51 protein-coding genes and 3 other annotated features (1 of these 54 running past the window's edge) are annotated in these 57,671 nt (G+C 37.7%); of the genes, 6 read left to right on the forward strand and 45 right to left on the reverse strand.

What is annotated here, in order from left to right; all coding sequences use genetic code 11:
- From BALCAV_RS07285 to BALCAV_RS07300, 4 genes are all read right to left on the reverse strand, one after another.
- The coding region (locus tag BALCAV_RS07285; protein ID WP_040323770.1) for an RNA-guided endonuclease TnpB family protein at positions 1-493 on the reverse strand (493 nt) is incomplete at its 3' end.
- A gap of 271 nt (positions 494-764) precedes the next feature.
- Complete coding sequence (pheT, locus tag BALCAV_RS07290) at positions 765-3,188, reverse strand: phenylalanine--tRNA ligase subunit beta (RefSeq protein WP_003324456.1); 2,424 nt, start codon at positions 3,186-3,188, stop codon at positions 765-767.
- 11 nt (positions 3,189-3,199) lie between these two features.
- Positions 3,200-4,234, reverse strand: coding sequence for a phenylalanine--tRNA ligase subunit alpha (gene pheS / locus BALCAV_RS07295; RefSeq protein ID WP_003324455.1), 1,035 nt, complete (start codon positions 4,232-4,234; stop codon positions 3,200-3,202).
- A gap of 616 nt (positions 4,235-4,850) precedes the next feature.
- Positions 4,851-5,089, reverse strand: a binding site (T-box leader).
- A 79-nt stretch (positions 5,090-5,168) separates the two neighbouring features.
- On the reverse strand, positions 5,169-5,933 hold the full coding sequence (locus BALCAV_RS07300; protein ID WP_004427319.1) for a TrmH family RNA methyltransferase: 765 nt from the start codon (positions 5,931-5,933) through the stop codon (positions 5,169-5,171).
- A 124-nt stretch (positions 5,934-6,057) separates the two neighbouring features.
- On the opposite strand from BALCAV_RS07300, the gene sspI reads away from it, so the two are divergent.
- The gene (gene sspI, locus BALCAV_RS07305; RefSeq protein ID WP_004427317.1) at positions 6,058-6,264 is read left to right on the forward strand and encodes a small acid-soluble spore protein SspI; all 207 of its coding nucleotides are present in this window, start codon (positions 6,058-6,060) and stop codon (positions 6,262-6,264) included.
- A 102-nt stretch (positions 6,265-6,366) separates the two neighbouring features.
- Here sspI and BALCAV_RS07310 read toward each other — a convergent pair whose 3' ends face one another.
- The gene (locus BALCAV_RS07310; protein WP_004427315.1) at positions 6,367-6,690 is read right to left on the reverse strand and encodes a hypothetical protein; all 324 of its coding nucleotides are present in this window, start codon (positions 6,688-6,690) and stop codon (positions 6,367-6,369) included.
- A 275-nt stretch (positions 6,691-6,965) separates the two neighbouring features.
- Positions 6,966-8,051 carry a M42 family metallopeptidase gene (locus tag BALCAV_RS07315; RefSeq protein ID WP_004427314.1) on the reverse strand — a complete coding sequence of 362 codons (1,086 nt, stop codon included), beginning with the start codon at positions 8,049-8,051 and terminating at the stop codon, positions 6,966-6,968.
- A gap of 273 nt (positions 8,052-8,324) precedes the next feature.
- Here BALCAV_RS07315 and BALCAV_RS07320 point away from each other — a divergent pair, with 273 nt between their 5' ends.
- Positions 8,325-8,735: a hypothetical protein gene (locus BALCAV_RS07320; protein WP_004427313.1), complete on the forward strand. Its 411-nt coding sequence runs from the start codon at positions 8,325-8,327 to the stop codon at positions 8,733-8,735.
- Between the two features lie 165 nt (positions 8,736-8,900).
- Here BALCAV_RS07320 and BALCAV_RS07325 read toward each other — a convergent pair whose 3' ends face one another.
- The 6 genes from BALCAV_RS07325 to BALCAV_RS07350 all read right to left on the reverse strand — a co-directional run bounded on the left by BALCAV_RS07325 (position 8,901) and on the right by BALCAV_RS07350 (position 17,430).
- Positions 8,901-10,808, reverse strand: coding sequence for a right-handed parallel beta-helix repeat-containing protein (locus BALCAV_RS07325; RefSeq protein WP_004427311.1), 1,908 nt, complete (start codon positions 10,806-10,808; stop codon positions 8,901-8,903).
- Positions 10,809-10,897: 89 nt separating this feature from the next.
- Positions 10,898-13,207, reverse strand: a complete 2,310-nt coding sequence (locus tag BALCAV_RS07330) for a DUF4962 domain-containing protein (protein ID WP_004427307.1) — start codon at positions 13,205-13,207, stop codon at positions 10,898-10,900.
- Positions 13,208-13,221: 14 nt separating this feature from the next.
- Positions 13,222-13,983 (reverse strand): SDR family NAD(P)-dependent oxidoreductase, encoded by a 762-nt coding sequence (locus BALCAV_RS07335; protein ID WP_004427306.1) that lies wholly within the window; start codon positions 13,981-13,983, stop codon positions 13,222-13,224.
- A 195-nt stretch (positions 13,984-14,178) separates the two neighbouring features.
- Positions 14,179-14,487 carry a cupin domain-containing protein gene (locus BALCAV_RS07340; protein WP_004427305.1) on the reverse strand — a complete coding sequence of 103 codons (309 nt, stop codon included), beginning with the start codon at positions 14,485-14,487 and terminating at the stop codon, positions 14,179-14,181.
- 97 nt (positions 14,488-14,584) lie between these two features.
- Entirely contained in the window at positions 14,585-16,390 is a 1,806-nt protein-coding gene (locus BALCAV_RS07345; protein ID WP_004427304.1) for a sensor histidine kinase, read from the reverse strand.
- Complete coding sequence (locus BALCAV_RS07350; RefSeq protein WP_004427303.1) at positions 16,390-17,430, reverse strand: response regulator transcription factor; 1,041 nt, start codon at positions 17,428-17,430, stop codon at positions 16,390-16,392. Before BALCAV_RS07350 ends, BALCAV_RS07345 begins: the two co-directional genes overlap by 1 nt.
- Positions 17,431-17,763: 333 nt before the next feature.
- Between BALCAV_RS07350 and BALCAV_RS07355 the strand changes: the two genes are divergently transcribed.
- From BALCAV_RS07355 to BALCAV_RS07365, 3 genes are all read left to right on the forward strand, one after another.
- Positions 17,764-18,732, forward strand: a complete 969-nt coding sequence (locus BALCAV_RS07355; RefSeq protein ID WP_004427302.1) for an ABC transporter permease — start codon at positions 17,764-17,766, stop codon at positions 18,730-18,732.
- Between the two features lie 15 nt (positions 18,733-18,747).
- A complete protein-coding gene (locus BALCAV_RS07360; RefSeq protein WP_004427301.1) occupies positions 18,748-19,629 on the forward strand; it encodes a carbohydrate ABC transporter permease in 882 nt (293 codons plus the stop codon).
- Positions 19,630-19,743: 114 nt separating this feature from the next.
- Positions 19,744-21,330: an extracellular solute-binding protein gene (locus BALCAV_RS07365; RefSeq protein ID WP_004427300.1), complete on the forward strand. Its 1,587-nt coding sequence runs from the start codon at positions 19,744-19,746 to the stop codon at positions 21,328-21,330.
- A 53-nt stretch (positions 21,331-21,383) separates the two neighbouring features.
- Here the strand turns inward: BALCAV_RS07365 and BALCAV_RS07370 are convergent, their stop codons facing one another.
- The 18 genes from BALCAV_RS07370 to polA all read right to left on the reverse strand — a co-directional run bounded on the left by BALCAV_RS07370 (position 21,384) and on the right by polA (position 40,290).
- Positions 21,384-21,950, reverse strand: coding sequence for a TVP38/TMEM64 family protein (locus BALCAV_RS07370; RefSeq protein ID WP_004427299.1), 567 nt, complete (start codon positions 21,948-21,950; stop codon positions 21,384-21,386).
- 25 nt (positions 21,951-21,975) lie between these two features.
- The gene (locus BALCAV_RS07375; protein ID WP_004427298.1) at positions 21,976-22,251 is read right to left on the reverse strand and encodes a DUF1294 domain-containing protein; all 276 of its coding nucleotides are present in this window, start codon (positions 22,249-22,251) and stop codon (positions 21,976-21,978) included.
- Positions 22,252-22,334: 83 nt separating this feature from the next.
- Entirely contained in the window at positions 22,335-22,694 is a 360-nt protein-coding gene (gene rplT / locus BALCAV_RS07380; RefSeq protein ID WP_004427296.1) for a 50S ribosomal protein L20, read from the reverse strand.
- 35 nt (positions 22,695-22,729) lie between these two features.
- Positions 22,730-22,930, reverse strand: a complete 201-nt coding sequence (gene rpmI, locus BALCAV_RS07385; RefSeq protein WP_004427294.1) for a 50S ribosomal protein L35 — start codon at positions 22,928-22,930, stop codon at positions 22,730-22,732.
- A gap of 34 nt (positions 22,931-22,964) precedes the next feature.
- A complete protein-coding gene (gene infC / locus BALCAV_RS07390) occupies positions 22,965-23,468 on the reverse strand; it encodes a translation initiation factor IF-3 (protein ID WP_004427292.1) in 504 nt (167 codons plus the stop codon).
- A 98-nt stretch (positions 23,469-23,566) separates the two neighbouring features.
- Positions 23,567-23,692, reverse strand: a sequence feature (ribosomal protein L20 leader region).
- Between the two features lie 321 nt (positions 23,693-24,013).
- Positions 24,014-25,936, reverse strand: coding sequence for a threonine--tRNA ligase (gene thrS, locus BALCAV_RS07395; RefSeq protein ID WP_004427290.1), 1,923 nt, complete (start codon positions 25,934-25,936; stop codon positions 24,014-24,016).
- A 61-nt stretch (positions 25,937-25,997) separates the two neighbouring features.
- Positions 25,998-26,223 (reverse strand) — a binding site (T-box leader).
- Positions 26,217-28,148 (reverse strand): threonine--tRNA ligase, encoded by a 1,932-nt coding sequence (thrS, locus tag BALCAV_RS07400; RefSeq protein WP_004427288.1) that lies wholly within the window; start codon positions 28,146-28,148, stop codon positions 26,217-26,219. (Overlaps the previous feature by 7 nt.)
- Positions 28,149-28,535: 387 nt before the next feature.
- Positions 28,536-29,402, reverse strand: a complete 867-nt coding sequence (ytxC, locus tag BALCAV_RS07405; RefSeq protein WP_004427286.1) for a putative sporulation protein YtxC — start codon at positions 29,400-29,402, stop codon at positions 28,536-28,538.
- Between the two features lie 334 nt (positions 29,403-29,736).
- On the reverse strand, positions 29,737-30,849 hold the full coding sequence (mqnC, locus tag BALCAV_RS07410) for a cyclic dehypoxanthinyl futalosine synthase (RefSeq protein ID WP_004427284.1): 1,113 nt from the start codon (positions 30,847-30,849) through the stop codon (positions 29,737-29,739).
- A gap of 121 nt (positions 30,850-30,970) precedes the next feature.
- Positions 30,971-31,903 (reverse strand): primosomal protein DnaI, encoded by a 933-nt coding sequence (gene dnaI / locus BALCAV_RS07415; protein ID WP_326938296.1) that lies wholly within the window; start codon positions 31,901-31,903, stop codon positions 30,971-30,973.
- A gap of 16 nt (positions 31,904-31,919) precedes the next feature.
- On the reverse strand, positions 31,920-33,368 hold the full coding sequence (locus BALCAV_RS07420; RefSeq protein ID WP_004427282.1) for a replication initiation and membrane attachment family protein: 1,449 nt from the start codon (positions 33,366-33,368) through the stop codon (positions 31,920-31,922).
- Positions 33,369-33,453: 85 nt separating this feature from the next.
- Positions 33,454-33,912 carry a transcriptional regulator NrdR gene (gene nrdR, locus BALCAV_RS07425; RefSeq protein WP_004427281.1) on the reverse strand — a complete coding sequence of 153 codons (459 nt, stop codon included), beginning with the start codon at positions 33,910-33,912 and terminating at the stop codon, positions 33,454-33,456.
- Between the two features lie 207 nt (positions 33,913-34,119).
- Positions 34,120-34,521, reverse strand: coding sequence for a hypothetical protein (locus BALCAV_RS07430; protein WP_004427280.1), 402 nt, complete (start codon positions 34,519-34,521; stop codon positions 34,120-34,122).
- A 198-nt stretch (positions 34,522-34,719) separates the two neighbouring features.
- Positions 34,720-35,103 carry an adenosylmethionine decarboxylase gene (gene speD / locus BALCAV_RS07435; RefSeq protein WP_004427279.1) on the reverse strand — a complete coding sequence of 128 codons (384 nt, stop codon included), beginning with the start codon at positions 35,101-35,103 and terminating at the stop codon, positions 34,720-34,722.
- Between the two features lie 382 nt (positions 35,104-35,485).
- Positions 35,486-36,097 (reverse strand): dephospho-CoA kinase, encoded by a 612-nt coding sequence (coaE, locus tag BALCAV_RS07440; RefSeq protein ID WP_004427277.1) that lies wholly within the window; start codon positions 36,095-36,097, stop codon positions 35,486-35,488.
- Positions 36,098-36,112: 15 nt separating this feature from the next.
- Positions 36,113-36,748, reverse strand: a complete 636-nt coding sequence (gene ytaF / locus BALCAV_RS07445) for a sporulation membrane protein YtaF (protein ID WP_004427275.1) — start codon at positions 36,746-36,748, stop codon at positions 36,113-36,115.
- 65 nt (positions 36,749-36,813) lie between these two features.
- Positions 36,814-37,638 (reverse strand): DNA-formamidopyrimidine glycosylase, encoded by an 825-nt coding sequence (mutM, locus tag BALCAV_RS07450; RefSeq protein ID WP_004427273.1) that lies wholly within the window; start codon positions 37,636-37,638, stop codon positions 36,814-36,816.
- 12 nt (positions 37,639-37,650) lie between these two features.
- The gene (polA, locus tag BALCAV_RS07455; RefSeq protein ID WP_040323772.1) at positions 37,651-40,290 is read right to left on the reverse strand and encodes a DNA polymerase I; all 2,640 of its coding nucleotides are present in this window, start codon (positions 40,288-40,290) and stop codon (positions 37,651-37,653) included.
- A gap of 114 nt (positions 40,291-40,404) precedes the next feature.
- On the opposite strand from polA, the gene BALCAV_RS22015 reads away from it, so the two are divergent.
- Positions 40,405-40,980, forward strand: coding sequence for a hypothetical protein (locus BALCAV_RS22015; RefSeq protein ID WP_152563037.1), 576 nt, complete (start codon positions 40,405-40,407; stop codon positions 40,978-40,980).
- Between the two features lie 5 nt (positions 40,981-40,985).
- Here the strand turns inward: BALCAV_RS22015 and hflC are convergent, their stop codons facing one another.
- The 15 genes from hflC to accD form a co-directional block, all read right to left on the reverse strand.
- The gene (hflC, locus tag BALCAV_RS07460; protein ID WP_003321690.1) at positions 40,986-41,927 is read right to left on the reverse strand and encodes a protease modulator HflC; all 942 of its coding nucleotides are present in this window, start codon (positions 41,925-41,927) and stop codon (positions 40,986-40,988) included.
- Positions 41,920-42,915: an FtsH protease activity modulator HflK gene (gene hflK / locus BALCAV_RS07465; RefSeq protein ID WP_003321691.1), complete on the reverse strand. Its 996-nt coding sequence runs from the start codon at positions 42,913-42,915 to the stop codon at positions 41,920-41,922. The genes hflC and hflK overlap by 8 nt, the downstream gene beginning before the upstream one ends.
- Before the next feature lie 416 nt (positions 42,916-43,331).
- A complete protein-coding gene (pnpS, locus tag BALCAV_RS07470; RefSeq protein WP_003321693.1) occupies positions 43,332-45,128 on the reverse strand; it encodes a two-component system histidine kinase PnpS in 1,797 nt (598 codons plus the stop codon).
- Entirely contained in the window at positions 45,121-45,843 is a 723-nt protein-coding gene (locus BALCAV_RS07475; protein ID WP_003321694.1) for a response regulator transcription factor, read from the reverse strand. The genes pnpS and BALCAV_RS07475 overlap by 8 nt, the downstream gene beginning before the upstream one ends.
- A 125-nt stretch (positions 45,844-45,968) precedes the next feature.
- A complete protein-coding gene (locus tag BALCAV_RS23060; RefSeq protein ID WP_268746797.1) occupies positions 45,969-46,097 on the reverse strand; it encodes a hypothetical protein in 129 nt (42 codons plus the stop codon).
- Between the two features lie 227 nt (positions 46,098-46,324).
- Positions 46,325-47,269, reverse strand: coding sequence for a malate dehydrogenase (gene mdh, locus BALCAV_RS07480; RefSeq protein WP_003323707.1), 945 nt, complete (start codon positions 47,267-47,269; stop codon positions 46,325-46,327).
- A gap of 116 nt (positions 47,270-47,385) precedes the next feature.
- Positions 47,386-48,654 carry an NADP-dependent isocitrate dehydrogenase gene (gene icd / locus BALCAV_RS07485; protein WP_003323705.1) on the reverse strand — a complete coding sequence of 423 codons (1,269 nt, stop codon included), beginning with the start codon at positions 48,652-48,654 and terminating at the stop codon, positions 47,386-47,388.
- Between the two features lie 214 nt (positions 48,655-48,868).
- Positions 48,869-49,984 (reverse strand): citrate synthase, encoded by a 1,116-nt coding sequence (gene citZ / locus BALCAV_RS07490; RefSeq protein ID WP_003323704.1) that lies wholly within the window; start codon positions 49,982-49,984, stop codon positions 48,869-48,871.
- 455 nt (positions 49,985-50,439) lie between these two features.
- Positions 50,440-50,910 carry a DUF441 domain-containing protein gene (locus BALCAV_RS07495; RefSeq protein ID WP_003323703.1) on the reverse strand — a complete coding sequence of 157 codons (471 nt, stop codon included), beginning with the start codon at positions 50,908-50,910 and terminating at the stop codon, positions 50,440-50,442.
- 73 nt (positions 50,911-50,983) lie between these two features.
- Positions 50,984-51,385, reverse strand: a complete 402-nt coding sequence (locus BALCAV_RS07500) for an FxsA family protein (protein ID WP_003323702.1) — start codon at positions 51,383-51,385, stop codon at positions 50,984-50,986.
- 212 nt (positions 51,386-51,597) lie between these two features.
- On the reverse strand, positions 51,598-52,731 hold the full coding sequence (gene tnpB, locus BALCAV_RS07505) for an IS200/IS605 family element RNA-guided endonuclease TnpB (RefSeq protein ID WP_040323773.1): 1,134 nt from the start codon (positions 52,729-52,731) through the stop codon (positions 51,598-51,600).
- 190 nt (positions 52,732-52,921) lie between these two features.
- Positions 52,922-54,679: a pyruvate kinase gene (pyk, locus tag BALCAV_RS07510; protein WP_003324702.1), complete on the reverse strand. Its 1,758-nt coding sequence runs from the start codon at positions 54,677-54,679 to the stop codon at positions 52,922-52,924.
- A 53-nt stretch (positions 54,680-54,732) separates the two neighbouring features.
- Positions 54,733-55,692: a 6-phosphofructokinase gene (gene pfkA / locus BALCAV_RS07515; RefSeq protein ID WP_003324703.1), complete on the reverse strand. Its 960-nt coding sequence runs from the start codon at positions 55,690-55,692 to the stop codon at positions 54,733-54,735.
- 316 nt (positions 55,693-56,008) lie between these two features.
- On the reverse strand, positions 56,009-56,986 hold the full coding sequence (gene accA / locus BALCAV_RS07520) for an acetyl-CoA carboxylase carboxyl transferase subunit alpha (RefSeq protein WP_003324704.1): 978 nt from the start codon (positions 56,984-56,986) through the stop codon (positions 56,009-56,011).
- A 16-nt stretch (positions 56,987-57,002) separates the two neighbouring features.
- Positions 57,003-57,671, reverse strand: partial view of an acetyl-CoA carboxylase, carboxyltransferase subunit beta gene (accD, locus tag BALCAV_RS07525; protein WP_003324705.1) — the 3' portion only. 183 nt of this gene lie beyond the right edge of the window; only the last 669 of its 852 coding nucleotides appear in the window; the start codon falls outside the window, past its right edge — the gene reads right to left on this strand; the stop codon is at positions 57,003-57,005.

A 57,671-nucleotide genomic window follows, 5' to 3' on the forward strand; every position in this document is an offset into this window, starting at 1 on the left:
TAATGGATACAAAGAACTTTCCGCTTGGATTTCGTCTGACTGTAGCGCTCAGAATACGCCCTTCAACCTCACGACTTTTGGCCAAGCGAACATACCCTAGTTTCGGCAATTTAATTTTGTTGTCTACTATGGCAATGTTGCTATTTGTTTCTTTCGTGGTGTAGGATTGTACCTGATTCTTTTTTGATTTGAAGCGTGGCGCTTTATTTTGTTTCTTGAAGAATCGAGTATAGGAATCGGCAAGATTTTTCAGGGAGGATTGAAGGGCAATGCTATCCACTTCTTTTAGCCATACGAATTCCTTTTTTAGTTGGGTTAATTGGGCCGAACAAGAAGAATACGTTAATCCTTTGCCTGTTTCTTGGTAGGTATCGTTCCATTGCCCTAAAAAGCGATTGAATACGAAACGAGAACAGCCGATGGTTTTGGCAATCAGGGTTTCTTGTTCTTTGGTTGGGTAGAGACGAAATTTGTACGCTTTGTTGATGAGCATTGTTTTCACCCCTCCAATAGGAATGTATGTTCTTATTATACTCTAACAAGAATCTCTTTGGCTACCGCCAACCGCCATTCATCTCCCCCTTATCGTTGGGCTTCTCCCTTCACACGATTGAAGAGGGAGTCTTCTGTCGGGAAATGATAAAAACCGTTTCGCTCGTTTGAACTTCAATCTCCTTTAACTTTTAGACAAAACAAACCATCCTATAAGGTATAATATTACCTCATAGGATGGCAGTTTGGAATGATTATCTAACTTACCTTATTTATGAACGCAATGTTGCCCCTGTTTCAGCTAGGGCATTTAATACTTCTTCATGCTTTTCTGTCACTTCTTCATCGGTTAATGTGCGTTCCGGATCTAAATAAGTTAACGAGAAAGCAAGTGATTTTTTTCCGTCCTCTAGGTGTTCACCTTGGTATAAGTCAAAAAGACGAAGGCCTTTCAACAACTCCCCACCAGCTGAAACGATAGTGTTTTCTAACTCGGATGCTAATACCTTTTCATCCACTACAAGGGCGATGTCACGGACAATCGCTGGGAATCTAGGTAGCGTTTGATAAGTAACCGTTTCTGGCTCAACATTTAGCAATGAGACTAAATCAAGTTGTCCAACATAAATCTCTTTTAAATATTGTTCTTTTGCTGTTTTTGGATGAACTTGTCCGATGTAGCCAATCTCTTTTCCTGCTAATTCAATAATAGCTGTTCGCCCTGGATGTAAGTCTGGTTTTTGACCTAACTTAAATTGAAGCTTTGAGCTTAGCCCTAACTCTGCAGCTAAACCTTCCACAATCCCTTTTAAAACATAAAAATCGACCGCTTTCTTTTCACCTTGCCAACTATGCTCATGCCATAAACCGTTAACGGAGAGTGCCAACATCTCATTTTCAACCGGTTGTTTTGTAATCGTTGCTTCATCTGTTTTAAAAATCGAGCCTATTTCAAAAATAGCAATGTCATGATTTTTACGATTTAAATTGTAACGAACGACATCAAATAAATGTGGAATTAAACTTGTTCTCATTGTACTCCGTTCATCACTCATCGGCATCGCTAAACGAACAAGGTGATCATTCTCTTCCTCAGCAAAACCTTTTGCTTTCGTAGGACTTGTTAATGAGTAAGTGATGACCTCATTTAAACCAGCCCCTTCTAAATAACGGCGAACACGACGGCGTTTTGATTGATATTCAGACAATTGCCCTTGAGTTGTCGTCGAATCAGGCAATGTTGTCGGGATATTGTCATATCCGTAAATACGGGCCACTTCCTCATATAAATCTTCCGCAATTTGAATGTCACTACGGCGTGTTGGTCCCGTTACGATGAACGTATCTCCATTCACTTCAAAATCAAAACGTAATTGCTTCAAAATATTGGCGACTTCGGCTTGGTTCACAGCTAAACCGAGTCGATTATTTAATTCAGTTAACTCAAGCTTAATTTTAGGTTCTTCAATCGATAAATGATCAACTTCAACGATTTCCTCAGAAATTTGACCACCAGCAAGCTCTTGAATTAAAGTCGCGGCTCTTTTCGCTGCTTCACGAACTCGTTTTTTATCTACGCCTTTTTCAAAACGTGCACTTGAATCACTACGTAAGCCTAAATCTTTTGATGTTTTTCGCACGCTAGTAGGGTTAAAATAAGCAGCCTCTAATAAGATTGTTGTCGTATCATCTTGTACTTCAGAGTTTTTGCCACCCATGACACCTGCAATCGCCATTGGTTCTATCCCATTTGTAATTACTAAATGGTCCTCTGATAAAGTACGCTCCACCCCGTCTAGAGAAAGCATTTTCTCTTCTTCTTTTGCTTTACGAACGACTACTTCTTTTGAGCCAAAACGGTCATAATCAAAAGCATGGAGTGGTTGACCATATTCAAGTAAAACATAGTTGGTTACGTCCACGACATTACTAATTGGACGAATACCCGCTGCCATTAAACGGTTTTGTAACCAAAGTGGTGATTTCCCAACTTTGACGTCTTTAATCACAATCGCCCCATAATATGGATTAGCGTCCGTATCCTCAATAGTCACTTCAACATCATTTGATTTTGAAGTAGTTGTATTAATGGATAAATCCACTTGTGGCAATTGAACAGGAAGATTGTATAAGGATGATACTTCATAAGCGACCCCAAGCATATTTAAACAATCAGAGCGATTTGGTGTTAAATCTAGCTCTAACACATGATCATCTAAATTCAAGTGAGAAATGGCATCCGTTCCAACTGGTACCTCATCTTGAAAAACATAAATACCTTCCTCAAATTCCTTTTGAACGAGTTTCCCATCAATACCTAACTCTTGCAGAGAACAAATCATCCCCATGGAAACTTCGCCACGAAGCTTTGCTTTTTTAATTTTGAAGTTCCCTGGCAAAACAGCTCCAACTTTTGCAACAATCACATATTGACCAGCTGCCACATTTCGGGCTCCACAGACGATTTGAACGATTTCATCCCCACCAATATCGACTTTACAAACATTTAATTTATCAGCGTTTGGATGCTGCTGACATTCTTTTACATAACCAACAACAATCCCACTTACTCCTTTATTCAATTCATGAATAAAGTCAATTTCGATTCCACCACGAGTCATTTTTTCGGCGATTTGGGCCGCTGTTACTTCCGATAGATCAACATATTCCTGTAACCATTTATATGAAACTAACATTGTTCTCCTCCTTATGCTCCGGTAAATTGGGCTAAAAATCTCATGTCATTTGTATAGAAGTGACGGATATCATCAATGTCATATTTCAACATCGCTAAACGCTCGACTCCCATTCCAAAGGCAAAGCCACTATATTTCTTCGGATCAAATCCACTCATTTCAAGTACCCGAGGATGAACCATACCGGCACCAAGTACTTCAATCCACCCTGTCTGTTTACAAACACGACAGCCTTTTCCATGACACATTCCACAAGAAACATCAACTTCAACCGAAGGCTCAGTAAAAGGGAAGTAACTTGGTCGTAAACGAATTTCGCGATCTGTTCCAAAGAATGATTTGACAAATGAGTCTAACACTCCTTTTAAATCACTCATTCGAACCTTTTCATCAACGAATAATCCTTCAATTTGCATAAATTGGTGCGAATGGGTCGCATCATCATCATCACGACGGAATACTTTTCCTGGACAAATGACTTTAACAGGTCCTTTTCCTTTATGTTTTTCCATCGTTCTTGCTTGAACAGGTGATGTATGAGTTCTTAAGAGGAGCTCTTCTGTAAAATAGAACGAATCCTGCATATCACGTGCTGGATGGTCTTTTGGTAAGTTTAAAGCTTCAAAGTTATAATAATCCACTTCGACTTCCGGTCCCTCTGCAACAGTGAAACCTAAGCCAATAAAGGCATCCTCAACCTCTTCAACAACAGCTGTTAATGGGTGTTTTGTTCCTCTTTGAACAGGGCGTCCTGGTAAAGTAACATCTATACTTTCTGCTGCAAGCTTTGCTTCTACTTCAGCGTCATCAAAAAGTTGCTCTTTTTTATCAATTTCCTGCTTAATCGCATCACGCACTTCGTTGGCTACTTGGCCAATAACTGGGCGTTCCTCAGCAGATAATTTTCCCATTCCTCTTAAAACTTCCGTAATCGGACCTTTTTTTCCTAAATAAGCAACTCTTACTTCTTGTAACGCTTTTTTGTCTGAAGCCGCTGCTACTTTAGCAAGAGCCTCAACACGTAATTCCTCTAAACGTTCACGCATTCCCAATTCCTCCTTTGATATAAAGCGAAGCCTGTTTGTTCAGAAGCGAGAAAAAATAAGAACAGCTGATGAAGACGCTTTTTGTCTTCATTCAGATGGGCGATTTTTCTCGAGCTTCTAACAGGCGTAGCTGGATTAATATAAAGCGAAGTCCGTTTGACCAGAAGCGAGAAAAAATTAGGGTCGGCTTCTGAAGTCGCTTTTTGACTTCATAAGACGAACCGATTTTTCTCGAGCTTCTAACGGACGTAGCTGGATTAATATAAAGCGAAGTCCGTTTGACCAGAAGCGAGAAAAAATTAGGGTCGTCTTATGAAGTCGCTTTTTGACTTCATAAGACGAACCGATTTTTCTCGAGCTTCTAACGGACGTAGCTGGATTAATATAAAGCGAAGCCTGTTCGGTCAGAAGCGAGAAAACTAAAGATCAACGCTAAGTTCGCGACGTCCTCTCGCAACGCCTTGTACCCACGTCCTGTGGGCAAGAACAGCTGATGAAGACGCTTTTTGTCTTCATTCAGATGGGCGATTTTTCTCGAGCTTCTAACAAACTCCGCTCATTTTGCTGAAACTTAGTAAGCCTTTTCTGCATAGAAAAGAGCCACCATCCCTCACTAGAAAGGGACGATGGCTCGCGGTACCACCCTTATTTATAAGCATCAAAAAGAAGCCTATACACTTCATTATCATAACGAATCTTCATCCGTAACACTTTAATAAGAAATTTACTTTCCTATGTTCCAGCGTCTGCTCCAGAGCGAATTCAAATACTCTCACCTAAGGAATGCTTTCAGTCTATGACATTCCCTCCCTATTAGGCAGTGGTTATCTTACTACTCTCTTTCTTTGCATTTAGCCATTTTCAGTTGTTTCTATTATATTGAAACTTCCACCTTGTTGCAACAAGGAAATATAAATATTGCCTCGCTTTAGCATTATGAACGGATCGCTTTTAAATAATACATTAGAATTCCTGAGGCAACCGCTACATTTAAAGATTCAGCTTGTCCAAAAATCGGGATATAAATATTTTGATCACACTCTGCTAATATACTCTTTTCGACCCCTTGCCCTTCATTGCCAACAATTAAGGCAAATTGAGCTTGAGATTCAACCGCCGTATAGGAGCTTGCTTTCTCTAATGCTGTTCCGAACACAGGAATACCTGCTGCTTTAAACTTTGGGATGAGCTCGAGAATATTCCCTTTAATAATTGGTATATGGAAAAGAGCACCTTGAGTTGCCCGAACAACTTTTCCATTATACAAATCAACACTACCTTCACCAAGTACAATACCTGTTAAACCAGCCGCTTCAGCTGTTCGGATCATTGTTCCAATATTTCCAGGGTCTTGAACCCGATCAATCAGTAACCATTGACCTGTTGTCGCAATTTGCTCTGGCCATGTAGGCATTTGAACAATTGCCACAACTCCTTGTGGTGTATCCATCTCACTTAATTCTTTCAATACTTGCTCTGTCACAATGATAAATTTTTTTCGTTCAATCTGCCATTGACTTTCGATTTTATCTTCATTTGTCACCAAAATGGCCTCAAATTTTAATTTAGCTTTTAAAGCTTCTTCAATTAAATGGAACCCTTCTAACAAAAATTGTCCTGACTTATCCCGACCTTTTTTCGTTAAAAGTTTTTTCCAATTTTTAACTTGTTCGTTTTTAACTGATTCTATTCGTTTCATCCCTAAATTGCTCCTTTATCCTCTATCCATTCATCATACCTATTTTTTTACTCATAATCCAGTCTCGATTGGACAAACTAACGGTGCGACTTTAACAATACAATGGAAAAGGAGAACAATAAAAATGAGCTTTAATTTACGAGGTGCCATTATGGCCAATATTAAAGGAAGTTCCGAACAAGATGTTGAAGCAACAATAGTCGATGCAATCCAAAAAGGGGAGGAAAAAATGCTCCCTGGTCTTGGAGTGCTATTTGAAGTATATTGGCAACAAGCTGACGAACAACAAAAAGATGAGCTATGTCAACAAATTAGTCAAGGCTTGCAATAAAAAGCTCAAATTTTAAAATGTATGTGTAAATCTACATCCCCAAAAAAGGTGGGACCGTTAAACTGGCCCACCTTTTATTGCACAATACTTTTCCATATGTATTCAAGCACTTTGCTGCTCACATTTTGCTTTCACTTTATTCCCCATAATAATCACGGTCCATTGTTTCACTAACAGGACAACAAAGGCTGTCACGGTTAAAATAAACACGTATGAGATTTTATAATTATAAAAGGTCAATTGATAAACAATAATAAAAAGCAAACTGAAAACGATCGTAAAATAAGAATATTTATACGACTGTGAGAGAATGGTATTTTTCTCCTCGGTATTATCCAATCTTCGTATAACTTTACTGTAGTAATAAAAGCTAAGCAATAAAAGAAGAATGAACAAGATTACAATACTCCATTCGGCTGTAATCATACGCTCCCCTCCTCAAAACGAAATGATTTCCCCAACCATCTTTTTTCCACGACACGAAGAAATCTACATTTATTATACCTTTTTAACTTTACGTACAGTTTTAAATAATGTTTCAGTTTTTTTACATGTTTTTTCATACATGCAACAGAAATTCCTAAAAAAAATTACTAATACTAGCATATTAATTTACCATATAATTTTGACTGTTCAATTCAAAAAAAAGCTATCCCATCTCATCTACAATAGACCAATGGAATAGCTTTATGAGCATTCAATTAATTATACGTAATCGCTTCAACCGTTTCTTTATCAAGCTTTTTAATCACTTCCGTAATTAATTTGACTGTATTTTCATAATCATCACGATGTAAAATCGCCGCATGAGTATGAATATAACGAGTTGGAACGGTAATGGATAAAGCAGGTACGCCATTTGCGGTTAAGTGAATCGCACCCGAATCTGTTCCCCCACCAGGCATTAAATCGTATTGATACGGAATGTTATGTTCATCAGCCGTATTGGTTACAAAATCACGCACACCTTTATGAGAAATCATTGATGCATCATAAAGTACGATTTGTGGTCCGTCGCCCATTTTAGCTAATGCTTCTTTTGCTGTTACTCCAGGTGTATCTCCAGCAATCCCAACATCGACACCAAATGCGATGTCTGGCTCAATTTGATTAGCTGATGTTTTCGCCCCTCTCAAACCAATTTCCTCTTGAATCGTCCCAACTCCATAGACAACATTTGGATGGCTTTCATCTTTAAGGTTTTTCAAAACATCAATCGCGATCGCACATCCAATTCGATTGTCCCACGCTTTTGCCATTAAAAATTTCTCATTTTTCATAACCGTAAACTCACATACCGGAACAACCGAATCACCAGGACGAACACCAAACTCCATTGCTTCTTCTTTACTCGTTGCACCAATATCAATAAACATATCTTTTTTATCGACAGGTTTACGACGAGCTTCTGCTGGTAAAATATGAGGCGGTTTTGAACCAATTACACCTGGGATGTCACCATCCTTTGTCATTATCGTTACACGTTGTGCGAGCATCACTTGCTCCCACCAGCCACCAACAGGTTGAAAGCTTAAAAACCCTTTATCATCAATATTTGTTACCATAAAACCAATTTCATCTAAATGGCCAGCAACCATAATTTTAGGTCCATTTTCATCACCCACTTTTTTCGCAATTAATGAACCTAAACGATCAGTTTCAATTTCGTCCGCATAAGGAGTTATGTATTTTGTCATGACCTCACGAGCTTCTTTTTCATGACCAGGAATCGCATTTGCATCTGTTAAATCCTTTAGCATCTGTAATGTTGCATCTAATTTTGTCAAATCATTAACCCCCAATAAAATAAATGTTGTTCTATTTTTTAGTATAATCAAATAATAACTACAACTCAAATTTTTCTCTTCTTTGCCTAACTATTATTCCTTTCATGAAGTTAGAAAACTAGAAAAAAATCCTTCTAGTTTCGTCCTTTTAACTCTTTTTTTATTTTATCTAATTTTTCTTTTAAAAAAATGCAACCAAATTGAATCTAATTCGTATAAAATAGAATAAAGCATAAACTATACAATGACCCAGGTAGGAAAGGGGCCACAGCAATGGTAATTTTATTTCGTTTGTTATTGTTAATCGCCATTCTTGTACTTGCATATAGTGCATTCAAATACTTATTTCATCCACGACGTAAGCTTGAAGCCGCCCATGAAAAAAAGCAATTTTTCTTCTTAGATGAAGAAAAAAATGTTCGGAAAAACTTTCTTGTCACATATAAGGGGGTTATGTTTGAAGGGGAAAAATATCTAGGAACAACGGACAAATCGTTCGAAATCGTTGCTATTTATTTGTGGGCCAAACAAACAGAACGTTTAAAAGGTTTATCTAATGAAGATTTCACCTTTATTGAGGAAGATATTAAATTAAGATATCCTAATGCTAAAATCAATTGGAAAAGTCCCATAAAGGAATTTTTGCAGGCACAAAGAAAGCAAAAAAATAAAACGGATAAATAAAAAGTCTAAAACATTTGATGGTGACTATGCTTCACCATCCTTTCATGAAGAAGGCTGTTCCATCTAGTCATAAAATATGACCAGATAAGAGCAGCCTTTTTGTACTACCTAAATCTAGATAATGAAACAATTTTAGGATTTAGATAATTTAATTTTTCAACGAGCTTAATCTAATTCAATTAGGGAAATGAACTCCTCCCCTTTGATGTTTCTTAATTTATTTCCTTCCACTTTAATTCTTTCACCGGCTTCAATCCGAATTCCGTTGCTACTGTTTACGATTTTATTATCCTTTATTAAAATATCTTTTGGGATTCCTGCTCCTTTGTTATCGTTATTTCGATCACCTAGATCTTCGGCAATATAAATACCCCAAAAGTTTTCGGCACGATTATTGACGATTAAATTTTCTTTCACAATCGTACGCGGAGCATTCAATAAATAAATGCCTTTTGCATTGGCAGGTTCCTTTGTATTAATAATTTTATTTTTCTCAATTCTCGTTCCGGGTGAACCCATTATAACGGTAATTCCATCACGGGTATCCGTCAGTTCATTTTGGTGAATATAATTGCCTTCTCCTGATGCTGAATGTGAATGTGGTGCTGTACCACCAGTATTTCCTACCCCTATCCCTCCACGTGGTACACCATCAATTTTATTCTTTCTTATTTCATTTAAATATTCACCTTGTCCATGTAAGTCAATCGCATCATGAATATTATCCGTATAGTTATTTTTTTCTATTAAATTGTTATGGGCAAAATTCTGAATTAATGTCCCGTGTCTCAAATAAGGCCCTTCAAATGTACTATTCTTAACAATATTAAAGTAAGTGTCATTCGCATGACCTAAACGATCAATCCCTTGAATTCCTTGAATCGTCACACCATAACCAGCACCCCCTCCACCAACATCGGTCGCATTTCTAAAGGTTGCGTTATTTACAATAATTCGATTACTTTTTTCAATTCGAACACCCATCCTTTGAAACTTCTCCACCGTCACGTTCTGAATCGTCATCAATTGTGAAGGTTCACCAGCAGAATCAGCTATAAAAATTCCATAAGCCGGCCCACCACGTTCTGGGTTATTTTCACTTGGATTATCCGAATAGGCTCCGTCAAAAGTTGAAGTGATTGTCATATTTGAAACAACAACATTTTTAACCCCAAAGGCCGTTAATACCTTACTATTAGGCACCTGTTGGACATCAAAAGAAGAGACCAATTGAACACCGGTTTCACTTTCACCGCGCAAATTAACTCCACTTTTTAAATAGATGTGTGAAGTATGATCATGATCCATCGTTTTATTTAAGTTATAAACGCCATTTGGAAAGTAAACTTCATCACCAGGCTCTGCTGCATCAATGGCCGCTTGAATAGCAGCTGTATCATCTGATTCATTATCCAAAACATCAGCACCATAATCAACAACATTTAGCTTTTTTCCAGTTGTATGATTTGGTTCATGTGGTCGATAGGCTGTTTTATCAGGAAAAAATAGTCCAGCTTTAGTAAATGGTTCCGCATCTGGTTTAGGTCCTGGATCGACTATCTCCAATTCCTCTACAACTGGTTCACCATCAATAGGAGCATAAATATGAACAGCCGATAAACTATTCCAATGATTCGTCGAGTTTCCATAACCAATGATTTTAATATATCTAGTTTCTACATCAGGGAAATCGACAGCTTCCAGATTAAAGTGCTCTCCACTGCTTTCAAATTGGTCAACAACCTTTACCCAATTCTGACCATCTAAAGACACTTCTACATCAATGATTGACTTTCGAATATCTCCATTATAAAAAGCTACCCCTAGATAACCGACTTCTTTTACCTCGTCTAAATCAAACTGAATCCATTCTCCTATCCCCGCGGCTGACCATCTTGTCCCTAAATCATCATCTAGTGTATTTTCTGGTATATTGCCATCATGAACACTTGCGATAACCGAATGAATTTGATATCTTATCACCGAATTCTCTTCCGCATAACTAGATTCACCTGAAAAAGTAACGCTGAGTAAAATAATTAATGATAAAATGACCTTTAACCTTTTTTTCATCGTTCTCATTCCCCCATCGCTCTTCATTAATAAAGCAACCGACTGCCATTAAAGTTAAGGTTCAGTCGGTCTTGTTGATTTTGATTTATTTAATAAACCTTTGGTGCTTCGATTCTTACGGTTTGGCCATTCTCCGTAAAATAAAATTGTAAGCCATGATCTTGATCGTCAATAAAATAAGACACATATTTAGGCTGTTGACGTTTCATTGGGTGCAGCAACGTCACAATACGATGCCTCTGTGAACGTTTTGTCTGAGCTTGAAGGCGCCAATGAATCGGTTTACCTTCTAATTCATCGAGATCAACCCCTGGAAAGTCTTGATGCTGAGTTACTGCTAATTCGCCACTTGAACTGTAAATAAATCGACCTTCTAAGGCAGCCTTTTCTCCCTCAACTAAGAAACTTTGATGGTTGAGTTGCATTTTATTTAACGTATGAAGTAACCAGGTCACTTCTCCTTCTTGTTCTAAATCGACCGTATCAATGAGCACAAAATAAGATTGATTAATAAAATAGGTTTCACGCTGATACCTTCTTAAATGAGGGACATAGTACTTATAGGCATTAGTAGCATCCGCTCGCAAGTAAGCATAATTTTCATTTTCATTGACCTGTTCAATCGAACCATTAGCTTCTTTTGCTAGGAACTTATCCTTTTGTGCATATTGTCCTTTTCCATCAATTAAAATGGCATTTTTAGAAATCGTCTGTCTTCTCCAATTCATATGCATCGTACTATTAAAAGCCACATAATAACCACTATGAATTGCTAGCGGATCACCATAAGCATGCAATACAAAAGCATTTTGATCACCGTGACTATGACTAATCGAGCCGTAAGAGCTACTTTTTGTTAAGTACATAATATGTTCATCCGCTGAGTCCATCCGATGATTCATACTTACCCACCCAACATCTTTGAACCATTTAATAGTATCTAAACCCGTTGGCTCTTTTGCCTCAATAGTAGGATAATCGTGCAAATACATCATGTCATCAAAATAAAAATCCCACCAGCCTTTGTTATAAAATTTATCATCTGCATCTAGGTCATTTTTTTTCGTTTGTTCATAATACCACTGGTAATGTTGGTTATTGGTTACTCCAGCAAATTGACGAATATTAAAGCCTACTTTTAATCCAGGCTGATCGCCTAAGTTAGCGTGGTCACCAAAGCTTGCTCGGCTCGTATTAGGTGGATAAACATATAGCGGAAAATCACCGGTTTTTCTGAAAAATGGTCGATTATATAAATCGAATCCATTAAATTTTTTTATTAAATTCATCGCCTCAATGACATAGGCCATCCCTGTCATCCAATAGTGAGGTCCCTCTGCCCAACCACCATCAGCTCCTCCCCATGGTGTATACAAACCACTGTAGTATTCCAATGTATAATCTAACCATTCTCTTACAATTGGTTCATCATCAAACAAAGCAATACAACAAGGAACAAGAACAGATGAAAGTGAGCGAACTGCGTGACTGTCATATGGTACGTGATGAATCTTCGAACGCTCGATCACATGATGAGCTACTTGCTCAGTTCTTATCAATAACTGCTTTTGCACAAGCTTTTTTTCTTCAACTGATAAATAAGGAGACAACCAATCATAACCCCATGCTAAGGCACCAGCAACTCGAAAAGCAGCTTCATCATTATAGTCCCTTGATGTCGTACCAGACGGATCCCAATGGCTAACATGAATAAGCCAATCTTTTGCCTTCTTAATAATTGCCTCATCCTCTAATAAAACCCCTGCCACACTTAAATGACGGATCGCATATAATACTTCCTGACAATCCATATACATTTGCCGCCATAATTTTGCCACTCGCTGCTGATTTGGGTAAGGCAATGGCTCATTTATAAAAGGCATATTCATATAAGGTAAAACAGAACGTTCATAAAAAAGATCAAATTGACAATAATTTAAATCCCTTTTTAACTCCTCTTGAAAACTTTGTAACTCTTCTCCGGTTAACCATAGTCTTGGACTTTTTTGACTCACCTTTAAATATCGACTTTCTCTATTCGGTAACGGGGTTTTTGGTAAATCTTTTTTCAATTCAAAGGAACGTATCTGACTCCAACTACTCATTTGACTATTATCTTCTGGAGAGATTAACGCATAACGCCAAAAATAGGTACCAGGCTCAAACGATTGATCAGGAGTAAATAGATTATTTTTAATTGGTTTATAGATTAAAGTTGAGTCTTTTTCAAAATTTGAAGACAACGAAACCTCTAAGACATAGCAGTCCTTTTCCAATTTTGCTGGCATCCACGTAAATCGAGGAGGGTTTTCAATAATCTCTGTATTTAAATCAGGTTGGTAAGGAACATTTAATGCACCACTCTCAGGTTGATAAAGTTCAATTAACATCTGCTTCATTTTTTCTCCTCCTTCTAACGCATATACATTCCACCATTAATCTCGATCGTCTCACCCGTAATATAATTAGCTAAATCTGAGGCTAAATATAAGACCGCTCCTGCAACATCCTTAGGTACACCTTCTCGCTGTAAGGGGATGCTTTTCACTGTATTTACTCTACCTTCATTTGTCGTGAACGTATCATGGAAAGGCGTTTTTCCGATAAAGCCAGGCGACACTGAATTAACGTTTATTTGATAAGGTGCTACTTCCTTTGCCAACGCTTTTGAAAAAGTTAGAGTAGCAGCTTTCGAAGCCGCATAAGCAGCCGCTCCTGGGCCACCCCCATTATGAGCGGCAACGGAAGTCATATTAATGATTTTTCCACCGTCTTCTTTCATATATGGAATTGTTTGTTGTGATACTAAAAAGGTACTTGTAACATTTATATCAAGTATTTGATGCCAGAGCTCTTCTGACATTTCTTCCACGGGCACTCTTTTCACTAAATGACCAGCATTATTAACTAAAATATCTATTTTTTGATGAAAAAAATCAGCTGCTTCCTGAATAAAAGGAACAATTTGTTCTTTTTTTAATAAATCGGCTTTTATCGCTATTCCCTTTTGCCCTTTTTCTTCCAAGTAACGGACCACTTCTTGGGCCCCTTCACAATTGCTGCCATAATGAACGACGACATCAGCACCTGCATCTGCCAAGGCTAAGGCAATCCCTTTGCCTATTCCTGTGCCTCCACCTGTTACGATCGCTTTTTTTCCTTTCAAATCAATCATTTTAACTCTCCTTCCTTACTCCATTTAGTTAAACGCTTTCATTTCAATCAAATTCAATGGCTTTACACTCAAAAGTTTATCAATGAGATCTATATGTTCACCAAGGGGATTCTTTGTTTTTTCCTTGTTTTTTTTTAGATAACCTAAAAAATGAACCTTAGATATTCAAAAAGAACATCTAAGGTTCAGCCCATTTTATTTTAATAAATCTTGTCTTAACGGAGTAAATGTATCTAAAAGGGCACCGTTTTCTAAAGCAACCGCACCATGTTGACAATTGCTTGGAATAAACAATGTCTCACCAGCTTCCAATCGATGCTTGACCCCATCAAGAGTAAATTCAAAGACTCCTTTTAGACAATAGGTAAACTGTTCATGAGGGTGACTATGCTCTGAGCCCTCAGCTCCTTTTTCGAAATGAACTTCCATCATCATAATTGATTGACCAGGTTCAAAAATCTTCCTCTTTACCCCTGGTTCAGCTTGTTCCCACTCTCCAACCATCATTTTACACCTTCTTTCAAAACATGGATTTTTTCTAAGGCTATCATGTAAAGCAAGGTCCTAAAATTGGTTGATTTGAGGTCATTTTTGTTTCTTTTTAGATCGTCTTTTTGAGAGGAAGATTTTTTCTTGGAATCGTCATCGTCACAGTCGTCCCTTGCTCCACTTCACTAGTTATTTCTAATCCGTACTCCTGCCCAAAAATTAGCTGAATTCTTCGATGGACATTATTGACTCCAATTCCCATATGTTGATTTAGTTCATGAACACTTTCTGAGCTCAACTTTTGTCTAATTTCATCCAATCGTTCCTCACTAATACCTGAACCATTATCAATAACATCTATATACAATAGCTCGTCTGTACATCTAGCTCGAATGAGGATTTTCCCTTGATAAAATCGTTTTCTTAAACCATGATGAATCGAGTTTTCAACTAAAGGTTGTAAAGTAAGTTTCACAATATCTTCTCGTAAAAGAGATTCAGCAATATCGTATTCGATGTCAATTTCTTCTTGAAAACGATGTTGTTGAACGATAAGAAAGTTATTTATATGATCAAGTTCATCTTTTATTGTCACAACCTCAAAGTTCCTGATAGAGTACCGAAACATATTAGATAGAGCTTCAGCCATTTCTGATATTTCTTCCGATTCATTTAAAACAGCATAAGCATTCATCGTTTCTAAAGTATTATGCAAAAAATGCGGGTTTATTTGGGACTGTAAAGCTTGTAATTCCGTTTTTTGTTTCTCTAATTTAATTTCTTGATTTTTTAACTCGGAGGCATATAACTCCTCTACTAATTGTGACAACCTTTCCACCATCATATTATAGCTATTAACCATTGAACTCATTTCATCAGAGCCTTTTAGCTCCTTAATCTTTCTCCACTCACCTGTCTCCACTTTTTTCATTCCTTGTTGAACTGTGTTTAAGGGCACAACGATACTTCGGGCAAACCCTTGTGAGATACCAAGGGCCAATACCAACGCAATGATAGAAGCTAAAATCGCACTTCTTTGAATACCTGATACCGGCTCTAAAACACTTTTAACTGGGGTCATGGCTAAAAGTGTCCATCCTGTATTCATAGATTTATTATGATAAAATAACATCTCTTCTAAATCCCATTGACCATGGAAGGAACCACTTTGTTCTAATTCCATTTTTTTGACTAGCTCTTCATCAATTCTCTGGCCCAATAATTGCGGATTCTGATGATAGACAATCCGTTCATCTCCCCCTACTATCACAAAGTCAATGTCATTATTAGGTCTAGATAAATTCCATAATTGTTCTAATGCCGAGGCATCTACCTCAATTCCTAACACCCCTTTTGGTATAAAAGAGGTGGCACCACGAATTCTTCTCGTGATACTTAAAACATACTCATTCATATTAAGGCTTTGATTCGCAATTAAGCTAACCCCTCCACTATCGGCAGTCGTTTCGAGTAAATGCTGATACACTTCTTCAACTGGCCTTTGGTTCGCCATTAGGGAGCTGCCATCCGATAAAATATACTGATGATTCTCCCCTATTATATATAAAAGCTTAATATCACTATTTTGCATTTCTATTTTATTCATTTCACTTAAGATATCTCGATACAGCATATAACGTTCAAATGGTTGGTCCTCTTTTAGATCTAAAAAAGATCTTACCTTTCGATCCATTAAAATAGTCAGAGTCGCTAACTCTAAATCTCTTATATAACGTTCTGTTTGAAAACTAATATTCTCTACAATCTGCTCGAGATGATTTTCAGCTTGTTGTTTAATTTGATTAGCCGCCTGTATATAAATAAAAATAGAAGCGAGTGAGATGGCTAATATGATAACAAAGGCAAAATAAAGAACCATTCGTACTCTAAGTGATAAATGATAAAACCACTTTTTCATTAGTTAACGCCCATTTTCATTCGGTAATCAGATGGAGTTTGTCCCGTATATTTTTTAAATGTTTTTGTAAAATGTGGGTGATCATTTAATCCAATTAAACTAGGGATATCCGTTACTCTCACATCTTTTTTTAATAATAGCTGTTTGGCTAATTCCATCCGCTGTCTAATGCGATAGGCGATAAATGTTTCACCTGTTTCTTTTTTAAATAAATGACTAAAATAAGAGGGGTTTAATCCAAGCTTTTTAGCCACCTCTTCTAAACTAACATCCTGGTCTAAATTTTTATGAATAAACTGCTTTGCCGCTTCAATTGGGTCAAGTTCATTTCCTTTTCGTTGCTGTTCAATCATATGAATTAGTTGAAGACACTTCTTATACAAAGTTTGATTTGCCTCTTCTTTTGTATCAACATCAATTTGCCAATGAAAGGATTGAAAGAGTCTACTTCCTTTATTGCTAATACGTCGATATAAAACCTCAAGAATATGCGTCAATAAATCATTATAATATTTTATCCGTATCCTCTTATCCTCGACCTGTTGAAGCCACTCATCATAAAGGACATCCAGTGCCTTTTTATCAATATCCCATATGACTGTTTCTAATGAATGTATAAAATGTTCAACTTGACTCGGGCCAATAAAATCATCGTTTTTCTCTTCCAAATTTTGTAGACACCTTTGGACCGTCTCTGACAATTTCTTTTTCGTAACTGGTTTTAATAAATATTCTTGAACACCAAATTGTATTGCCTGTTGTGCATAATCAAAGCGATCATAACCTGATACAATCACCCATTGTGTATCATTCATTTTTCCCTTCCACTTATTAATAAGGTTAAGACCGTTCATTTCATTCATTTCTATATCCGTAAAAATAAGGTCAAATCTCTGTTCCGCAAGAAGATAGTCCGCTTCTTCTGCGTTAGCACATTCCATTAGTTGTGTGAGGATAAAATGCTCAAGCTTGATTTGTGTTAACAGCTTTAGCAAACCTTTACGTATTAATGGCTCATCCTCAATAATCAAGACTTTCATTAAAACACTCCTCCTCCATTTATAGAAAGCGTTTACTTAAAACGAATTATAACGAATATTCAGAAAACGTTGTACTGTTTTTTTCATTTCATCCAAAAAAAACACAAATGATACGTAATGGACTCTCTTGTTGTAAGCCTTTTCATCTCTTAAGATTAAGCTACATTTCAATGGTAACAATCAAAATGTTCACTTCTAAGTTGAAACGGATTGTTTTTAGTTAACCAAAACGGAGGCAGTGGAACGACCGGAGACTCCTGCAGGATTAGTGAGGGACGGGAGACCTCGCAGCTTTTAGCGACGAGGCTTCGCTTTATATTAAAGGAGGGTAATATGACGATGCATGTTGAAACGGACAAGTCACAACCAATAAAAAAGATAGCGAGAAAAGAGAAGTTAAGACGCAATTTGAGATCGATTTGGAAATATAAAGCTCTTTATTTAATTGCTTTACCAGGCGTTGCTTATTTTATCATCTTTAAATACATCCCTTTACTCGGCTCCATCATTGCATTTCAAGACTACAATATTTTTAAAGGTATAAGAGATAGTGAATGGGTTGGTTTTGCACAATTTGAAAAAATGTTCAATTATTCAGAGTTTTTAAGAATTCTCCAAAATACACTTTTAATTAATTTTTATGATTTACTTTTTGGCTTTACAGCTCCAATCATTCTCGCCTTAATGCTTAATGAGGTTCGCAAACTAGTACTTAAACGAATGATTCAAACAATTGTCTACATGCCACATTTTCTTTCTTGGGTTATTATTAGTGGGATTTTTATTGGCATTTTATCTCCTTCTACTGGGCTTGTAAATAAAGTGATAGAATTATTTGGCTTTGAGTCACAATACTTCCTTGGTGACAATAGTTTTATCCGTTCCATCATCGTTGGATCTGGTATTTGGCGTGATACAGGGTGGGGTACAATTATTTATTTAGCCGCACTAGCTGGAATTAATCCGAATTTATATGAAGCAGCGGAAGTAGATGGGGCTAATCGCTGGCAACAAACTTGGAGTATCACCTTACCTGCCCTCTTACCTACGATTACTGTTTTATTTTTATTACAAATTGGAAACTTTTTAGATTTTGGCTTTGAACGTGTCTACGTATTTTTAAATCCCTTAAATCGAGAAAATGGAGAGATTTTTGATACGTATATTTATCATGCTGGACTCCTTCAAAATCAATTTAGTTATACGACTGCTGTTGGTATTTTTAAATCAGTCGTCGGTCTCATTCTTTTAGTTGGGGCGAACTTTTTAAGTAAAAAGACAACAGGAAATAGTTTATATTAAGACAGGGGGATAATAATGGCCATTAAAGATAGTACGCCACGTAAAATATTTTTATTTTCAAATATCACATTACTTATTTTCATTTCACTACTAATGCTCCTCCCTATTTTACATGTCGTCGCTCAATCGTTTAGTAGCTCTGGGGCGATCGATCGGGGAGAAGTGAGCCTTTTTCCTGTCCAGTTTACGTTAGACAATTATCTTTTTGTCTTTCAAGATATGAGTATTTGGAGGTCTTTTGGTGTTACCGTATTTATTACAGTGTTTGGTACACTATTTAATTTAATTGCAACTGCCTCTCTCGCGTACCCACTTTCTAGAAAGGAGTTTATCGGCCGACGTTATTTATTATTTATGGTGCTTTTTACAATGATTTTCTCAGCACCCTTAATTCCTACTTATTTATTAATCCAACAGCTAGGGTTACTTAACTCATTATGGGCGTTGATTCTACCTACTTCCATTAGTGCCTTTAATTTCTTTGTCATGCGTTCATTCTTTTTACAAATCCCACAAGAATTAATAGACGCTAGCCGAATGGATGGATGTAGCGAGTTACGTATCCTCCTTCAAATTATTTTGCCTTTGTCCAAGCCAGCACTAGCAACTCTCGGTATTTTTTACGCTGTGTTTCATTGGAACACTTATTTTCACGCTTTAATGTTTATTAGTGATAGAAAATTATATCCCTTGCAAGTAAAATTAAGAGAAATGATTGCCGATGACTCTCTTGTAGCGGATCCTACCTCTGATATTTTTACAACAATGCTTTCAAGCTCACCAGAAGGTATTAAAATGGCTGCTATTGTCGTTGCGACTATACCTATTCTGATGATTTATCCTTTCCTCCAACGCTATTTTATTAAAGGCTTTATGCTAGGAAGTATTAAAGATTAAGAAGTAGAGACTTAAAAATACACAAAGATACCTAAAAAGAATCCATTCACTCTTTGATAATATCCTGTTAGTTTATTAAATGTAAGCACTTACAATATCTTAGGGGGGCATTTTATGCAAAATCGTTTCGTTGTCCATTTGATTTGGCTCTTCATTCTCATTTTTTTAGTTGCTTGTTCAAGTAACAATAACACGTCCACTGATTCATTAAGTAATGACACGAGTAAAAATGAAACGACAAATGAACAAGATGAGCCACTTGAATTTTCTATATCTATGAGAACTCTTGCTACTGAATATGTCGAAAACCATCCAGATATTAATAATGACAAATGGGTACATGAGCTAGAGAATCTCACGAACTCAGATATCCATATTGAGCTAATTCCTCACAGAGAGTATGTCGAACGAATGACGTTACTACTGGCATCTGGTGATATCCCCGATGTAGTCCAAGTATCAGGTGGCTTATACGGACCAGAGCTTGCAGGAGCAGTTGAAGCTGGAGTCTTTATGCCCTTAAATGAGTTATTGGAAGAGCACGGACAAAATTTATTAAGTGTTGTTCCACAAGAAGCTTGGGACCAGGTTACAGATGCTGATGGCATCATATATGCGATTCCCGATTATTTAGCCAATCGTTCTCGTCGTGGTATGGCGATTCGAATGGATTTACTTGAACAAACAGGATTAGATATCCCTAAAACAACTGACGAATATTTAGCCGTCCTTCGTGCCTTTAAGGAGCTTGGTGTAGAAAATCCTTATCAAGGTCGGGAGCAATTCAAATATGCAGACACGTTCTTTGGAGCCTTTGATGCTTATCCATATCAATGGGAATTCTACGAAGGTGAAGTTGTTCCTAAATTCATGGCCGGAGATAAAATATTAGATGCATTAGAATTTTACCGAATTATGTATGAAGAGGGCTTAATTCATCCTGAATTCTTAACCACACCTCAACCTGTATACCGTAGTAACATTATTGCAGGGAAAGCTGGAATGTGGTCGATGAATGCTGAGGAAGTTCTATCGTGGGAACAGGAAATTCAATCAAATATTCCTGAAGCTAGAGTGGAAATTATTCCTTCTCCTGTTGGAACAGACGGAAAAGGCGGTCATTACCTTTACAACTCAACAACACGTGCATTCTTAATTAATAATAGTACTGATGTTGATATTAAACGTCTCATTCAATTCTTTGACTGGCAAGTATCTGAAGAAGCAGAGAACTTCTTTACTTTCGGCCTTGAAGGAGACACATACACCGTTTCCTCGGACGGGAACTTAGATTATACAGTCCCAACAGACATTAATAGCATCAATGAACAACGATATCGTAATTACTGGCTCTGGCTAATACGTGATGCTACTTTTACACGAGGCGTCCTTGAGCAATCCGACGATGGGCAAAAGTTGATTGAGATCTTTGATGGCATTTTAGCTGAAGAAGGTCGCGACAGTATTTTCTTTGACCCACCTTTAGATACATTACAATCAAATCCAGAGATTCGCCCTGGAAGTGATGTTCCGGCCGACTTATGGTTAACAGGTGCCGCTGAAATCATCTTAGGTCGAAAACCACTCGAATATCATGAGGAGATTATTAAAAATTGGTTAAATAAAGGGGGAGCACAAGTGATTGAAGAAGCCACACAACGGTATAATGATGGTGTAGGAATACAAATACCTGAGGAATAAAATATTAATGAGGTAATACTAAAGGGACTGTCTGAGCACAGCCCCTTTCTTTTTTACATTCGAAAAAAATCAGCCCACTTAATTGTTTCTTCTTTTTTTCTAAAGATTAATAAACAAAGAAGTAAAATAAGCGTTAATGTAATCGTTCCTGTTAATGGGAGTTGGTGAATCATATCACCAAACGCTGTATAAATAATCGCCGGTGGTAAGACAAAAAGAATGGAACGAATCACATAATCACGAAAATGATTAGTCGTTTCAAAAACATATAAGGAGACAAAATGAAAATGAATAAAAGGAATGAGACGAATCACCATCAATTGTAAATCCGTTAACTTATTGCCATTTTTCAAGATTTTCCCTTTAAGTTGCGAGAGCTTCTTGCCGAAATTAGGAAAATAATGAATGAGTAAATAGAAAAAAAGACTTGTTAAAGTTAGTCCAATAACGGAATATAACGATCCGTATAAAGTACCAAAAATATATCCTCCTACTAAACAAGTTATTAAGACAGGTATAAATAAAAACGGACGAATAATATGTAGTACAACAAAAAAGAATGGGGCTAGCCAACCACTAGCTTCAATAAACTGCCTGGCCGCTTCAATTTTTTCGTTCATTCGATGCCCCCCCTTCTCGTATAGTTTATGTTCGTTCCCCTAAGAAGATGAAGATGACCATAAAAAATTGTACAAATAAAATGAGTGGAATTCCGACTGTGAAACTTTTATGTTTCGTTTTATGTCGATACACCTTCATCGCATTAAACACACCAAAACTCCCGCCAATAATCGCAATAAAAAAGAGCGTCTTTTCCGGGATTCTTCGTTCTTTTCTTTGTGCCTTCCTTTTATCCTGAGCCATGGTCGTGTAACCAATGAAGTTAATCATTACTAGATACATAAGCAGTAACGGCATCATCTTTATTCCCCCTTTCTCTAAATGAAAAAAAGCCGACAAAGTTGTATATTAGCTTTGTCGACTCTTTTCCTTATTTATTCTTATTAAGCATTTAAGCTAGCTTTAGCTTTAGAAGCTAATTCAGCAAATGCTTTTTCATCGTTAATCGCTAAGTCAGCTAAGATTTTACGGTTAACATTGATTTCAGCTAATTTTAAACCGTGCATTAAACGGCTGTAAGAAAGACCGTTGATGCGTGCAGCTGCGTTGATACGCGTAATCCATAGCTTACGGAAATCGCGTTTTTTCTGACGACGATCACGATAAGCATATAGTAAGGACTTCATAACTTGTCCTTGTGCTGATTTAAATAATGTATGTTTAGAACCGTAATAACCTTTTGCTAACTTTAATACCTTTTTACGACGACGACGTGCGACATAACCGCCTTTTACTCTTGGCATCGAAGTTACCTCCTTTTTTTATCCGAACAGATTGATTATTTTTTGTACGTTAACATTTGACGAATGCGTTTGAAATCACCTGAGTGCACAATAGCAGATTTTCTTAATTTACGTTTCTGCTTTTGAGATTTGTTACCAAACATATGGCTAGTAAAAGCGTGAGCACGCTTAAGCTTTCCAGATCCAGTCTTTTTAAAACGCTTAGCCGCGCCTCTGTGAGTTTTCATTTTTGGCATAACTGAGGTCCTCCTTATTATAAAAGTTCAGCTGTTACTTTTCTGCTTGTGGTGCCAAGATAAGAAACATGCTACGACCTTCCATCTTTGGCTTAGATTCAACTACCGCAATATCCTCGCATTCTTTAGCAAGTCGCTCTAATACAACTTTACCAATTTGAGAGTGAGTAATCGCACGTCCGCGGAAACGGATTGCTGCTTTTACTTTATCTCCTTTTTCAAGGAATTTACGGGCGTTACGAAGCTTTGTATTAAAATCATGATCCTCAATGGTCGGGCTCAAACGAACCTCTTTAACATTGATAACCTTTTGTTTTTTACGCGCTTCTTTGTCTTTCTTTTGTTGCTCGTAACGGAACTTTCCGTAGTCCATAATTCGACATACAGGTGGTTTCGCTGTTGGAGCGACACACACTAAATCAAGATTAACGTTTTGGGCCATTTCAAGTGCTTCTTGCTTTGTCTTCACACCGATTTGGTCACCATTAGCTCCAATGACACGTACTTCACGAGCACGAATTCCTTCATTGACTAACATGTCTTTACTAATAATCAGCCACCTCCAAAAGATTTTAGCGGATCAAAGCATTGCATTCCCATGCTTTAGGGAAAATAACCTTTTTTTATCGCTTTAAGGCAATAAAAAAAGTGTAGGCGCTAGACGCCCACACTTGTACATTCACTAATCATGAATCCCATCATACCTGGCAACTGCTCAATGAGCGTCAATCAGGTGAGAAGCGGGCGCTTCTGCTTGCTTTGTTTCCATATTCGATTCTAAATAACTATATCACGATCAATTGAAGAGTGTCAACTCAAAATGACTGACCTTGTTATTTTAACGAATCTTTTCAATAAATGCAATGGGAAATTGACATTTTTTTAAGATATCCACTATTTTCATGTTTAATTTGCTTCATTTTTGGGTATATAAGCACACAGAGAGCTGAAAGTGAGAACGTTATCTTCCTGTGTCACTTGATATACAGAGACCACTGAGAAATACCGGATATGAGCTTAATTTGTCTTACTCCGCGAGCAGTATACCCTACACGTTCCGCAGGTCTCCCGTTTTTAGTCCACTCATCTATTCCATTGATTATCTATTTCATTTCTTAAGTTCGTGATCCAATCATCGAGTGGGACTACGCTTGAATTTTTCTCTCCATACTTACGAATATTCACCGTATTGGCATAAGCTTCTTTATCACCCAAAACGAGTGTATAAGGTATTTTTTGCATTTGGGCTTCACGAATTTTATAGTTTAATTTTTCCTCACGCGTATCGATTTCAACACGAAGACCATACGCTTTCAATTCCATCTCCACTTCTTTAACATAACTTAAATGAGCATCCAAAGATACAGGGATTAATTTACATTGTACAGGTGCAAGCCAAGTCGGAAATGCTCCCGCAAAATGCTCTGTTAGAATCCCAATAAAACGATCGATAGAACCGTAAATGGCTCGGTGAATCACGACTGGTCTAACCCTTTTATTATTTTCATCAATATAATCTAAACCAAACTTCTCCGGCATTTGAAAATCAAGCTGGATTGTTCCACATTGATGACTTCTTTTTAAAGCATCTTGTATATGAAAATCAATTTTTGGTCCATAAAAAGCTCCATCACCTTCATTTAATTGGTATGGAAATCGACTAACCTCCAAGACATTTTTAAGGGCAACTTCAGCTTTTTCCCATATCTCATCAGATCCCATTGCCTTTTTTGGACGAGTCGAAAGTTCAATCGAATAATCAAAACCAAACGCTCGATAAATTTGATCAATTAATTGGATCATCCCTTTAATCTCTTCTTCCATTTGATCGGGCCTCACAAAAACATGGGCATCATCCTGGCAAAAAGACCGAACCCGAAACATACCATTTAAAGAACCACTTGATTCATGCCTGTGAACTTGCCCAAATTCAGAATAACGAATCGGTAAATCACGATAGGAACGCAACGCTTGTTTATAAATCAACATATGACCAGGGCAATTCATCGGTTTTAAGGAAAAATTTTGCTCATCGACTTTGGCAAAGTACATATTTTCATGATAATGCTCCCAATGGCCTGACTCTTCCCATAAACGCTGATTCATCATAAATGGTGTTCTTACTTCATCATAGCCATTCCGATTTTGCATCTTTCTTGAAAATTGCTCAAGCTCATGACGAATAATTTGTCCCTTTGGTAAATAAAAAGGCATACCAGGAGCTTCTTCTGAGAACATAAACAGCTCTAATTCCTTCCCTAATTTTCGGTGGTCACGTTTTTTCGCTTCCTCTATCATCTCTAAATGACTATTCAACTCATCTTCTTTAAAAAAAGCTGTCCCATAAATTCTTTGTAGCATCTTATTTTGACTATCGCCTCGCCAATAGGCACCTGCTACATTTAATAATTTAAAAAATTTAATTTTACTCGTTTGGGCAACATGAACTCCACGACACAAATCAAAAAATTCGCCTTGTTCATAAATTGAAACTTGTTCGCCTTCTGGTATCGCATCAATAAGTTCGAGCTTGTAGCGATCATCCATTTCAGTAAATCTCCTTAGTGCCTCCTCTCGACTAACTTCAATTCTTTTTATTTCTAGGTTTTCAGCTACAATTCTTTTCATTTCCTTTTCAATCTTTGGCAAATCCTCCATAGAGATATTTTTTTCGGACTCCAGATCATAATAAAAACCATCTTCAATCACCGGTCCTATCCCTAGCTGTACATTTGGATACAGCCTTTTTAATGCTTGAGCCAATAAATGAGCTGCACTATGGCGCATAACATCTAAAGCTTCCTCCGTTCCCTCAAGAACAACCTCCAATTTTCCTCCTTTAAAAAGTGGTTGTCTTAAATCAATGAGCTCCCCATTCCATTTTCCAACAACAGCCTTTTTCTTTAAATTTTGGCTAATGGCGAGGGCAATTTCTTCTGGTGTTACCCCTTTCACCATTTCTTTTTTCGACCCATCCGGTAAAACAATTTCAATTAATTCTGACATTTAAAATCACTCCTCTGCTAAAATCATTAAAAAACAGCAAATAAAAAACACCCATCCCCTAAAAAGGGACGAGTGTTCGTCGTGTTTCCACCCTTGTTTCCATACCCATACAGAATATGACTCCTCATACACGATAACGGGTGTGAGTCGGCTTCCATTACTTCTACTCGGTTCACGAAAGCAGTTCAAAGGTGGTAAGTAAAACGACGTATTAGAAAGCTCTCACCTTCACTTTCCTCTCTGCAAAATCGTCTCGTTTTACCTTTTGTCCTCATCAAAACTATTTTGTAATCTCTAATTTCATTTGTTCAATAAACTGTTCTAACGAAACAGAATCTGATTTCTGCTCCCCATACTTACGGATGTTCACAGCATTCGCTTCTGCTTCTTGATCACCTAATACGAGCATATAAGGTGTTTTTTGCATTTGCGCTTCCCGAATTTTGTAGCCAAGCTTTTCATCACGCTCATCAATCGTGACACGTGCTCCAATCGCTTGTAATTGCTCTTGAACTTTTTTCGCATAATCTAAATGCACTTCTGGAGAAACCGGGATGATTTGTGCTTGCACTGGAGCGAGCCAAGTTGGGAAAGCCCCTTTATATTCCTCGAGTAAGAAAGCAACAAAACGTTCCATCGTCGAAACAACGCCACGATGGACAACGACTGGACGGTGCTGCTGGCCATCTTCTCCAACATATGTTAAATCAAAACGCTCCGGTAATAAGAAATCTAATTGCACAGTCGATAAAGTCTCATCTTTTCCTAAAGCTGTACGAACTTGAACATCCAGTTTCGGACCGTAGAATGCCGCTTCGCCTTCTGCTTCATAATAATCGACATCAAGCTCATCCATTGCTTCTTTTAACATCCCCTGTGCTTTATTCCACATCGCATCATCATCAAAATATTTCTCTTTATCTTCTGGATCACGATATGATAAACGGAATTGATATTTATCAATACCAAAATCTTTATAAACCTCTGTAATTAGATGAACAACACGTAAAAACTCTTCTTTAATTTGATCGGGACGACAGAAAATATGAGCATCATTTAAAGTCATTCCCCGAACCCGCTGTAAACCTGATACCGCACCAGACATCTCATAGCGGTGCATCATCCCAAGTTCAGCAATACGTAATGGTAATTGACGATAACTACGCATGTCTTGTTTATAAACCATCATATGATGCGGACAGTTCATCGGACGAAGCACAAACTCTTCATTATCACGTTCCATCACCGGGAACATATCATCTTGATAATGGTCCCAATGTCCAGATGTTTTATATAACTCTGAACTACCTAAAATCGGTGTATAAACATGCTGGTAGCCTAAACGTTCTTCTTTATCAACGATGTAACGCTCAATTATGCGGCGAACTGTTGCCCCTTTTGGTAACCATAGCGGCAACCCTTGCCCTACCTTTTGCGATAAGGCAAAAATCCCTAATTCTTTCCCTAACTTACGATGGTCACGTTCTTTCGCTTCTTCCAAAAGGCGTAAATGCTCTTTTAAATCTTCTTTTGTAAAAAAGGCGGTTCCATATACACGTTGTAACATTTTATTTTTGCTATCGCCACGCCAGTAAGCACCAGCTAAATTAAGAAGCTTAAACTCTTTAATTTTATTTGTAGAAGGAACATGAATACCACGGCATAAATCAAAGAACTCTCCTTGCTCATAAATCGTTACTTGCTCACTCTCAGGAATCGCTTCAATTAACTCTAATTTATAAGGATCATCAATCGCTTTAAAACGTTGGACTGCCTCATTACGACTGACTTCCACTCGTTTAATCTCTACATTTTCCGCAATGATTTTTTTCATTTCTTTTTCAATCGCTTTTAAATCTTCAGGTGTTAAATTTTCCTCAGCATCAATATCGTAGTAGAATCCACCTTCAATTACCGGCCCAACACCAAATTTAGTTTGTGGAAATAAACGTTTAATCGCTTGAGCCATTAAGTGAGCTGTACTATGACGCATGATTTCGAGAGCTTCATCACTTCCAGCTGTGATGATTTCAATATTTCCACCTTCTGTTAATGGGGTACGTAAATCAACGAGCTCTCCATTTATTTTTCCAGCATATGCTTTTTTCTTTAATCCTGGACTGATCGATTGAGCAATGTCTTCAGTAGAAACACCATGATCAAATTCTTTTTTTGAACCGTCTGGGAAAATGATTTCGATTTGTTCTGCCATTTTTCTTCACTCCATTTCAATTCGTTACGCTATAAAGGTACTTATCATTAGACTTTTTTATACACAAAAAAACCCATCCCAAAAATAAGGGACGAGTAATCGTCGTGTTTCCACCCTTGTTCTCATCACGTAATGTAATACTACGTTCTGACTTCTCATACATGATAACGGCTGTGAGCCGGCTTCAGCTATTCCAAACAAACTTGTTTCACTGTCGCAGTTCAGAGGTGGTAAGCATCACGTCGTATTAGATGACTCTCACCAAATGTCACCCTCTCTTCAAACCGGTTCGCAATCCTCTTGTCCTCATCAATACTTCTTTACGCTGTAACTATGTTATGTAGTATTATATGGAGTGTTCAAAAGAAATGCAAGTGGAAGTTTAATTTATATATTTTTTTCATTCATAAAATCAAACAGACGATAGACTTGTAATCGTTCTTGGAAAATGGCCTGCAGTGAAAGGATCACACCATCATCTGAATGGTCGGAAAAGACCTTCACTTTTTTTGGTACAAGGCTCACTAAAGGACTAATGACCATTTCCTCCACATTCAAACCTTGTTCAAATATTAAATCGACTTCAAGATAAAATAAAATTTCTTCCTGTGTCACTTTACGAAAAGTTGAATCATAAAAAGTAAACTTTTGATTATCATGAACGACGTAAATAAGTTCATATTTCGCTTGTTCATTTTGAATAAATTGTCTAAAACTTTCAATCATGTTTTGATATTCTTGCTCAAGCATATATTCATCAATCGCCATTTCCACACAATCAATTAACATTTCCCCATAGCTCTTTAAACGAAAGGTAAGAAAGGGCTCATAATAAAAAGTCGTCTCTTCATCCAAACTATTCGCAAACGCTTGATAAATATGTTCATGTCGATCAAAAAAGGGAAGCAATGCAGGTAGATCATCTCGATCCCCTTCTAAAATCGATTTCGCTATAGCTAAAATTTGCTGTTGCTCCTCTTCATCATGAAAGAAAAACACCGATTCAATAATGTCTAATATCCATTCCTCTTCCTTCGAGCGAATCACATAATCCGTTAAAACAGACGTCACAAATGGGTGAAAGGAATCATAAAAGCTCACATACTTATTATGATAATGTAAATGAATCGTCTCATTCCCATCTAAAGCAACCGATGCCTCTAACCCCACATGCGAAAACTTTTTAAAATACTCACGTAATTGCTGAAATAATTGCTGGCAATGCTGTTCCTCTTCAAAGTGAATAGCTATCAACACCTATTCCTCCTTCCCCTATCGGTTCAATCGAATATCGCAGCTCAAACATCCACATTACTAGATATTTATACGAATTCCGCTTTTATTCGTTTAAACCAAAGGTACCTATCAATTCTTATATTATCTCGGTTCAGTATGCTCGTTTTTGTTCGCCTACTTCCATCCTATGTTGTCCAAAATAAATCATGACAGGTTAAAAAATTTTTTTCCTAATTATACGAGGGGGAGTAGGGTTAATAGCCGAAATAAGCAATAAAAAAACCTAGCTGCTAATAAAAGCTGCTAAGTTTTTTTGATTGATTATCCTTTTTCATATCATACGTCCACAAATTTAGTTTTGCATAATAAAATCTTTTTCTGCGGATTCGTTTTCTTCAAATGTACGGATAATGTTATATCTAGTATCACGTTGAGCTGGAATTTTTCCTGCTTCACGAATAAGTTGCAAAATTTGATTGGTATTCACTTTATGTGTCGTATTCGCAGCTGAAACGACGTTTTCCTCCATCATCGTACTGCCGAAGTCATTACAACCATATTCTAATGAAAGCTTTCCGACTTCAGGTCCCATCGTGACCCATGATGATTGGAAATTTTTAATGTTATCTAAGAAAATACGTGAAATCGCGACATTCTTCAAATAATCACGCGCTGTTAGTTTTTTATACTTACGTAGAGCCGTATTTTCTGGCTGTAATAACCAAGAGATATAAGCTGTGAAGCAGCCTGTTTCGTCTTGGGCATCACGAACACGTTGCATGTGTAAAGCACGTTCTTCATAAGATTCACCAAAACCGATAACCATAGTAGCCGTTCCATGCATGCCTACTTTTTTCGAAACCTTCATCGAATCAATCCATTGCTCCCATGTTACTTTCAAACGACTGACTCTTAATCTCGTTTCTTCTGTTAGAATTTCAGCACCACCACCAGGCATACTATCAAGACCGGCTTTATGAAGCTCGGACAATACTTCTTCAATTGAAAGGTTAGAAACCTCAGCAATTTTCCAAATTTCTGCTGGTGAAAAAGAATGCATCCAAATGTTCGGGAAACGTTCTTTAATCGCTTTTAACAAATCAGTATAATAATCAAGCTTAAGATTGGGATTTGTTCCACCTTGCATTAAAATTTCTGTTCCACCCACATCAATTGTTTCTTGAATTTTACGGAAAATAATTTCGTTATCTAAGACATAGCCTTCCTTTGAGTTAGGAGGACGATAAAAGGCACAAAAACTACAATATGTGTCACAAAAGTTTGTATAGTTTACATTACGTCCAATGACAAAAGTTGTAACGGGGTCTGGATGCCATTTTTTCATAATTTGATTGGCGACTTCACCAATTTTTTCAACTTCATCACTTTCATAGAGTTTCACGGCATCATCCATTGAAATACGTTCTCCATCCAATGCACGATTCAGAATTACATCGATGCTCATGATTTTTAAACCTCCATCAACAATCTAGAATATGTTCATCGTATCACAAAATCGACCTTTCGGAAAGCGAAGAAGATTGGAAAGTCATCCTAATGGAGAGCAAGCAAACCGCCAAGCAAAATTATGTTTGCCGACGGTTTTTCCCTTCAATCGTAATCAATTTTGTATAATGCCTGATTCGTTCCATAATCCGTAAAGCTTTTAACTCTTCAGTACCACTTTTATCAGAATACATTAAGTGTTTTTCGAGTCCTTCGTAATTGTAGTTCGAGGTGAAAACCGTCGGAAGTTTTTCAAACATTCGATGCTGTAAAATCGAACCCAATACTTCATCACGTACCCAAGGTGACATCGTTTCTGCTCCAATATCATCTAAAATTAAGACCTTTGCTTTTTTGACAGAGTTTAATTTCTCTTGAAAAGTTCCATTTCCGATCGAATTTTTCATTTCTGTAAAAAAGTCTGGTGTATAGACAGTAAACGTTTCAACTCCACGCTTCATTAGCTGATTAGCAATCGCTCCGACAATATACGTTTTGCCGACACCAAAACGACCGTATAAATAAAGCCCCATCGGATCCTCCCCAGGGTTCACATTTCCTGCAAATTCGATCGCTTCAGCAATCGCATCTGCCCGTTCACCATCAAAATCAATCGTTTGGAAATCTGCTTCGAATATTTCCCTAGGAATATAAAGAGACTTAATTAAATCATTTCGTTTTCTCCGTTCAACTTCATGTGCTTTTAAAGAACAGGCGTGGTAAGTTAAATCCAAATGTCCTCGACTTATGACTAGTTCAGGTTGATATCCTTGCATCATATTCGGGCATTTTTCTAAACCTGGACACTGTTCACAATGGTGGCGTTCCTTTTGATATTCAAATAATTTAATTAACCCTTGTTCAAGTGTTTCTTCGGTAAGCTCTGGTTTCTTAATGAGTGCCTTTTGAACGATCGGATCCTTAAGTAACTCACTTTTGGCCTGCTCCAATTTTTTATCCAAATTACCTCCGTCGTCCCACTGATTAAAAGCTGATTGAATCGTTCTCATCATATGTCACCACCTTTATCTATCCATTATTTAACTTCTTCAGCATTGCTTCAAATCGCTTTTTTGCATCCGAATTTGGTTCAGGTTCTGATTGTTTCTGTTCTACCTCTTTTTCAGTTCCACCACGATTTTGCTGTTTCTTTTCTTGCTCTCTATCCTTAACCAACCAATCAGGCAGTTGTTCTTGTCGTCCTTGTTGCTTTGAATTTTTTCTTTGCCCTTGTTTGGTCGTGCCCTGTTTCTGCTCTGCAGCTTTCTTTTTCTCTTGCTCAAACTTCGCAAGCTTCATTGCTTCAGGAACCGTTTTAACCTTTTTGCGAGCCCAATGCCCTGCGACTTTATCAATAAAGGCTTTTGATAATTTCATATCATGTTGCCAAAGCACATAATCCATCAAAACATTAACAACACCTGGATTTAATTGATGGTCGATTAACAAAGACTCAATAATTTTAACATCAGCAGCTGCTGGCTTCGAGCCATCCGAACGAATTTCTAATAATAAAAGGGGTGGCGTCGTTTCGTAAAAATGAATCGTTTTTTCCTCTTCAGTTGTCGGTTTGTTTTCATTGACGCGCTGATTTAACGGCTGAGTTTTCATTCCTAAAGCAGGAGGTTCATTTCCATTCTCCATCTTGTACCACTCTTGTGCTCTCTTTCTTAATTCAATAAGATTAATTTCTTCATCATGAACCATTGCTTGTGAGATAATCCGGCTCATCTCTAAAGGAGCAATTTGATACACAAAAGCAAGACGTAAAATTAAGTCCTTCACTTCGGGAGTAATCGCCTTATCAGGAACAATAAAGGAAGAAAGGTCCCTCTTCATTAACTCATAATCAAACTCCGAATCATAAATCTTAATAGAATCCTCGCGTTCGTTATCAATAAATTGCATATCCGTTTGTCCTTTTACATCTGACAAGGTTTCCGACCTAGAAGTAGGAGAAAGCTCTGAATGCTGCAACGACGTAAACACTTCACCAAATGAATACGTTAGCTCCTCATAACTAGTTTCATCCATTTTCTCCAAAGAAAAACGTTCCCGTAATTGTAAATAATGATTTTTTCCAATTCGATTATACAAAAAAACACTGTACACATCATTTTTAAAAAACTGCGCTGGCGACATCGGTGCCCTCAGTTGATACAAATATGTTGAATGTTCCTCATGGCTCTTTTTAAATGTTTTTAATAAACCGATTGCTTCTAATTTCTTTCGCTCTTCATAAATAGTTTGTAAATCTAAACCCATTTGCCCCATTAGTTGCCTATGAGTATGTTCCTCACACCAGTACTGGTCTTTTTCTAATAAATAATACAGCGTCATATAGAGACTACTTGCTAACGCCCCGATCAATGGCTGATATAAGAGGGTTAAGACATTCTTATCAGTATCACTTAACGGTGTTGTCAGACGAACGGTAAACCGATCAATTGGGATAAGTTCCTTCCAATGCCAACTCATAAATCTATTCCCTCTACTTTCATTTAAAGATATGGACGATTTGAAAAAGAGCCCTCAGCGACGTGCGCCTTAAGCTCCTTAAGGATTAACGATTTTTATTCATTAAGTCAGTTAGTTCTTTTATAAACACATTAATATCCTTGAACTGTCGGTAAACTGAAGCAAACCGTACATAAGCGACATCGTCAATATCAGCTAATTGCTCCATCACTAATTCGCCAACATCATGACTTTGTACTTCATTTGAACCTTTACCACGTAAATCACGTTCGACATTATTGACAATGTTCTCAAGCGTTTCAAGTGAGACCGAACGCTTTTCACATGCCCGAATCAATCCACGCAGGATTTTATCTCTACTAAATTCTTGTCTTGTCCCATCCTTTTTAACAACAATTAATGGAACCTCTTCAATCATTTCAAAAGTGGTAAATCGCTGGTTACAAGCTTCACACTCTCTTCGTCTTCTGATCGAACGACCTTCATGACTAGGTCTTGAGTCTAGCACTCTTGTTCCATTATGATGACAAGTTGGACATCGCATATAACCATCTCCAGTTTTTAACCATGACCTATTATTAGGCATCATTCATCTTATTATTCGATAAACATCATGAATCATTCTAAACAACTTCAGTTTGATCAGACAGACATCGAATCTCTTCAAATAGTCATCAAATGCTCAACCCTCATAAAACCGAACCTTTTTTATTACTATTATTTTATAAAAATTTTTCCGGCATGACAAGTCTTACAATAATTCATCACCAATTCCGGTTCCAATAAAGGTAAGAGTTTTATCAAGCTGTTCATAAAAGGAAATCACTTGCTTTTTACTTTTCCCAAAATCCGTTGGTAAAAGAGAGTCTGTTGAAATGGAAAAATCTACTGCCGTTTTAAAAGGGCGGACGGTAATAACTGTCGCAATAATGAGCTGTTTGGTTCCTTTTTGTTGTTGCCCAATGATTTCACCGCGTTCCAATTCTGCTCTCTTCACATGAAACCCATTTTTTTTAATAAGGTGCTCAACAGCTTCCATTACTTTTTCCTTTGAACCTTTATAATACCTTGTTTTTAATTGGTCATTTTGGTGTGCTTCTCTAGTTTCCGTACGATTACTTGAAATAAATACAATCACATCACGAAATCCCATAATACCACCCATCTCTTCATTTATGTATAAACAATATTATATCATAGAGAATGTTTTTTTTGGTCAACTATCCGTTGCCTTTTTTTACGATTAGACAATGAAAAGACCTGATGTGCTAAGGGTAGAGAAGAAAAAAAGGATTTGAATAAAAGGGACAAAAAAGAGAAGGTCTCCCTTCTCTTTTTTTCTTAACATCTATTACAATGCTTGTACTTTTGTTTTTTCAATTTTAACTGGTCCCATGCCACGTGGCACTTCGATTACCTCAGATGTTGTTGCATTTAAAGCTTCAGCAATATAATTAGATGCGACATTCGGATCAATAATGTCCCCACATGTATATACATCAATGCTTGCATATCCATGTTCTGGGAAACTGTGAATCGTCAAATGAGACTCAGAAATAATAACCACTCCGCTCACTCCGTGTGGAGCAAACTTATGAAAGGCTACTTCCCTAACCTCCGCTCCAGCTTTTAAAGCTGCGTCAACAAACACCTGCTCGATATAGTTCATATTATTCAACTTCTCCACATTACAACCCCATAATTCTGCGATAACGTGACGACCCATTGTGTCCATAAGTTGAATCCCCCTTTACAAAAAATATTCATGCCTTCTCAAGCATGTAGATACGTTCAACCACACGGGGGAAAGTTAGTCCAGAGAGGTCCTAACCCTTTCTGTAGCTAGACATATCAATTTTGCTTTAATTGAAGTTCACGAAAATCAGTATACTTGTTTTAATTCACGAATGCAACAGGAATTTTTAATTTTCCTTTTGCTTTTTGCGAATTTAGACAATTGGAACTTTACACCGATTTACCTTAACCCCAATCATCCTTTAGCTTAACCGTTTCTAAACAAAATATCAGATGAAGTCTGTATTTTATTTTTCCACCGTCACATCGATTCTCCATAGTCCCAGAACTAAAAAGCAAAAACAAAAAACACCTTCATCTTTTTACGGTGAAGGTGCACATATTTTCCAATCTGATATTAACTGTTCAATCTGCTCATACGTTTTTTCTAATACGTCATTATTAGAAATAATGGCATCCGCTCGCTCCACTTTTTCTTTTAACGGCATTTGTGCTTGAATTCGCTTTAATGCAGCCTCTTTGGTTGATTGATCTCGTGCCATCAAACGAGATAATTGAGTTTCCTCATCTACATAAACTAATAAAACCTTATCAACTAAATGGAATAAATCACTTTCAAATAAAAGCGGAATATCTAAGACCACTGTTTGATAACCTTCATTTAGCCATCTGTTTTTTTCTTCGACCATTCTTTGACGTACAGCTGGATGAACAATCTTATTTAGTTTTTCCCTCGCTAATGGATCATTAAAGACAATTTCACCGAGACGCTTTCGATGAAGGGTCTCATCTGAGGTGACTACCTCTTCACCAAATGTTTCAACAATTTTCTTGTAGGCGTCTTCATCAGGTTCAACCACTTCCCGAGCAATTTTGTCCGCATCAACAATCGGAATTCCTTTTTGTTTTAAATAAGTTGATACCGTCGACTTTCCGCTGGCAATTCCGCCTGTTAATCCAATAATTAGTGACATAAATTGTTAAACTCCTTATCCCAACAAACTTGATGCTCCTAAAATGATGAGAAGTAAACCAGGTATAAAAGAGAAACGTTGCATCAGTGCCGATGCTGAAAATCTACGCCCTAACCTCATTCCGATCGTTAAAAAGAACGCACTCATAAAGGCGACTGATATAGCTAATAAAAGAGGGGATACCCCAAGCAACGCCGCTCCTAAACCTGCTCCAAATGCATCCAATGAAAGAGCCATTCCTAATAAAAAAGCTTCCCTTCCACTAATTGTACCCGAATCATCTAAGTCTGCTGACATTGGATGCCGTAAAATTCGAATTACGACTCCAAGTATTTTGATTTCAAAGTTCCAAATAATCGGTTCTTGCCTTGTTGGTACTTCTTTTTCTTTCCTGAATACTTGATATAACGCATATAATCCAATAAAAATTAAAATAACCCCACCAATAGACCCCGCGGCCTCTGGTGAAACCCACTGTTGGATGACATTTCCAAGCCCCATTGAAATGAAAATCACAATCGCTGAGCAAGAGGCAATAAATAGTAACGATTTAATTGGCAACTTCATTTTTCTCAACCCATAAGTTAACCCTACACCAAAACTGTCTAAACTCACCGCAAGTGCTAACGCCAATAATGTAAAAACTCCCACTACAGGTCCGCTCCTTCCTTACGTTCCAATAGGATAGTATATGGAAGGAGCCTTTCCGAGGTACATTATTTTTGACAACTTGGACAGAAGTGAGTTCCACGACCTCCAACAACTGTTTTTAGTATCTCTGTTCCACAAACATTACAAGGCAATGACTTTCGACCATAAACATCAAGCCTTTGTTGAAACATCCCCATGTCCCCTTGACCATTCACATAGGATTTAACCGAGCTTCCTCCCATGTCGACGGCTTCTTGTAACGTTTCTCGAATTTTTTGATGGAGAATGATGATTTCCTCATCGGTAATTGATGAAGCTAGGCGTTCTGGGTGAATCCCAGAACGAAAAAGAGCCTCATCTACATAAATATTCCCTAATCCAACAACTGCTTTTTGATCAAGCAAAACAACTTTGACTTTTCGCTGTGTTTTTTCAAAAGCCAACCTTAAAATGTTTTGTTGAAATTGTTCTGAAAATGGTTCCACTCCTAGACCAAGTAACGGAGTAGCCGTCTCCTCTTCTCCCTTAAGGAAAAGGTGCATCGTCCCAAACTTTCGGACATCTTGATACCATAATTCAGTCCCATCCTCAAAGTGAAAGATCACATGAGTATGTTTTGTTCGTTCCTCTCCTTTTTGGTGGAGACCGTACCTCCCCTCCATTCTCAAATGAGAAACAAGGGCATAATCATCTAATTGAAAGATCAAGAACTTTCCACGGCGATTAATCCCCGCAATGGTTTGTCCTTGCAACATTTCTTGAAATATTTTTGCATCGTCAGGTTTTTTAATGATTTTTGGCCAGAGCACTTCTACTTCTTTAATTGTTTTGCCAACAACTAATTCGGTTAATGTCCGCTTTACTGTTTCTACCTCAGGTAATTCAGGCATTTCCTTCTCTCCTTACTTGGCGTCGTACCAGCTTTCGCCGATTTCGGCATCTACTTTTAATGGAACATCTAATTCCACCGCATTTTCCATCACATCTGTAATGACCTTCAAAAAGTCATTCACTTCTTCATCTGGCACTTCAAAGATGAGTTCATCGTGTACTTGTAAGAGTAAGCGAGCTTTCCAATTTCCTCCCTCTAACTCATTCCCCATATCAACCATTGCTTTTTTAATAATATCAGCGGCTGTCCCTTGAATCGGTGTATTCATTGCGGTTCTTTCCGCAAAGCTTCTTAAATTAAAGTTACGACTTGTTAATTCCGGTAAATAGCGACGACGATGCAGAAGCGTTGCAACATAACCCGATTCACGAGCTTCCTCGACAATCTCATCCATATACTGTTTCACTTTCGGATAACTTTGGAAATATCGCTCAATAAATTCAGCCGCTTCCTTACGGGTAATATTTAAACTTTGTGATAATCCATAATCACTAATTCCATACACGATTCCGAAGTTGACTGCCTTTGCACTTCTTCTCATGGTGCTAGTCACTTCATCCTCTTTTACATGAAAGACATCCATCGCTGTTTTTGTATGAACGTCCATATCTTCTTGGAATGCCTCTTTAAGCTTTTCATCCCCAGAAATATGAGCCAACACTCTTAACTCAATTTGTGAATAATCGGCAGCAATGATTTTCCATCCCTTTTCCGAAGCGATAAAAGCTTTACGAATTTTTCGTCCTTCCTCTAGACGAATCGGGATGTTTTGTAAATTCGGATCCGTTGAGCTTAATCGTCCTGTTTGGGTTAAGGCTTGGTTAAAGCGCGTGTGAATCTTACTAGAATCTTCTTTAATTACCTTCAATAACCCTTCAATATACGTTGAATTCAACTTCCCTAATTGACGATAATGAAGAATATGGTCAATGATCTCATGTTTACCTGCTAGCTTCTCTAACACATCAGCTGAAGTTGAATAGCCTGTCTTCGTCTTTTTTATCGGTGGAAGCTCTAGCTTTTCAAACAGAATCTCCCCTAACTGCTTTGGTGAATTAATGTTAAATGACTGACCTGCTAGCTCATGAATGTCCTGTTCTAGCTTACTGAGACGCTCCTCTAAATCCTCACCCATTTGAACGAGCTGTGCCTTATCAACCTTAACACCAGTTAATTCCATTTGACCTAAAACAAGCGACAATGGCAATTCTAAATCATAAAAGAGTTCAAATTGCTCATTTTCTTTTAGTTCGTTTTCAAGTGGCTCTTTTAAATCAAAAGTTGCCTGTGCTTTACGCACCAAATGCTCCGCTAGCACTTCTTCTTCCGGAGCCTTCCGTTTAGCTCCTTTTCCATAAACGACTTCATCTGATTGCACATAACCCCCATTTTTACGTTGAACGATGTCATCCATATCGTGAGAAGAATGAGATGGGTCAAGTAAATAGGAAGCCATTAATAAGTCAAACTCGACTCCAGTAAGTTCTACACCTTGCCATCCGAACAAAACAACCGCACGTTTGGCATCAAAAATCCATTTCTTCTTTGTTTCATCCTTTAACCATGCTTTAAAAACTTCGGACTGAAGAGCCGTCTCAGGAGAAAGGTAATAACGACCCGTCTCGTTAACTAGAGCAATTCCGATTATTTCTGATTGATGATAATGCTCATCCAAAACCTCAACAATTAAAGCAGCTGGACTGCTTAATTGCTCTTTTTTGATATCTGTTAAGATTTCAAATTGCAAATCCTCCACTTTTTCCTGCACTTCATCCATTTGTTCATCTGGAGCAAATTTCTCTAATAAGGACTTAAATTCTAGTTCTTTAAAAAACTGTACGACGTCCTTGCTTTCATATTCACCAAAACCTAAATCATTGAGATCCATATCAAGAGGAACTTCTAGAAAAATCGTAGCTAAATCTTTACTCATCATCGCTTGCTCTTTATTTTCTTCCAGCCGTTCCTTCATCTTTTTGCCTGAAATTTGCTCAATCGAGTCCAATACCTTTTCAATCGTTCCAAACTCTTTTAAAAGTTTAAGGGCTGTTTTTTCTCCGACACCAGGAACCCCTGGAATATTATCTGAGCTATCTCCCATTAAACCTTTCATATCGATAATTTGTTTTGGTTCAAGTCCATATTTTTCATGTAAAAAAGCAGGGGTATATTCCTCAACTTGAGAAATTCCCTTTTTCGTTAATGACACTGTGACATTGTCTGAAACGAGTTGAAGTAAATCCTTATCACCTGTATAAATTTTTACTTGCCACTCTTCACCGGCAGCTTCTTTTGCAAACGTGCCGATAATATCATCTGCTTCATAATTTTCCGCTTCAAATCGTTTAATTTGAAAAGCATCAAGCAACTCACGAACGAGTGGAAACTGCTCCGAAAGCTCTGGTGGAGTTTTTTGACGTCCCCCTTTATATTCACTAAATGTTTTATGCCTAAATGTCGTTTTTCCAGCATCAAAAGCAACTAACATATGTGTCGGCTTGTCCTCTTCTATAATCTTCATTAGCATAGTAGTAAAACCATAAACCGCGTTTGTATAAACACCTTTATCATTATTTAAAAGGGGTAAAGCAAAAAACGCACGATAGGCAATACTGTTGCCGTCAATTAATACGAGCTTCTTCAAAATCATCGCTCCTTTTCTACACTTATTCTCTAATTTATTGTAGCACACATACGTTCGAAAACGAAAAAATGTACTTAGCTGTTGAGAAAGGAATGTGATGCGGATTGGAAAGGGGTAGTTGTGGCAACTTCCCCTAGGACTTGTGCTTTATTACCAAGTGCTGGTGATTCGCACCCTAATTTACCACAGCATCACTTTTCATTACCTATCCCGCTCGATTCGCACCCTAATTTGACTCAGCATCAATTTTCATTACCTATCCCACCTTATTCGCACCCTAATTTGCCACAGCACGGCTTTTCATTACTTATCCCGCTCAATTCGCACCCTAATTTGCCACAGCACCGCTTTTCATTACCTATCCCGCTCAATTCGCACCCTAATTTGACTCAGCACGGCTTTTCATTACCTATCACGCTCAATTCGCACCCTAATTTGACTCAGCATCAATTTTCATTACCTATCACGCTCAATTCGCACCCTAATTTGACTCAGCACGGCTTTTCATTACCTATTCCACACGATTCGCACCCTAATTTAACACAGCATCAATTTTCATTACCTATCCCGCTCAATTCGCACGGTAATTTTCACAAAAATGCCTCTGAGGAACCATTCCTCAGAGGCATTTTCTCTATAACGCGACCACCATTTATTGCTAACTATGTTTCTCTCTTACACATATTAAAAAAATAGAATATTTACTCAGTCAATCCCATTAACAATCTTGTGTAAGGCGAATCAGCTGGTAGCACAATCACGGTCTCATCACCAATTGTCTTTTTATACGATTCTAACGTACGGTAAAGCTGGTAGAATTCTACATCCTGACCGAATGCTTCATTATATATCTGGGCTGCTTCTGCTTCCCCTTCTGAAATAATAATATTGGCATCAGCTGTTGCTGTCGCGATCAATTCTTGAACTTCGCGATCCGTGTTAGCACGAATACGGTTAGCTTCCGCATCCCCTTCAGATAAATAATCCTGTGCCGTGGTTTGTCGCTCTGAAATCATTCGACGATAAACCGCTTCTTCGTTCTCTTCCGGTAAATCAGCACGCTTCATACGAATATCTGTTAAACTAATTCCGTAATTACCATTATCTAATGAATTGTTTACTCGATCACGAACGAGTTCACCAATATCGCCACGTGCTGCTCCTTCTGAACCTGAATTAATGATTGAATCAAAATTTAATTGTCCAAGCTCGGCACGAATCGCAGAGAAAATAATTTCACCCATTATTGCTTCGGCATTTTCTATCGTTCTCGCATTGGCAATCATTTGTTGTGGGTTCTCAATTCTCCAGACTGCGTAATAATCAGCAAGCATACGTTTTTTATCACTCGTGTTAATCTCTGCTGTCGGAATATCATAAACCATTTGGTACTTAGGCAATGTAGTGACCGTTTGAATAAATGGTATTTTATAAGATAAACCTGGCTCATCCTCAATTTTGACGACTTCACCAAATTGACGAACAACTTTAAATTCCCCTTGCTCTACAATAAATAAATTACTTAGCACAACGGCAACAAGAGCGATGAGGATAACAGCGGTTGCTCCTAATTTTACGTATTTCTTATAATTTTCTGGTGTTCTGCGTTCATTAATATCGACAATATTAAGGTCATCACTCATCGTTTTCAGAACCTCCTTCATTATCATTGTTGTTTAATGGTGGTGGATTAGAGGCATTACTGTTATTGCCGCTTTCAATCGGACGTATCGGCAAATAATTAATCGTATCATTATTGCTATCCATAATATAAATATCGGTATGAGGTAAAACTTGTTCTAATGTTTCTAATAATAAACGTTGTCTCGTTACATCAGGATTTACTAAATATTCCGTATAAAGGGCATCAAAATGTGCGATATCCCCACGTGCTCGCTCAATACGCTCTGTTTTTTGTCCTTCAGCTCGGGAAATAATCGCATCCTTTTCCCCTTCTGCCTCATTCTTTTTCTGATTTTCATATTTTCTTGCTTCGTTTATTTTAGTTAAACGCTCTTCTCTCGCATCGGTCACTTCTGTAAAAGCACGACGTACCTCTTGTGTTGGTAATTCAACATCTTGTAATTTAACATCTTGAATGCTAATTCCAATTTGGTAAATCTCAATTAACTCAACAAGATTTTCAAACACTCTTGCTTCAATTTCTGGACGTTGATCGGTCAAAGCATCATCGATATTGGCACTTCCAATGACTCCTCTTAAAGAGGCAGAAGCTGCATTATATAAAACCGTTTCTGGCTCCTTTGTACTAAATAAAAATTGTTCTGGATCACTAATTCTCCATTGAACTGCTAAATCGGCAAAAACAATAAATTCATCCCCAGTAATCATTTTTGCTTCATTTGTAAATTCCACAACCTCGCCACCCTCTTCTTGGTAGCCCACTTGTAGATTATAAGTACCCCTTGATAAAATTTCGACTTTTTGAATTGGCCATGGCAATTTAAACTTTAAACCTGGCTCAGTGACAGTCTCCTCAACTTTTCCGAATGTAATAACAGCAGCTTGTTCAGATTCATCCACTATGTACCAACCCGTGACTAAAAATAAACCTAGGACTGCTACAACAATTAGGGAGACAAAACCCGTTACTAATTGTTTGATCGTCATCTTTATTCCCCTCTCTTTCTATGTACTTTTTCTATACGAAATACTTATGCAAAAGGTTTCGATCTTTTACACAAGATTTTACTACTTTCTATCCTATCACATTAAGATGCAAAGATTTTCCCCAATTTTATGAAATTTCTTTTCTATCTCCTCAAAAAAAAAGGACGAAAGCCTGTACGCTTTCGCCAAATAAAGGGAATTCAATGTGATCAGCTGGAACATTTCCACTAATCAGACATTGAGGGGAACCGTTCAAAGTAAGTATAACTTCCACTCATTAACCCTTTATAAAGCCAATGTAAATAATTCGTAAAAACAGTCCATTATTTTCCTATAGCTTTTTAATTAACAAAACAAAAATAGGCCATGCTCATAAGGTCGTTTTTAACCTTATTGCACAGCCCTTCCTTTTCAATTTATTGCTCCTCACGTAAATCTAGTTCCCAATCTTCTTCATGTTCTCTTTTAAATTTCATTGAAAAAGTCGTTCCTTTTCCAAGTTCACTTTCCACTTCAATTTGAGCATGGTGAGCTTCGACCAAATGTTTGACAATCGCTAGACCAAGCCCTGTCCCACCTGAATTACGGCTTCTCGCTCGATCGACTCGGTAAAAACGTTCAAAAATTCGAGGACACTCCTGCTCGCTTATTCCAATTCCTGTGTCTTCCACTTTCCACTCAACGAAATCGTCATAACCCTTAAGATAAACATCAATTTTTCCTTCAGCAGGTGTGTACGTTATTGCATTACTAATTAAATTAATCGCAATTTGTTTGATCCGCTCAAAGTCACCTTCCATTTCAAAATGGCCTTCAAGGTGCATCTCTAGTTGAATCGATTTATCCAATGCTTTTTCTTTTAAAAGCGTCACAGCCTCTTCCACTGCCACAGCCATATTCAACTTCGACCAATTCAATTGGAAAAAATGTTGTTCAATTTTAGATAACTCAAGCAGGTCATGTATAAGCCCTTGCAACCGTTCACTTTCCTTCCAAATGATATGAAGGAATTTTTCTCGGTATGCTTCATCATGCATGGCTCCATCAAGTAATGTCTCACTAAAACCTTTAATCGATGTGACCGGTGTTTTTAACTCATGTGAGACATTAGCCACAAAGTCTTTTCGAACTTGTTCGAGCTTTTTTAGTTCTGTAATATCGTGCATAACGAGTGCTATCCCTTTAAAACTCCCTTTATGGCTAATAACAGGTGCACCGTGAACATCATAATGTTTAATCTCAAGATGTTTTTCAAATGTGATTTGTTTTCGAATCTTCTCTTCTGTCATAAAAACAGACTGGATCAGTTGAATAATTTCTTTATGTCCAATGACATCATGGTATAATTTATGATCCCATTTATCCGTATTTTCTTGAAAAATATCTCGACATGTTTTATTAATTAACGAGATATCGCCACGCATATTAATTAAAATAAGGCCGCTGCCCATGTTTTCAATCAAGGTTTCCATTCGTTCTTTTTGGAGTTGATGACGATTTGTAATATGTTCAAGATTACTCGCTAATACGTTTACTGATTTCGTTAATTGACCAATTTCATCTTGGTTACCTTCAACGGTCCTCGCTTTAAAATTCCCTTTAGCTAATTCATTCGCTACATCTGTCACACTTTCAATCGGACGAATCATTTGTGAAGTGATCCGATAAATCACTAAAAATATAACGACAGCCGCTAAAGAAAAACTAATGATTAAAAATGTCCACATATTACGATTCATCGCATGAATGTCGGATGTGGGTAGACCTAAACGGACAATTCCAACTTTTTCTGACCCTTCCATAACTGGAACCGCCATATACAACAACTCATTTTCAACCGTGGTACTATAGCGAATTTGTTTTCCAGATTCCCCCGTTAACAATTCAATAATTTCTGGACGTTCAAGATGATTTTCCATTAGTTCAGGGTCTGTACTTGATTCTCCAATTACTTCACCATCACTTAAGATAATCGTCACTCGTACATCTAATTCATGACTAACATTATTTGTAAATTCTTGAATATTATCATCTAAAAGACTGTTTTCTTCGATAAGAAAGGCGACAAGTTTGGCATCATTTTCAAGCCTTTCGGTCGTGTAATCAAGGTGAAACTCTTTAAATAATTGCCCAATCGCTACTCCAAGGCCTGCGAGAACGAGCAAAATAGTGAGCATGACCGAAATCATTAAGCGAAATCTTAACTTAACCATTTAATTGAGGCTCTTCCAATTTATATCCTAGTCCACGAATCGTTTTTATATAAATTGGTTTTTTTGTGTTTGGTTCAATCTTTTCACGAAGATGGCTTATATGAACATCAACAATTCTTGTATCGCCAACAAATTCATAATTCCAAACGGCATTAAGAAGCTGATCTCTCGTTAAGACACGTCCTTTATGATTCATTAAGTATAATAACAATTCAAATTCTTTTGGTGTAACGTCGATTGCTTTATTCTGATAATAGACCTCGTAATTTTCTGGATAGATCTCAACCTCACCTACCATCATTTTTTCATTCTGTACGATAGGTTCAACTTGTTCTGGTGAGGTTTGTTGAGCCACTCTTCGTAAAATCGCTCTTACTCTTGCGACAACCTCCCTTGGACTAAAAGGCTTGGTCATATAATCATCAGCCCCAAGCTCTAGACCAAGTACTTTATCAAACTCATCATCCTTGGCTGTGAGCATCAGAATCGGTGTCATAATTTTGTTTTGTCTTAACTGCTTACATACTTCGAGACCATCCATCACAGGAAGCATTAAATCTAAAACGATTAAATCATACTTTTCGTTTTCTGCCTTTTTCAAAGCTGCTCCACCATCATGCACCGTATCGACCTCATAACCCGATTGCTGCAAATTAAATTGCAATAATGTTGCGATTGACTCTTCATCATCCACTACTAATAGACGTTGTGACATTTACTATCTCCTCCGCTCTTCCTCTTCTACGAGATCATTCACGGTTCCCCAATTTCTTTTTTCTCTATTTTCACCATTAGTATACCAAAAAAGGAACGCTTTTTATTAAAATAAAGAAAACAAATCTACTTATAGTTCAATTTGCAAAGAAATAGCTGACGAAAAACTAAGCCGTTGTGTTCTTTTCTGTTGCTTTTGGCTTCATTGACGTCCTTTGATTCCCTTTGCGGCTCTTTTTCAGCTGCTTTTGGCATCATAGCCTCCCTTTGATTCCCTTAGACACCTATTTAATGACACTAAAGCAATCATTGACCGTTACAAATCCAAAATCCAGCCATTTAATGGAAGAGAGAGGGATTCTAAAGTATTCTAAGCATTCGAATACTTAGAATCCCTCGAATGAGAAAACTCAAAAAAAGGGCTTGCCCTCATAACGTCATTTTCATAACCTTATGGGACAGCCCTCTTTGACTTTTAAAAACTATTCTTTTGGAAGAGCTTCCATCACAGCACGTACCGAATCTACTGATTTTGCGAGTGCTGCTTTTTCATCATCTAATAAATCTAATTCTACAATTTTTTCAATACCGTCTCCACCTAAAATCGTTGGTACGCCTAAGTATAAATCCTCATAGCCATACTCACCTTCAAGATAAGCTATCGTTGGAATCACACGTTTTTTATCTTTAATAATCGCTTCAACCATTTGAGTTAACGAAGCGGCTGGTGCATAGTACGCACTACCGTTACCTAATAAACCAACAATCTCACCGCCACCTTTACGTGTGCGTTCCACAATCTCTTCTAAACGCTCTTCAGAGATCAACTTCGATAAAGGGACGCCGCCTGCGAATGAGTAGCGAATTAATGGAACCATATCATCCCCGTGACCACCAAGAACAAAACCTGTAATATCCTCGACAGACAAGTTAAGTTCTTGTGCAATAAATGTGCGGAAACGAGCTGTATCAAGCACACCAGATTGTCCAATAACACGGTTTTTCGGGAAGCCTGACTCTTTATAGACTGTATAAGTCATTGCATCTGCTGGGTTTGTTAAAACGATAATATAGCAGTTAGGAGAATGTTTAACCACTTCTCTAGTAACAGCTTTCATAATACCAGCGTTTGTACTGACTAAATCATCACGGCTCATCCCTGGTTTACGAGCAATACCTGCTGTAATCACGACTACGTCAGAATCTTTTGTATCTTCGTAGTTTGAAGTACCAACAATGTTTGAGTCAACCCCTTGTACAGGTGTTGATTCTAACATATCAAGGGCTTTCCCTTTAGTTGGCCCTTCTAATTGAGGAATGTCAACTAAGACTACATCGCCCAACTCTTTTTGTGCGACCATTAATGCAGTAGTTGCTCCTGTAAAACCTGCTCCAATAACTGAAATCTTTCTACGCTTAATTGCCATTTTATAACCACTCCTGATTGTTGTTTTCAACTAACGATCAAACAATAAAAAATGACTCAATGAGAGAGCGTATGTAGGAAGATCACATACGCTCTTGATAGACTTAACGATTAAGATTATAGGTTTTTGATTAACTCATCCGCAAAACCAGAACATTTAACTTCTGTAGCACCGTCCATAAGACGAGCGAAGTCATAAGTCACAACCTTGCTGGCGATTGTTTTATCCATTGAAGACATGATTAAGTCCGCTGCTTCATTCCAACCTAAGTGACGAAGCATTAATTCACCAGATAATAAAACAGAAGATGGGTTCACTTTATCTTGACCAGCATACTTAGGAGCTGTACCGTGAGTTGCTTCAAAGATAGCATGTCCAGTTACATAGTTAATGTTTGCTCCTGGAGCGATACCGATACCACCAACTTGAGCTGCTAATGCATCAGAAATATAGTCACCGTTTAAGTTCATTGTTGCTACAACATCAAACTCTTTTGGACGTGTTAAGATTTGTTGTAAGAAAATATCAGCAATTGAATCTTTCACAAGAATTTTACCTGCTGCAAGAGCCTCGTCTTGTGCTTTATTTGCTGCTTCAACGCCTTTTTCTTCAACAATCTTATCATACTGAGCCCATGTGAATACTTTATCGCCGAATTCTTTTTCAGCAAGCTCATAACCCCAATTTTTGAATGCTCCTTCAGTAAACTTCATGATGTTACCTTTATGAACTAAAGTAACACTCTTACGTCCTTCATCAAGTGCATATTGAATCGTCGCACGAACTAAACGCTCCGTACCTTCTTTTGAAACCGGCTTAACACCAATACCAGAAGTTTCAGGGAAACGGATTTTCTTCGCTCCTAGTTCTTCTTGTAAAAACTTCACTAGCTTTTGAACTTCTTCAGAACCTTCTTGATACTCAATTCCAGCATAAATATCCTCTGAGTTTTCACGGAAGATAACCATATCTGTATCTTCTGGACGTTTAACTGGAGAAGGTACTCCTTGGAAATAACGTACTGGACGTAAGCATACATATAAATCTAACTCTTGACGTAGAGCAACGTTTAAAGAACGAATTCCCCCACCAACTGGAGTTGTTAAAGGTCCTTTAATAGCGATCATATATTTATCAATAGCTTCTAACGTTTCTTCAGGTAACCAGCTACCTGTTTCGTTAAATGCTTTTTCACCAGCAAGAATTTCTTTCCATACGATTTTCTTCTCACCGTTATAAGCTTTTTCAACTGCAGCATCTAAAACTCTTGAAGCTGCCGCCCAAATATCAGGGCCTGTCCCGTCTCCCTCAATAAAAGGAATGATTGGATTGTTTGGTACATCAAGTACCCCGTTATTTACCTTAATTACTTCACCGTTTGCCATATTACATAAACCTCCTCGAAATAATTACTCTATAAAAAACTTCGCATATCTAGCTTATCAAATAAACATAAAAATTGTCACTTAATATCTATATTTACGTATACAAAATTCGACTTTTTTATGTATAAGGGGAAGGTTCCCCCTCTTATTAAATTTGCTGCCTGCGTTGTATGATGAAATATTAGCTAATCACCTCTTAGAAAAAGGTCAATTTTTAACGTTTTTCTAAAGGAATGTAAACTTGTTTGTTTGGTCCATTGTATTCCGCACGCGGACGAATTAATCGGTTATTACTGTATTGTTCTAGAATGTGGGCTAACCAGCCTGACGTACGACTTACTGCAAAAATTGGCGTAAATAAATCATGATCAATTCCTAAACTGTGATACACACTTGCTGAATAGAAATCAACATTTGGTAAAATGCCTTTTTCGGCAGTGAAAATTTCGTCAATTTTAACAGACATTTCATACCATTTTTTCTCACCGGTAATTTCAGTCAAGCGTTTAGACATCTCTTTTAAATGCTTCGCACGTGGGTCTCCGTTCTTATAAACACGATGTCCAAAGCCCATAATTTTTTCTTTATTATCAATGGCTTTACGTACAAAAGGCTCGACATTTTCAACCGTGTCAATTTCCGTTAACATCTTCATAACGGCTTCATTTGCTCCACCATGAAGTGGTCCTTTTAAAGCCCCGATTGCTGCTGTAATACCAGAATATACATCAGATAATGTCGCAACACAGACACGGGCTGTAAAAGTGGAAGCATTTAATTCGTGGTCTGCGTGAAGAACAAGCGCTTTGTTAAATGCATCTACAGAGATTTCGTCTGGATCTTCACCTTTTAACATGTAAAGGAAGTTCGCTGCAAAACTCAAATCTTTCTTTGGTGCAATTGGGTCTTTTCCTTCACGTAAACGCGAAAACGCTGTCACGATTGTCGGGATCTTTGCTTGAAGCTTTAATGCTTTAAGACGGTTCGCAGATTCTTCCATTACATCTGCATCCTCATCATAAAGTCCTAAACTTGAAATAGCAGTTCTTAAAGCTGCCATTGGGTGAATATCTTTTAATGGATAGCTCTTCATTTGTTCAATCACTTCATTTGGAATCGCAGCATGTTCAGCAAGTTGGCCTTTAAGTTCATTTAACTCTGCTTCTTTTGGTAAACGACCGTTCCAAAGCAAGAAAATGACTTCTTCAAAACTGGCATGATCCGCTAAATCATCAATTTCATAACCTTGATAAGTTAGCGTACTGTCAATAATTGAACTTACGCTTGAAGTTGTTGCTACAATACCTTCTAATCCACGAGTTGCACTCACAATAACCTCTCCTTTATCCCATAAAATCTTTCCTCAAAGCATATAGTAAATGCTTACATTTCCAAGTGAAGCATATGGAAATGTGCTATGTAGAAAGGAACTCCACCTCCCATTATAAACATTTTTTTACTTTTGTGAATGTTTTCGACTAAACAAATTAAAAGATGCCAAAAATTACATTTAATTTTGATATTTCAATTAAAAATAAAAGGGAGAGTGCTTATACATTCTCCCTTCTACTTATAAATAAAATCATCTCGATTCTAATATAGTAAACTTCGGCTTTATTTTATACTTTGAGGCCTACTGGTTCCATTAGTAAGTCTACTCCGCGGGTGAATCGGGAGCCTCCGGGCATTCCACTCGCTCCGTTTTGGACCTTTGTATTTTTTATTGGCAATGAAACATCCTTTGGATCTTCTCTTAGTGACCCCTTTTGAATGGAGCCTCTTCACCTATCCACCCAATTTCGAAAAGAATTGGATCATTTGCATCATTAGATAGGCGATGCCAGCACCGATTAATGGCCCGACTGCGACACCGTTAAACAAAGCTACTGCCAAAATCGTTCCGAAGACGAGAGCCGTCGTAATATGCGGATCTTCTTTTAATAAATCTAAACCACTGGCCGCAATTAAAGCAACCATAATCCCTGCTGCTAATGCAACCCATGCATAAGGAGAACGAACAGCTTCCCCTAATTGTTTGAAACCAATTTCCCCTGTCACAATCGGGGTTAACACAGCAATCGTAATCACAGTAACTCCGATATTAATACCCTTTGTTTGTAATAGAGGAAAAAGTTTATCACCTAACCCAACCCATTTAATTACTAATAAAAAAGCAACAGCAACTAATAAAGACTGGTTTTTGGCCATAATGGCGATTGCTAATAAGACGAGCATAAATAATGTTGCTTGAGACATTTTATCGTCCCTTTCTTACGGTTTCATCGTTATTTGTGCTCCAGGTTTTTCACTCCTGTTGTTAAAGAGAACTCTAGAATGGGCGACGGTTAATGACGACAAATTGCCCATTTCTCACTAACTTGGAGAACCATTTGATTAATAAAGCTTTAAACACGGCTCTCGTTTTTGGTATTAATAAAAGGAGGCCGAGGATGTCGGTAATAAAACCAGGAATTAATAGGGCCAAACCTCCAAATAAAATACATAGGCCATCTAGCATGACTTGATTTGGCATTTGACCTTGATTGATTTGCATTTGAGCTAATCGAATTGCTTGTAGTCCTTCGCGTTTAGCAAGCCAAGCCCCAAAAACACTTGAAAAGACAATTAATATAATCGTTGGCCAAATACCAATGATTTGGCTAACTAAAATAAAGCCGATTACTTCAAGAAGTGGAAAAAGCAACAAAAGGAGCAAAAAATACTTAGGCATAATATCCCTCTTTTTTTTTATAGATTATCAAATATTTATACGAACGAAACAAACTCATACGATTGAACTACTCCCACTTATCGACCTTACGGTCTGATTGAAGTGGGAGATTCTTGGGAACAGAGCGTACTTGCCAGCGGTTTTCTTTGCCAACAGAGGTTTCTCTTATGGACCAAGCTATCCCCGTCGATTCCTACGGTTCTGTATGTTGTTTAAGCCAAGTGGAAGGTTCTTACCCCTTCGGCTAGAATATTTTGGCTGGCATTGATATCTCGATCGTGATGTTTATCGCAAATAGAACACGTCCAGTCCCTTATTTCAAGAGATTTCTTGCCCTCTTGATGTCCACATTCAGAACAGATTTGACTAGATGGATACCACCTGCTTATTTTCACAATGGTTTTCCCATACCATTTCGCTTTGTATTCTAATTTCGATACAAAGGCAGACCAGGATACATCCGAGATCGATTTGGCTAATTTATGATTACGCAACATTCCTTTGGTGTTCAAATCTTCGATACAGACAATATCGTGGTTTTTGATGAGGTCTGTACTTAGTTTGTGAAGGAAATCGTCACGTTGGTTCATTACTCTTTCGTGTAATCTAGCAACTCTACGTTTTTGTTTCTGATAGTTTTTGGCATCAAGAAGGTTCATACCCTTGTTTTTAGCATTTAACGCACGTCTTGAAAGTTTTCGTTGCTCACGTCTTAATTTCTTTTCCATTTTGGCTGTGAACGTATGATTGTCCATCTTGTGACCATCCGAAAAAACCGCAAAATCCTTGATGCCTAAATCTATACCGATAGATGATTCCGTTTTCTTCAAGGGCTGTACGTCTGTTTTGACTACAATGGATACAAAGAACTTTCCGCTTGGATTTCGTCTGACTGTAGCGCTCAGAATACGTCCTTCAACCTCACGACTTTTGGCCAAGCGAACAAGACCCAGTTTCGGCAATTTAATTTTGTTGTTTACTATGGCAATGTTGCTATTTGTTACTTTCGTGGTGTAGGATTGTACCGGATTCTTTTTAGACTTGAAGCGCGGAGCTTTATTTTGTTTCTTGAAGAATCGAGTAAAGGAATCGGCAAGATTTTTCAGGGAGGATTGAAGGGCAATGCTATCCACTTCTTTTAGCCATACGAATTCCTTTTTTAGTTGGGTTAATTGGGCCGAACAAGAAGAATACGTTAACCCTTTGCCTGTTTTTTGATAAGTATCGTTCCATTGCCCTAAAAAGCGATTGAATACAAAACGAGAACAGCCGATGGTTTTGGCAATCAGGGTTTCTTGTTCTTTGCTTGGATAGAGACGGAATTTGTATGCTTTGTTGATGAGCATTGTTTTCACCCCCGATAGGAATGTATGTTCTCATTATACCCTAACAAGAATCTCTTTGGCTACCGCCAACCGACATTCATCTCCCCCTTATCGTTGGGCTTCTCCCTTCACACGATTGAAGGGGGAGTCTTCTGTCGGGAAATGATAAAAATAGAGGAGAAGGGGATTCCCTTCTCCTCTTCCTCTTTAATTATAGAACACTCGCATGTCCTCTGTAAATATCTCCGCGTGTGCTATCTACAGTGACGTCTTCTCCTTCAGTAAAGAGATTAAGCGCATTCTGTACCCCTACAATCACTGGTGTATTTAAACTTAAACCCACAACAGCTGCATGAGATGTTAATCCACCTTCTTCAGTAATAACAGCCGCTGCTTTTTCAAAAGCAGGGATCATATCTTTGTCAGTACTCTGCATCACTAAAATCGAGTTTGATTTTACTTTGGCAATCGCTTCACCCGCATCTTTAGCAATAACGATTTGGCCAGTTACAGAGCTACGCCCAATTCCTTGACCTTTAGCAATCACTTCACCAATGACATGAACTTTAATTAAGTTCGTTGTACCTGATTCACCGACTGGAACACCTGCTGTGATAACAACACGCTCGCCTTGTTTAATAATGCCTGACTCAACCGCAGCGTCAACCGTAATCTCTAACATATGATCAGTTGATTTCGCCTTTTCTCCCAATACAGGGATTACTCCCCATACTAGACTCAATTGACGAAAGGCATTTTTATTACTCGTTACCGCAATAATATCTGCTTTCGGACGATATTTTGAAACAATTTGAGCCGTATAACCACTTTCCGTTGCCGATAAAATATAAGACGTATTTAAATTAAAAGCAGTATGAACAACGGACTGACCGATTGCACTAGTCGTTGTCATTGTATCTTCAGCCTTTGTAATCTTATTTAGCATCGCTTTATAATTTAAACCTTGCTCTGCACGTGCTGCAATTTTATTCATTGTTTGAACAGCTTCAACTGGGTAATCACCAGCAGCTGTCTCCCCTGACAGCATAATTGCATCCGTTCCATCAAAAATCGCATTGGCAACATCACTTGCTTCTGCTCTTGTTGGGCGTGGATTACGTTGCATCGAATCTAACATTTGTGTCGCTGTAATAACCGGTTTTGCTTCTGTATTACACTTCTTAATTAATTGCTTTTGTACTAATGGTACTTCTTCAACTGGGATTTCTACCCCTAAATCACCACGGGCAACCATTAACCCGTCTGACACTTGAAGAATTTCATCGATGTTATCAACACCTTCTTGATTTTCAATTTTTGGAATGATTTTGATAGTACCTCCACCATTGCTTTCAAGAAGCTCACGGATTTCAAGCACATCTGATGCACGACGGACAAATGAAGCCGCAACAAAATCGACATCCTGCTCAATTCCAAATCGTATGTCAGCAGCGTCTTTATCTGTAATACCAGGAAGATTAACACTCACATTAGGGACATTAACACCTTTTTTATTTTTTAAAACACCACTATTTTTTACCTTGGTCACAAGCTCTGAATCACGAAGTTCTGTAACTTCTAATTCAATTAATCCGTCATCCAATAATAAGGTCGAACCAATTTGCACATCCTTAACAAGCTCTGGATATGTAATTGAAATGATTTCATTATTCCCAACCACTTCATTCATGGATACGATTAACGACTGTCCTGCTTTTAACTCAACCATACCGTTTTCTAATGTTTGAGTACGGATTTCTGGACCTTTTGTATCTAACAAAATAGCGACTGTTTTCCCAGTTATTTTTGAAGCCTCTCGGATATTTTTAATACGTGCCCCATGTTCTTCATAATCACCATGAGAAAAATTCAAACGAGCAACATTCATACCTGCCTCTATTAATTGGACAAGTTTTTCAACACTCTCACTGGCTGGACCGATTGTACATACAATTTTCGTTTTACGCATAATTGCCTCCTATATAATTCTACTACTCCAAAAGCACACAAGAAATGAAAGAATTAAATGGATAATTCTTGTGATAGCTTGTACATATCTAAATTAACTTCATGTTTTTGTGATAGAACTTCTTCAATACCATGATAAACAAGTTCATTCTTTTGAATACCTACAGTGACACCGGCTTTTCCATCTATTAAAAGATCAACAGCCTTTGCCCCTAAACGACTAGCGAGCACTCGATCAGACGCTGTTGGTGAACCCCCACGTTGAATATGCCCTAAAACTGTTACACGAGTTTCCATATTCGTTGCATCACTAATTTCTTTTCCGAAACTAAATCCATTTCCTACACCTTCAGCAACGATGATGATACTATGTTTTTTGCCACGCTCTTGCCCGCGCTTTAAACGGTTAACGATTTGGTCCATATCATAATCAGCTTCAGGAATCAGAATTGTTTCGGCCCCATCAGCGAGTCCTGCCCATAAAGCAAGATCTCCAGCATGACGGCCCATAACTTCAATTACATAAGTTCTCTCATGTGAAGTAGCTGTATCACGAATTTTATCAATCGCTTCAATAATGGTATTTAATGCTGTATCAAATCCAATCGTAAAGTCTGTACCTGGAATATCATTATCAATCGTTCCTGGTACCCCGATAGTTGGGAAACCATGCTCAGTTAATTTTTTGGCCCCTTGGAAAGAACCGTCACCACCAATGACAACTAAACCTTCAATACCAAATTTCTTTAATTGCTCAATTCCCTTTTGTTGACCTTCTAATGTTTTAAATTCTTCACAGCGTGCCGTATAAAGCATCGTTCCACCACGATGGATAATATCACCAACAGAGCCAAGCTCCATTTTATGAATATCACCAGCAATTAAACCAGCATATCCATAATTAATTCCGTAAACTTCAAGTCCGTGGAAAATCGCCTTTCTTACAACCGCACGAATCGCCGCATTCATCCCTGGCGAATCTCCACCACTTGTTAAAACTCCAATTCTTTTCATCGGTGTTAAACCTCCTAAAACAAAATTAAAACATATAAATTTTCATGCCTATCGAACTAGTCAATACATAACTTCCAAAATCAGACGAAATTTAGTTCAAAAGCATAGTCGTTTTAATAACGTAGTCTAATTACTCATTTTTCACCACTATCCCTTAAAAAATACCACTACCGATTCACGAATACAATACAGATTTTCATAAAAATTATGTAGATCGTCGATTTTGTGAAAATATTGATAGAACAAGCTTTTCCAGGCGAAATATAGTGTACTTCTTTATAATAAAAAGTACTCTCTAAGAAAAGAAAGTACTTAATTAGTGTGCGTTATTGTGATCGCTTTCATCACTATATTGTCCGATATTTTTAAATTTCTCATATTTTTGCGAAAGAAGTTCTTCCTCAGACAATAATGAAAGTTCCTTTAATGATTTTTTGATCGTCTCACCAATGTATTCAGCTTGTTCTTTGACATCTCGATGAGCCCCACCTTTGACTTCGCGAATAATTTCATCGATAATTCCTAACTCCTTTAAATCGGGAGCCGTAATTTTCATCGTTTCAGCCGCTTTTTGGGCAAGCGAAGAATCTTTCCAAAGGAGAGCCGCTGCTCCTTCTGGTGAAATAACAGAATATGTTGAGTTTTCAAGCATGTGGATATGATTTCCAACACCTAAAGCAAGAGCTCCACCACTTCCGCCTTCTCCGATTACAATACAAATAATTGGTACTTTTAAACCAGCCATTTCAAGCAAGTTCCGAGCGATCGCTTCACTTTGTCCGCGCTCTTCTGCTTCTTTACCAGGATAAGCCCCTTTTGTATCAATAAAACAAATAATAGGACGCTGGAATTTATCTGCTTGTTTCATTAAGCGTAATGCCTTTCGATACCCTTCTGGATGTGGACTACCAAAATTACGATAAATATTGTCCTTTGTATTTTTGCCACGCTGATGGCCAATGACCGTTACAGGTGTTCCGTTAAACTTAGCAATACCAGCTACAATTGCTGGATCATCTCCATATAAACGATCACCGTGCATTTCTAAAAAGTCGGTAAACAAATGATCAATATAATCTAATGTGGTTGGTCGCTCCGTATGCCGTGCGATCTGTACTCGTTCCCAAGGCTGTAGATTGCCATAAATCTCTTTCTCAAGTTCATGAAGACGTTTTTCTAACTTAATGATTTCTTCAGAAAGATCAATTTCCTTCTCTTCTGTAAAAGTACGCAACTCACTAATTTTATTTTTTAATTCAATAATTGGTTTCTCAAACTTCAAATCTGTAGCCAATCATTCCACCTCCCCTTTATGACTGTTGATGCATCTCAATGATTTTAGCTAATGTTTCTTTCATTTCTGAGCGATGAATCACTCGGTCTAATTGCCCATGTTCTAATAGGAATTCTGCTGTCTGAAAATCTTCAGGAAGCTCTTGTCTAATCGTTTGTTCAATAATTCGGCGTCCTGCAAATCCAATTAATGCTTTTGGTTCGGCAAAATTATAATCACCTAGTGAAGCAAAACTAGCCGATACTCCACCTGTTGTTGGGTGTGTCATAACAGAAATAAATAACCCACCTACACGATTAAGCTTTTCAAGAGCCGCACTCGTTTTAGCCATTTGCATTAAACTGAGAACACCTTCTTGCATTCTCGCTCCACCAGATGCTGAAAATAAAAGAATCGGTTTTTTCTGCTCAATGGCCGCCTCGATTGCTCTTGTTATTTTCTCTCCAGCCGCCGAACCCATACTTCCCATAATAAATCTGGCATCCATCACAGCAATGATCGCCGGAAGCCCATTCATTAAGCCTTCTCCAGAAACAACGCCTTCCATTAAACCTGTTTTTTGACGAATTGCCTCTAATTTCTTTTCATAATCAGGAAATTGTAATGGGTTCACACTTGTAATCCCTTTATCATATTCTATAAACGTTCCTTCATCAAACAGGCTCTCAATCCGCTCATAGCCACT

Source organism: Alkalihalobacillus alcalophilus ATCC 27647 = CGMCC 1.3604, assembly GCF_000292245.2.
Classification (GTDB): Bacteria; Bacillota; Bacilli; order Bacillales; family Bacillaceae_D; genus Alkalihalobacillus; species Alkalihalobacillus alcalophilus.

What these genes read in the sequence shown, in the direction of transcription:
- pheT (WP_003324456.1), bottom strand. Translation starts at nt 3,188, where the DNA reads ATGTTAGTTTCATATAAATGGTTACAGGAATATGTTGATCTATCGGAA.
- pheS (WP_003324455.1), bottom strand. Translation starts at nt 4,234, where the DNA reads ATGCGTGAACGTTTAGAGGAATTACGTGTTGAGGCTCTTGCTAAAGTA.
- BALCAV_RS07300 (WP_004427319.1), bottom strand. Translation starts at nt 5,933, where the DNA reads ATGAAACGAATAGAATCAGTTAAAAACGAACAAGTTAAAAATTGGAAA.
- sspI (WP_004427317.1), top strand. Translation starts at nt 6,058, where the DNA reads ATGAGCTTTAATTTACGAGGTGCCATTATGGCCAATATTAAAGGAAGT.
- BALCAV_RS07310 (WP_004427315.1), bottom strand. Translation starts at nt 6,690, where the DNA reads ATGATTACAGCCGAATGGAGTATTGTAATCTTGTTCATTCTTCTTTTA.
- BALCAV_RS07320 (WP_004427313.1), top strand. Translation starts at nt 8,325, where the DNA reads ATGGTAATTTTATTTCGTTTGTTATTGTTAATCGCCATTCTTGTACTT.
- BALCAV_RS07325 (WP_004427311.1), bottom strand. Translation starts at nt 10,808, where the DNA reads ATGAAAAAAAGGTTAAAGGTCATTTTATCATTAATTATTTTACTCAGC.
- BALCAV_RS07330 (WP_004427307.1), bottom strand. Translation starts at nt 13,207, where the DNA reads ATGAAGCAGATGTTAATTGAACTTTATCAACCTGAGAGTGGTGCATTA.
- BALCAV_RS07335 (WP_004427306.1), bottom strand. Translation starts at nt 13,983, where the DNA reads ATGATTGATTTGAAAGGAAAAAAAGCGATCGTAACAGGTGGAGGCACA.
- BALCAV_RS07340 (WP_004427305.1), bottom strand. Translation starts at nt 14,487, where the DNA reads ATGGTTGGAGAGTGGGAACAAGCTGAACCAGGGGTAAAGAGGAAGATT.
- BALCAV_RS07345 (WP_004427304.1), bottom strand. Translation starts at nt 16,390, where the DNA reads ATGAAAAAGTGGTTTTATCATTTATCACTTAGAGTACGAATGGTTCTT.
- BALCAV_RS07350 (WP_004427303.1), bottom strand. Translation starts at nt 17,430, where the DNA reads ATGAAAGTCTTGATTATTGAGGATGAGCCATTAATACGTAAAGGTTTG.
- BALCAV_RS07355 (WP_004427302.1), top strand. Translation starts at nt 17,764, where the DNA reads ATGACGATGCATGTTGAAACGGACAAGTCACAACCAATAAAAAAGATA.
- BALCAV_RS07360 (WP_004427301.1), top strand. Translation starts at nt 18,748, where the DNA reads ATGGCCATTAAAGATAGTACGCCACGTAAAATATTTTTATTTTCAAAT.
- BALCAV_RS07365 (WP_004427300.1), top strand. Translation starts at nt 19,744, where the DNA reads ATGCAAAATCGTTTCGTTGTCCATTTGATTTGGCTCTTCATTCTCATT.
- BALCAV_RS07370 (WP_004427299.1), bottom strand. Translation starts at nt 21,950, where the DNA reads ATGAACGAAAAAATTGAAGCGGCCAGGCAGTTTATTGAAGCTAGTGGT.
- BALCAV_RS07375 (WP_004427298.1), bottom strand. Translation starts at nt 22,251, where the DNA reads ATGATGCCGTTACTGCTTATGTATCTAGTAATGATTAACTTCATTGGT.
- rplT (WP_004427296.1), bottom strand. Translation starts at nt 22,694, where the DNA reads ATGCCAAGAGTAAAAGGCGGTTATGTCGCACGTCGTCGTCGTAAAAAG.
- rpmI (WP_004427294.1), bottom strand. Translation starts at nt 22,930, where the DNA reads ATGCCAAAAATGAAAACTCACAGAGGCGCGGCTAAGCGTTTTAAAAAG.
- infC (WP_004427292.1), bottom strand. Translation starts at nt 23,468, where the DNA reads ATGTTAGTCAATGAAGGAATTCGTGCTCGTGAAGTACGTGTCATTGGA.
- thrS (WP_004427290.1), bottom strand. Translation starts at nt 25,936, where the DNA reads ATGTCAGAATTAATTGAAATTGTTTTACCGGATGGGTCGAAAAAAGAA.
- thrS (WP_004427288.1), bottom strand. Translation starts at nt 28,148, where the DNA reads ATGGCAGAACAAATCGAAATCATTTTCCCAGACGGTTCAAAAAAAGAA.
- mqnC (WP_004427284.1), bottom strand. Translation starts at nt 30,849, where the DNA reads ATGAGCATCGATGTAATTCTGAATCGTGCATTGGATGGAGAACGTATT.
- dnaI (WP_326938296.1), bottom strand. Translation starts at nt 31,903, where the DNA reads ATGATGAGAACGATTCAATCAGCTTTTAATCAGTGGGACGACGGAGGT.
- BALCAV_RS07420 (WP_004427282.1), bottom strand. Translation starts at nt 33,368, where the DNA reads ATGAGTTGGCATTGGAAGGAACTTATCCCAATTGATCGGTTTACCGTT.
- nrdR (WP_004427281.1), bottom strand. Translation starts at nt 33,912, where the DNA reads ATGCGATGTCCAACTTGTCATCATAATGGAACAAGAGTGCTAGACTCA.
- BALCAV_RS07430 (WP_004427280.1), bottom strand. Translation starts at nt 34,521, where the DNA reads ATGGGATTTCGTGATGTGATTGTATTTATTTCAAGTAATCGTACGGAA.
- speD (WP_004427279.1), bottom strand. Translation starts at nt 35,103, where the DNA reads ATGGACACAATGGGTCGTCACGTTATCGCAGAATTATGGGGTTGTAAT.
- coaE (WP_004427277.1), bottom strand. Translation starts at nt 36,097, where the DNA reads ATGTCACTAATTATTGGATTAACAGGCGGAATTGCCAGCGGAAAGTCG.
- mutM (WP_004427273.1), bottom strand. Translation starts at nt 37,638, where the DNA reads ATGCCTGAATTACCTGAGGTAGAAACAGTAAAGCGGACATTAACCGAA.
- polA (WP_040323772.1), bottom strand. Translation starts at nt 40,290, where the DNA reads ATGATTTTGAAGAAGCTCGTATTAATTGACGGCAACAGTATTGCCTAT.
- hflC (WP_003321690.1), bottom strand. Translation starts at nt 41,927, where the DNA reads ATGAGTGATGACCTTAATATTGTCGATATTAATGAACGCAGAACACCA.
- hflK (WP_003321691.1), bottom strand. Translation starts at nt 42,915, where the DNA reads ATGACGATCAAACAATTAGTAACGGGTTTTGTCTCCCTAATTGTTGTA.
- pnpS (WP_003321693.1), bottom strand. Translation starts at nt 45,128, where the DNA reads ATGGTTAAGTTAAGATTTCGCTTAATGATTTCGGTCATGCTCACTATT.
- BALCAV_RS07475 (WP_003321694.1), bottom strand. Translation starts at nt 45,843, where the DNA reads ATGTCACAACGTCTATTAGTAGTGGATGATGAAGAGTCAATCGCAACA.
- BALCAV_RS23060 (WP_268746797.1), bottom strand. Translation starts at nt 46,097, where the DNA reads ATGCCAAAAGCAGCTGAAAAAGAGCCGCAAAGGGAATCAAAGGACGTC.
- mdh (WP_003323707.1), bottom strand. Translation starts at nt 47,269, where the DNA reads ATGGCAATTAAGCGTAGAAAGATTTCAGTTATTGGAGCAGGTTTTACA.
- icd (WP_003323705.1), bottom strand. Translation starts at nt 48,654, where the DNA reads ATGGCAAACGGTGAAGTAATTAAGGTAAATAACGGGGTACTTGATGTA.
- BALCAV_RS07495 (WP_003323703.1), bottom strand. Translation starts at nt 50,910, where the DNA reads ATGTCTCAAGCAACATTATTTATGCTCGTCTTATTAGCAATCGCCATT.
- BALCAV_RS07500 (WP_003323702.1), bottom strand. Translation starts at nt 51,385, where the DNA reads ATGCCTAAGTATTTTTTGCTCCTTTTGTTGCTTTTTCCACTTCTTGAA.
- tnpB (WP_040323773.1), bottom strand. Translation starts at nt 52,731, where the DNA reads ATGCTCATCAACAAAGCATACAAATTCCGTCTCTATCCAAGCAAAGAA.
- pyk (WP_003324702.1), bottom strand. Translation starts at nt 54,679, where the DNA reads ATGCGTAAAACGAAAATTGTATGTACAATCGGTCCAGCCAGTGAGAGT.
- pfkA (WP_003324703.1), bottom strand. Translation starts at nt 55,692, where the DNA reads ATGAAAAGAATTGGAGTTTTAACAAGTGGTGGAGATTCGCCAGGGATG.